Source organism: Candidatus Bathyarchaeota archaeon, assembly GCA_026014805.1.
Classification (GTDB): domain Archaea; phylum Thermoproteota; class Bathyarchaeia; order Bathyarchaeales; family SOJC01; genus JAGLZW01.
The window spans coordinates 1-57,671 of sequence record JAOZHR010000032.1 but is presented as its reverse complement, the minus strand read 5'-3'; the positions used below and the strand labels follow the sequence as shown (position 1 = coordinate 57,671).

At 42.5% G+C, this 57,671-nt stretch carries 64 protein-coding genes and 1 tRNA gene (1 of these 65 running past the window's edge); 28 read left to right on the top strand and 37 right to left on the bottom strand.

Annotation, left to right across the window (positions count from 1 at the left end; genetic code table 11):
- Nucleotides 1-1,305: the 5' portion of a ferrous iron transport protein B gene (gene feoB, locus NWE91_09765; protein MCW3986673.1), read on the bottom strand. It extends 642 nt beyond the left edge of the window; 1,305 of the gene's 1,947 nt are visible here — the first part of the coding sequence; its start codon is at nt 1,303-1,305; its stop codon lies off the left edge, out of view.
- The gene (locus NWE91_09760) at nt 1,302-1,574 is read right to left on the bottom strand and encodes a ferrous iron transport protein A (protein ID MCW3986672.1); all 273 of its coding nucleotides are present in this window, start codon (nt 1,572-1,574) and stop codon (nt 1,302-1,304) included. Before NWE91_09760 ends, feoB begins: the two co-directional genes overlap by 4 nt.
- 106 nt (nt 1,575-1,680) lie before the next feature.
- Here NWE91_09760 and mntR point away from each other — a divergent pair, with 106 nt between their 5' ends.
- Nucleotides 1,681-2,163, top strand: a complete 483-nt coding sequence (gene mntR / locus NWE91_09755; protein ID MCW3986671.1) for a transcriptional regulator MntR — start codon at nt 1,681-1,683, stop codon at nt 2,161-2,163.
- A 58-nt stretch (nt 2,164-2,221) separates the two neighbouring features.
- Here the strand turns inward: mntR and NWE91_09750 are convergent, their stop codons facing one another.
- The gene (locus tag NWE91_09750) at nt 2,222-2,464 is read right to left on the bottom strand and encodes a hypothetical protein (protein ID MCW3986670.1); all 243 of its coding nucleotides are present in this window, start codon (nt 2,462-2,464) and stop codon (nt 2,222-2,224) included.
- 232 nt (nt 2,465-2,696) lie between these two features.
- Between NWE91_09750 and NWE91_09745 the strand changes: the two genes are divergently transcribed.
- Complete coding sequence (locus NWE91_09745; GenBank protein ID MCW3986669.1) at nt 2,697-2,993, top strand: hypothetical protein; 297 nt, start codon at nt 2,697-2,699, stop codon at nt 2,991-2,993.
- Nucleotides 2,994-3,151: 158 nt separating this feature from the next.
- Here NWE91_09745 and NWE91_09740 read toward each other — a convergent pair.
- A tRNA-Pro gene (locus tag NWE91_09740) sits at nt 3,152-3,229 on the bottom strand.
- A gap of 303 nt (nt 3,230-3,532) precedes the next feature.
- On the opposite strand from NWE91_09740, the gene NWE91_09735 reads away from it, so the two are divergent.
- Entirely contained in the window at nt 3,533-4,063 is a 531-nt protein-coding gene (locus tag NWE91_09735) for a flavodoxin family protein (GenBank protein ID MCW3986668.1), read from the top strand.
- Nucleotides 4,064-4,150: 87 nt separating this feature from the next.
- Here the strand turns inward: NWE91_09735 and NWE91_09730 are convergent, their stop codons facing one another.
- The 4 genes from NWE91_09730 to tsaA form a co-directional block, all read right to left on the bottom strand.
- Nucleotides 4,151-4,657, bottom strand: coding sequence for an Lrp/AsnC family transcriptional regulator (locus NWE91_09730; GenBank protein ID MCW3986667.1), 507 nt, complete (start codon nt 4,655-4,657; stop codon nt 4,151-4,153).
- Nucleotides 4,658-5,055: 398 nt separating this feature from the next.
- The gene (locus NWE91_09725) at nt 5,056-6,174 is read right to left on the bottom strand and encodes an MFS transporter (GenBank protein MCW3986666.1); all 1,119 of its coding nucleotides are present in this window, start codon (nt 6,172-6,174) and stop codon (nt 5,056-5,058) included.
- Between the two features lie 135 nt (nt 6,175-6,309).
- A complete protein-coding gene (locus NWE91_09720) occupies nt 6,310-7,284 on the bottom strand; it encodes a CPBP family intramembrane metalloprotease (protein MCW3986665.1) in 975 nt (324 codons plus the stop codon).
- Nucleotides 7,285-7,586: 302 nt separating this feature from the next.
- Nucleotides 7,587-8,039, bottom strand: a complete 453-nt coding sequence (gene tsaA / locus NWE91_09715) for a tRNA (N6-threonylcarbamoyladenosine(37)-N6)-methyltransferase TrmO (GenBank protein ID MCW3986664.1) — start codon at nt 8,037-8,039, stop codon at nt 7,587-7,589.
- Between the two features lie 87 nt (nt 8,040-8,126).
- On the opposite strand from tsaA, the gene NWE91_09710 reads away from it, so the two are divergent.
- Entirely contained in the window at nt 8,127-8,369 is a 243-nt protein-coding gene (locus tag NWE91_09710; protein MCW3986663.1) for a hypothetical protein, read from the top strand.
- A 184-nt stretch (nt 8,370-8,553) separates the two neighbouring features.
- Here the strand turns inward: NWE91_09710 and NWE91_09705 are convergent, their stop codons facing one another.
- Together NWE91_09705 and NWE91_09700 are read right to left on the bottom strand one after the other, a co-directional pair.
- A complete protein-coding gene (locus NWE91_09705) occupies nt 8,554-9,309 on the bottom strand; it encodes a proteasome assembly chaperone family protein (GenBank protein ID MCW3986662.1) in 756 nt (251 codons plus the stop codon).
- 203 nt (nt 9,310-9,512) lie between these two features.
- A complete protein-coding gene (locus tag NWE91_09700; protein ID MCW3986661.1) occupies nt 9,513-10,811 on the bottom strand; it encodes an MFS transporter in 1,299 nt (432 codons plus the stop codon).
- Between the two features lie 224 nt (nt 10,812-11,035).
- Here NWE91_09700 and NWE91_09695 point away from each other — a divergent pair, with 224 nt between their 5' ends.
- Nucleotides 11,036-12,373: a site-specific integrase gene (locus tag NWE91_09695; protein MCW3986660.1), complete on the top strand. Its 1,338-nt coding sequence runs from the start codon at nt 11,036-11,038 to the stop codon at nt 12,371-12,373.
- Between the two features lie 366 nt (nt 12,374-12,739).
- Here NWE91_09695 and NWE91_09690 read toward each other — a convergent pair whose 3' ends face one another.
- Nucleotides 12,740-13,846 carry a hypothetical protein gene (locus NWE91_09690; protein MCW3986659.1) on the bottom strand — a complete coding sequence of 369 codons (1,107 nt, stop codon included), beginning with the start codon at nt 13,844-13,846 and terminating at the stop codon, nt 12,740-12,742.
- Nucleotides 13,847-14,305: 459 nt separating this feature from the next.
- Between NWE91_09690 and NWE91_09685 the strand changes: the two genes are divergently transcribed.
- Nucleotides 14,306-15,130: a hypothetical protein gene (locus tag NWE91_09685; protein MCW3986658.1), complete on the top strand. Its 825-nt coding sequence runs from the start codon at nt 14,306-14,308 to the stop codon at nt 15,128-15,130.
- 201 nt (nt 15,131-15,331) lie between these two features.
- Here NWE91_09685 and NWE91_09680 read toward each other — a convergent pair whose 3' ends face one another.
- Nucleotides 15,332-15,613, bottom strand: a complete 282-nt coding sequence (locus NWE91_09680) for a winged helix-turn-helix domain-containing protein (protein MCW3986657.1) — start codon at nt 15,611-15,613, stop codon at nt 15,332-15,334.
- A 218-nt stretch (nt 15,614-15,831) separates the two neighbouring features.
- Between NWE91_09680 and NWE91_09675 the strand changes: the two genes are divergently transcribed.
- On the top strand, nt 15,832-16,329 hold the full coding sequence (locus tag NWE91_09675; protein MCW3986656.1) for a transglutaminase-like domain-containing protein: 498 nt from the start codon (nt 15,832-15,834) through the stop codon (nt 16,327-16,329).
- 27 nt (nt 16,330-16,356) lie between these two features.
- On the opposite strand, the gene NWE91_09670 is transcribed toward NWE91_09675, so the two are convergent.
- Nucleotides 16,357-17,676, bottom strand: a complete 1,320-nt coding sequence (locus NWE91_09670) for a glutamine synthetase family protein (GenBank protein MCW3986655.1) — start codon at nt 17,674-17,676, stop codon at nt 16,357-16,359.
- Between the two features lie 227 nt (nt 17,677-17,903).
- Here NWE91_09670 and NWE91_09665 point away from each other — a divergent pair, with 227 nt between their 5' ends.
- The 3 genes from NWE91_09665 (at nt 17,904) to NWE91_09655 (ending at nt 19,755) form a co-directional block, all read left to right on the top strand.
- Nucleotides 17,904-18,599, top strand: a complete 696-nt coding sequence (locus NWE91_09665) for a TIGR00266 family protein (protein MCW3986654.1) — start codon at nt 17,904-17,906, stop codon at nt 18,597-18,599.
- 68 nt (nt 18,600-18,667) lie between these two features.
- Nucleotides 18,668-19,243, top strand: coding sequence for a hypothetical protein (locus tag NWE91_09660; protein ID MCW3986653.1), 576 nt, complete (start codon nt 18,668-18,670; stop codon nt 19,241-19,243).
- An 83-nt stretch (nt 19,244-19,326) separates the two neighbouring features.
- Nucleotides 19,327-19,755, top strand: coding sequence for an MscL family protein (locus tag NWE91_09655; protein ID MCW3986652.1), 429 nt, complete (start codon nt 19,327-19,329; stop codon nt 19,753-19,755).
- Nucleotides 19,756-19,945: 190 nt separating this feature from the next.
- Here the strand turns inward: NWE91_09655 and NWE91_09650 are convergent, their stop codons facing one another.
- Nucleotides 19,946-20,161: a hypothetical protein gene (locus NWE91_09650; GenBank protein MCW3986651.1), complete on the bottom strand. Its 216-nt coding sequence runs from the start codon at nt 20,159-20,161 to the stop codon at nt 19,946-19,948.
- A 409-nt stretch (nt 20,162-20,570) separates the two neighbouring features.
- On the opposite strand from NWE91_09650, the gene NWE91_09645 reads away from it, so the two are divergent.
- Nucleotides 20,571-20,975 carry a hypothetical protein gene (locus NWE91_09645; protein ID MCW3986650.1) on the top strand — a complete coding sequence of 135 codons (405 nt, stop codon included), beginning with the start codon at nt 20,571-20,573 and terminating at the stop codon, nt 20,973-20,975.
- Between the two features lie 20 nt (nt 20,976-20,995).
- Here the strand turns inward: NWE91_09645 and NWE91_09640 are convergent, their stop codons facing one another.
- The gene (locus tag NWE91_09640) at nt 20,996-21,703 is read right to left on the bottom strand and encodes a hypothetical protein (protein MCW3986649.1); all 708 of its coding nucleotides are present in this window, start codon (nt 21,701-21,703) and stop codon (nt 20,996-20,998) included.
- A gap of 210 nt (nt 21,704-21,913) precedes the next feature.
- Here NWE91_09640 and NWE91_09635 point away from each other — a divergent pair, with 210 nt between their 5' ends.
- The 3 genes from NWE91_09635 to NWE91_09625 all read left to right on the top strand — a co-directional run bounded on the left by NWE91_09635 (nt 21,914) and on the right by NWE91_09625 (nt 24,845).
- Nucleotides 21,914-22,450: a VIT1/CCC1 transporter family protein gene (locus NWE91_09635; protein MCW3986648.1), complete on the top strand. Its 537-nt coding sequence runs from the start codon at nt 21,914-21,916 to the stop codon at nt 22,448-22,450.
- Between the two features lie 245 nt (nt 22,451-22,695).
- Nucleotides 22,696-23,490, top strand: a complete 795-nt coding sequence (locus NWE91_09630) for a slipin family protein (protein ID MCW3986647.1) — start codon at nt 22,696-22,698, stop codon at nt 23,488-23,490.
- Nucleotides 23,491-23,579: 89 nt separating this feature from the next.
- A complete protein-coding gene (locus NWE91_09625) occupies nt 23,580-24,845 on the top strand; it encodes a nodulation protein NfeD (protein MCW3986646.1) in 1,266 nt (421 codons plus the stop codon).
- Between the two features lie 470 nt (nt 24,846-25,315).
- Here NWE91_09625 and NWE91_09620 read toward each other — a convergent pair whose 3' ends face one another.
- The gene (locus tag NWE91_09620; GenBank protein ID MCW3986645.1) at nt 25,316-25,636 is read right to left on the bottom strand and encodes a hypothetical protein; all 321 of its coding nucleotides are present in this window, start codon (nt 25,634-25,636) and stop codon (nt 25,316-25,318) included.
- Between the two features lie 52 nt (nt 25,637-25,688).
- The gene (locus tag NWE91_09615; protein ID MCW3986644.1) at nt 25,689-26,777 is read right to left on the bottom strand and encodes a hypothetical protein; all 1,089 of its coding nucleotides are present in this window, start codon (nt 26,775-26,777) and stop codon (nt 25,689-25,691) included.
- 83 nt (nt 26,778-26,860) lie between these two features.
- On the opposite strand from NWE91_09615, the gene NWE91_09610 reads away from it, so the two are divergent.
- Nucleotides 26,861-27,871, top strand: a complete 1,011-nt coding sequence (locus NWE91_09610) for a glycosidase (protein ID MCW3986643.1) — start codon at nt 26,861-26,863, stop codon at nt 27,869-27,871.
- A gap of 247 nt (nt 27,872-28,118) precedes the next feature.
- Here NWE91_09610 and NWE91_09605 read toward each other — a convergent pair whose 3' ends face one another.
- Nucleotides 28,119-28,679 (bottom strand): MFS transporter, encoded by a 561-nt coding sequence (locus NWE91_09605; protein ID MCW3986642.1) that lies wholly within the window; start codon nt 28,677-28,679, stop codon nt 28,119-28,121.
- A 78-nt stretch (nt 28,680-28,757) separates the two neighbouring features.
- The gene (locus NWE91_09600) at nt 28,758-29,318 is read right to left on the bottom strand and encodes an MFS transporter (protein ID MCW3986641.1); all 561 of its coding nucleotides are present in this window, start codon (nt 29,316-29,318) and stop codon (nt 28,758-28,760) included.
- A 284-nt stretch (nt 29,319-29,602) separates the two neighbouring features.
- Here NWE91_09600 and NWE91_09595 point away from each other — a divergent pair, with 284 nt between their 5' ends.
- The 4 genes from NWE91_09595 (at nt 29,603) to NWE91_09580 (ending at nt 32,252) form a co-directional block, all read left to right on the top strand.
- Complete coding sequence (locus NWE91_09595; protein MCW3986640.1) at nt 29,603-29,848, top strand: GNAT family N-acetyltransferase; 246 nt, start codon at nt 29,603-29,605, stop codon at nt 29,846-29,848.
- 265 nt (nt 29,849-30,113) lie between these two features.
- Nucleotides 30,114-31,211 carry a DEAD/DEAH box helicase gene (locus tag NWE91_09590; GenBank protein MCW3986639.1) on the top strand — a complete coding sequence of 366 codons (1,098 nt, stop codon included), beginning with the start codon at nt 30,114-30,116 and terminating at the stop codon, nt 31,209-31,211.
- 8 nt (nt 31,212-31,219) lie between these two features.
- Complete coding sequence (eif1A, locus tag NWE91_09585; GenBank protein ID MCW3986638.1) at nt 31,220-31,531, top strand: translation initiation factor eIF-1A; 312 nt, start codon at nt 31,220-31,222, stop codon at nt 31,529-31,531.
- A gap of 7 nt (nt 31,532-31,538) precedes the next feature.
- Nucleotides 31,539-32,252, top strand: a complete 714-nt coding sequence (locus NWE91_09580; protein MCW3986637.1) for a hypothetical protein — start codon at nt 31,539-31,541, stop codon at nt 32,250-32,252.
- 378 nt (nt 32,253-32,630) lie between these two features.
- On the opposite strand, the gene NWE91_09575 is transcribed toward NWE91_09580, so the two are convergent.
- The 13 genes from NWE91_09575 to NWE91_09515 all read right to left on the bottom strand — a co-directional run bounded on the left by NWE91_09575 (nt 32,631) and on the right by NWE91_09515 (nt 43,027).
- Nucleotides 32,631-33,422, bottom strand: coding sequence for a nitroreductase family protein (locus NWE91_09575; protein ID MCW3986636.1), 792 nt, complete (start codon nt 33,420-33,422; stop codon nt 32,631-32,633).
- Nucleotides 33,423-33,619: 197 nt separating this feature from the next.
- A complete protein-coding gene (gene nadA / locus NWE91_09570; GenBank protein ID MCW3986635.1) occupies nt 33,620-34,534 on the bottom strand; it encodes a quinolinate synthase NadA in 915 nt (304 codons plus the stop codon).
- A gap of 540 nt (nt 34,535-35,074) precedes the next feature.
- Nucleotides 35,075-35,878 (bottom strand): formate dehydrogenase accessory sulfurtransferase FdhD, encoded by an 804-nt coding sequence (gene fdhD, locus NWE91_09565; protein MCW3986634.1) that lies wholly within the window; start codon nt 35,876-35,878, stop codon nt 35,075-35,077.
- Nucleotides 35,879-36,171: 293 nt separating this feature from the next.
- Nucleotides 36,172-37,065: a glycosidase gene (locus tag NWE91_09560; GenBank protein ID MCW3986633.1), complete on the bottom strand. Its 894-nt coding sequence runs from the start codon at nt 37,063-37,065 to the stop codon at nt 36,172-36,174.
- A 13-nt stretch (nt 37,066-37,078) separates the two neighbouring features.
- Nucleotides 37,079-37,474, bottom strand: a complete 396-nt coding sequence (locus tag NWE91_09555) for a CBS domain-containing protein (GenBank protein ID MCW3986632.1) — start codon at nt 37,472-37,474, stop codon at nt 37,079-37,081.
- Nucleotides 37,475-37,637: 163 nt separating this feature from the next.
- On the bottom strand, nt 37,638-38,669 hold the full coding sequence (locus NWE91_09550; protein ID MCW3986631.1) for a glycosyltransferase: 1,032 nt from the start codon (nt 38,667-38,669) through the stop codon (nt 37,638-37,640).
- Nucleotides 38,670-38,675: 6 nt separating this feature from the next.
- A complete protein-coding gene (locus NWE91_09545; protein MCW3986630.1) occupies nt 38,676-39,842 on the bottom strand; it encodes a glycosyltransferase family 4 protein in 1,167 nt (388 codons plus the stop codon).
- Complete coding sequence (locus NWE91_09540; protein ID MCW3986629.1) at nt 39,842-40,123, bottom strand: hypothetical protein; 282 nt, start codon at nt 40,121-40,123, stop codon at nt 39,842-39,844. Before NWE91_09540 ends, NWE91_09545 begins: the two co-directional genes overlap by 1 nt.
- A gap of 803 nt (nt 40,124-40,926) precedes the next feature.
- On the bottom strand, nt 40,927-41,547 hold the full coding sequence (locus tag NWE91_09535) for a hypothetical protein (protein ID MCW3986628.1): 621 nt from the start codon (nt 41,545-41,547) through the stop codon (nt 40,927-40,929).
- 122 nt (nt 41,548-41,669) lie between these two features.
- Nucleotides 41,670-41,813, bottom strand: coding sequence for a YHS domain-containing protein (locus NWE91_09530; protein ID MCW3986627.1), 144 nt, complete (start codon nt 41,811-41,813; stop codon nt 41,670-41,672).
- A 111-nt stretch (nt 41,814-41,924) separates the two neighbouring features.
- Nucleotides 41,925-42,056 carry a DNA-directed RNA polymerase gene (locus NWE91_09525; protein ID MCW3986626.1) on the bottom strand — a complete coding sequence of 44 codons (132 nt, stop codon included), beginning with the start codon at nt 42,054-42,056 and terminating at the stop codon, nt 41,925-41,927.
- A 321-nt stretch (nt 42,057-42,377) separates the two neighbouring features.
- On the bottom strand, nt 42,378-42,779 hold the full coding sequence (locus NWE91_09520; GenBank protein ID MCW3986625.1) for a haloacid dehalogenase-like hydrolase: 402 nt from the start codon (nt 42,777-42,779) through the stop codon (nt 42,378-42,380).
- Nucleotides 42,758-43,027 (bottom strand): hypothetical protein, encoded by a 270-nt coding sequence (locus NWE91_09515; protein MCW3986624.1) that lies wholly within the window; start codon nt 43,025-43,027, stop codon nt 42,758-42,760. The genes NWE91_09520 and NWE91_09515 overlap by 22 nt, the downstream gene beginning before the upstream one ends.
- Nucleotides 43,028-43,314: 287 nt before the next feature.
- On the opposite strand from NWE91_09515, the gene NWE91_09510 reads away from it, so the two are divergent.
- Entirely contained in the window at nt 43,315-44,307 is a 993-nt protein-coding gene (locus tag NWE91_09510; GenBank protein ID MCW3986623.1) for an SIS domain-containing protein, read from the top strand.
- A gap of 161 nt (nt 44,308-44,468) precedes the next feature.
- Complete coding sequence (locus NWE91_09505; protein ID MCW3986622.1) at nt 44,469-44,753, top strand: hypothetical protein; 285 nt, start codon at nt 44,469-44,471, stop codon at nt 44,751-44,753.
- Between the two features lie 150 nt (nt 44,754-44,903).
- Here NWE91_09505 and NWE91_09500 read toward each other — a convergent pair whose 3' ends face one another.
- Entirely contained in the window at nt 44,904-45,407 is a 504-nt protein-coding gene (locus NWE91_09500) for a chromate resistance protein (GenBank protein MCW3986621.1), read from the bottom strand.
- Nucleotides 45,408-45,564: 157 nt separating this feature from the next.
- Between NWE91_09500 and NWE91_09495 the strand changes: the two genes are divergently transcribed.
- Nucleotides 45,565-46,470, top strand: coding sequence for a DMT family transporter (locus NWE91_09495; protein MCW3986620.1), 906 nt, complete (start codon nt 45,565-45,567; stop codon nt 46,468-46,470).
- A 256-nt stretch (nt 46,471-46,726) separates the two neighbouring features.
- Here the strand turns inward: NWE91_09495 and NWE91_09490 are convergent, their stop codons facing one another.
- Nucleotides 46,727-48,325 (bottom strand): flippase, encoded by a 1,599-nt coding sequence (locus NWE91_09490; protein ID MCW3986619.1) that lies wholly within the window; start codon nt 48,323-48,325, stop codon nt 46,727-46,729.
- A gap of 153 nt (nt 48,326-48,478) precedes the next feature.
- On the opposite strand from NWE91_09490, the gene NWE91_09485 reads away from it, so the two are divergent.
- Nucleotides 48,479-49,642 carry an MFS transporter gene (locus NWE91_09485; protein ID MCW3986618.1) on the top strand — a complete coding sequence of 388 codons (1,164 nt, stop codon included), beginning with the start codon at nt 48,479-48,481 and terminating at the stop codon, nt 49,640-49,642.
- A gap of 94 nt (nt 49,643-49,736) precedes the next feature.
- Here NWE91_09485 and NWE91_09480 read toward each other — a convergent pair whose 3' ends face one another.
- Nucleotides 49,737-50,138 carry a hypothetical protein gene (locus NWE91_09480; GenBank protein MCW3986617.1) on the bottom strand — a complete coding sequence of 134 codons (402 nt, stop codon included), beginning with the start codon at nt 50,136-50,138 and terminating at the stop codon, nt 49,737-49,739.
- A gap of 323 nt (nt 50,139-50,461) precedes the next feature.
- Between NWE91_09480 and NWE91_09475 the strand changes: the two genes are divergently transcribed.
- The 5 genes from NWE91_09475 to NWE91_09455 all read left to right on the top strand — a co-directional run bounded on the left by NWE91_09475 (nt 50,462) and on the right by NWE91_09455 (nt 55,509).
- Nucleotides 50,462-51,442 carry an ornithine cyclodeaminase family protein gene (locus NWE91_09475; protein ID MCW3986616.1) on the top strand — a complete coding sequence of 327 codons (981 nt, stop codon included), beginning with the start codon at nt 50,462-50,464 and terminating at the stop codon, nt 51,440-51,442.
- A gap of 27 nt (nt 51,443-51,469) precedes the next feature.
- On the top strand, nt 51,470-51,670 hold the full coding sequence (locus tag NWE91_09470) for a hypothetical protein (GenBank protein ID MCW3986615.1): 201 nt from the start codon (nt 51,470-51,472) through the stop codon (nt 51,668-51,670).
- Nucleotides 51,671-52,355: 685 nt separating this feature from the next.
- Nucleotides 52,356-53,096 (top strand): phospholipase D-like domain-containing protein, encoded by a 741-nt coding sequence (locus NWE91_09465; protein ID MCW3986614.1) that lies wholly within the window; start codon nt 52,356-52,358, stop codon nt 53,094-53,096.
- 176 nt (nt 53,097-53,272) lie between these two features.
- A complete protein-coding gene (locus tag NWE91_09460; protein ID MCW3986613.1) occupies nt 53,273-54,250 on the top strand; it encodes an ATP-binding cassette domain-containing protein in 978 nt (325 codons plus the stop codon).
- Complete coding sequence (locus tag NWE91_09455) at nt 54,247-55,509, top strand: ABC transporter permease (protein MCW3986612.1); 1,263 nt, start codon at nt 54,247-54,249, stop codon at nt 55,507-55,509. Before NWE91_09460 ends, NWE91_09455 begins: the two co-directional genes overlap by 4 nt.
- A gap of 71 nt (nt 55,510-55,580) precedes the next feature.
- On the opposite strand, the gene NWE91_09450 is transcribed toward NWE91_09455, so the two are convergent.
- Entirely contained in the window at nt 55,581-56,159 is a 579-nt protein-coding gene (locus tag NWE91_09450) for a hypothetical protein (protein MCW3986611.1), read from the bottom strand.
- Nucleotides 56,160-56,253: 94 nt separating this feature from the next.
- Nucleotides 56,254-57,345, bottom strand: coding sequence for a M42 family metallopeptidase (locus NWE91_09445; GenBank protein ID MCW3986610.1), 1,092 nt, complete (start codon nt 57,343-57,345; stop codon nt 56,254-56,256).
- Nucleotides 57,346-57,671: the final 326 nt, after the last annotated feature.

Here is a 57,671-nt window from a genome sequence, read left to right as displayed (position 1 = left end):
CGCGGCGCAAGGCACCAACGTGACAACAAAAATCGCAATAAGCCGCTCCTTATCAGTCTCCATTATTCGGCATCCGAGACAGGCAGGAACATTACAGCCGAAACCGAGCATCATCGGGATAAACGCCTTCCCGTGTAGACCTATCTTATGCATCAAATTATCCATCAGAAACGCAATTCTACTAAGGTAGCCCGAGTCCTCAAGAAAGTACAACATTAGATAAAATGGAAGAATGTAAGGCAACACAATTGTAACCCCTGCAATTAGCCCTTCTAAAATGCCGCCCCAAACTAGTTCTCCTAAAATGCCAGTTCCTAAAACACTTTCAAAAACAGGCTCTAGTCCATAAAAGAGATCACTCAACAAACCAGACATGTAGTCCCCAAAGGAGAAGATGCCAAAAAAGATAGCGAGTATCACTGCAGCCATTATTGGGTATCCGAGGACTGCATGAGTTGTTAAGGCGTGTAATTTTTCCCGCATAGGAGGTTTTGCCGGCGTCACTATTTCTTGTACTTCTCGGGCAATGCATCCTGCGATCTCGTATCGCTCAGATGTTATAACAGTTGTACAGGAATGTCCATGAATATTCTCGATTTCGTCTGCGAGCTTTCTTGCGGTCGCCAAGATGTTAGGGGCCATCTGGCGAATTTTGTTCTCTATTTGCTCGTCTCCTTCCAAAAGTTTTATCGCGACCCATCTAGCAGGGTATGGAAGCTGCAGCCTCTTGACTAATTTACTGAGTTCTTGGATTTTCTCCTCAATTTCCTCTCCATATCTAATTTTGGAAGGGGCAACCTCTCCCTTTTCAATGGTGGCAACAGATGCATGCAGCAGCTCGTAGATGCCGACTCGGCTTGGTGCCACAGTTGGAATTACGGGTACGCCTAGAATTTCTTCCAGTTTCTTATGGTCAATTTTTATACCCTTCTTTTCTGCCATATCCATCTGATTCAAAGCTACTATCATCGGGGTCTCAAGTTCCGCTAACTGAAGCGTGAAGAACAAGTTCCTTTCTAGAACCGAGGCATCAACGACATTAATTACGAGGTCAGGGCTCTCGATTGCGATGTATTCCCTCGAGATAAGTTCTTCTATGGAAAAAGTTGATAGGGAATAGATTCCAGGCAGATCAATGATGTCTACGGTGTAGTCCCTGAAGTGAAGTGTTCCTTCTGCTTTTTCAACTGTTTTTCCAGGCCAGTTTCCGATGTGTTGGTGCATTCCCGTTAGGTGGTTAAATATTACTGATTTTCCAACGTTTGCGTTGCCAGCTAGGGCGATGATTATTTGTTTTTTGGTCACCTTTCTGCGCTCACTAGAATTCTCTCTGCCATTCCTCTTCCGATTGCTAGTCTGGAGCCTCTTACGTGGAGTTCTATTGGGCCATGGAAAGGGGCTGATCTGACTACTGTTACTTTGGTTCCTGGGGTGAGACCCATGTCTTCTAGTCTTTTTTGAAAACCCCATTTGCGGCGGCGACGATGATGATGACTTGGTGATGCGTTGATGGAGACTATGACTCCGCTTTCGCCGTTTCTAAGGCGGGTTAGTGGCAGTTCCAGTTTTATCATCCTCTGTTTGGGTGGCGGGCACTTGTATATGTGGAAGGCTTATAAATAAGGATTTAGTTTAATATAACAATGTTAGTCAAACCTAAAACAATTCTAGAGGCAAACAATGGTGAAAAAAGACAAAACAGTCAAACTCAGCGAAAACGAAGAAGGTTATATTGAAACAATTCACAGCCTAATCAGAGAACATGGTTACGCTAGAGTTGCGGACATAGCTGATACATTAGACGTGAAACCTCCAAGCGTAACAAACATGCTTCAGAAACTGGATGAACAGAAATTCGTCACCTACACGCGGTACAGAGGCGTTGTACTGACGACTAGAGGAAAATCGCTTGCAGAAACTCTAGAACGACGACACCAAGCATTAAAGAAGTTTTTGATAATGATAGGGGTTAGTGAAGAGACTGCTGAGAAGGATGCTTGCGAGATAGAACATAAAATAAACCGTGAAACCATAGGAAAGCTCACAAGGTTCGTAGAATTTGTGCAGTCAGCACCGGAAACACCCCTTTTCCTTAAGCATTTTAAAGAATTTGAAAAAACCGGGAAGCGTCCGAGACACCGCAAGCTGAAGAAGGTAGAATAAACAACTACATAGGATAATAGTCACATGTTGCGCACGCAAGCGCTTGTATACATATTCTTCATGTTGTTTGACTTTCTTCTATTATTTCCCATCCTATTGCTGCCAGAGTTCCATCAATATTTTCAGTAAATTTCCTCTTTTCCTTAATTCCACACCGCAAGCATTCCCTTTCAGAGAAAACTTGTTTTCGCCTTTCGTTCTTAGTTCCTGGGAGAAATCCTGGTTCTTTCCAAACTATGAGCACACGTTCTACATAATTTCTCCATCTGTGTAACCCTAATTTGCACAGTAGCGCAGTCAATCAATCACGTCCCTTAAACTAACATACAATTTGTGGTTGAATAAAGACTCTTGTCTAGATTTTAAAATTGCACAATTGTATTTTAGTTTTGAGTTCTAGAGAAGGACGAGCAAGCATTCTATCTAGCTTCGCACCTTGAACCAAGGAATGATTTTCAAGATTTCTTTCAAATGTCGTTTGTGCTAAGTCTTAAATAATTCGGATGAATTTCTGTCGGTTAGAGGAACGTGAGATGGATAGGTATATCTTGGAGTTCTTTGCTGAATTGCTTTTTGTTTTCTTCTATCCATTCGTCCCTTTATTTTTTGTATTATCCTTAAGGGTGGGAATCTTTGGGTGGCTTGTATATGCCTTGTTTCTGACCCCACCTACTGCTTTATGGTATTATGTAATGAAGAAAAGAGCGAAAAACTATTTGAAACTACTGATGGCTGAACGGAAACCTTGGGATGTTAAAAAAGCAGTAGAAGAATATGTTGAATTGCAGAAAACCCAGAGGTCCAACAAAAAAGCAGCAAACTCAGAATGACCCAAAGAGAAACACTGTGCGTTCTAGACTTGAAATCCAGCGAATTAGGTTTCAATTTTCCTGAAGCGTGTGATAACCATCTGAAAATATCGGTCAATCTATTTTTGAACGTCTACACAAAAAGGTCAAAATAAGAGCATCAGAGGGAAGGCGCCCGATGGTGGGGCTGCCCGGATTTGAACCGGGGTCACGAGAGCCCAAGTCTCATAGCCTCGACCAAGCTAGCCGACAGCCCCATGCAAATCAGGAATCTAAGCCTTCTAAGAGCATATTTATTCCCAATTTGATTCCCAAAGATTCTAACATAGATTGGGAATCTTATTCTAATTGGTATAGAGCCAACCATATAAAATCTAGCTCTACAGCAAACATGATGATAAAGTATGCATGCTGAAATCGGTTTAAACGCTTGTCATATTCATCATATTCTTGTTTTATGACTTGTGCAAAGAGACTTTTCGGGAAATCTTAAAATAAGTTTTCTTGTCAAAGTAGTGGCAATTGGAATCCTTTGAAGGTTAGAGTCAGGAGCTGTTTAGATGAGAGTGTTGATTGCTTATTATAGCGAAACGGGTAACACTGAGAAGGTTGCTAGATCCATTTATGAAGAGGCTTCAAAGAAGCATGAGGCAAATTTGAAGAGAGTTGATGAGGTTACAGTGGACATTTTGAATGATTATGATGTTGTTTTTCTAGGTTCAGCTTGTCACTCAACAGACCTAGCGGCTCCATTAAAAAGAATCTTGGATGCTATTCCACATTCACCTAAGTTTAAGCTTGCAGGATTCTTTACTCGTGCAACCTCCTCAGAATGGTTCAACAGATGGGCATCTAAATGCACATCATCTTTTCAAAAAGCAAGCAAAGAAAAGAAAATTGACTTCGAGGGTTGTTACAATTGCCAAGGTGTACCACCTCCTCCAATACAAGAATTCATAAAGAGAGAGGTAATCACATCCTCTGATGAATGGGAAAAATATGTCAAAGAAGTAATGAAGCATCCAACACCTGAAGACCTACAGAAAGCTAGAGAATTCGCAAGAAAGGTTCTATCACAAGTTCAGGAGTAGACCTTGCCGAAATTCTTGTGGGATTTGCCCTTTTTCTTCTATGCACTATGGCTGCTAGCAGTGTTGCTAACATGAATAGTGGAAAGACTATTTTGCTTCTGCCAAGTATTTCAAGTGAAGAGGCTTGAGTATCTGATTTCCACCAAGATTCACAAGAACCGTTTGAACATCAGTAAACGTATCCCCCAATTCTCGTTTATGTTTAGCCATGAAGCTGTCAAAGTCTGAGTAGCTCTTGTGAACCGATATCATAAAGGCATTCACACCCATTCCTCTGCATCCACCACTCATAATGACATTGGCTTGGTTCATCAGCCATTCTGTCCCTCTCTTCACAGCAGCTTCAGATTTTTCTTTTAATCCAAGGGTCTGTTTCGTTTTGACAAACGTGAATGCAAGAATCTCATATCCCAGTTTCTCCCATTTTGGGACAAGAGTATAACCGTCAATTACATCTTTTTCCAACCTTGCTCTCCTTCTTGTTACGGTTGGCTGAGAAACCCCAACTTTCTTAGCCAGTTTCCTATCACTCATCTTAGAGTTCTTCAGCAACTCGAAGAGAATCTTGTAATCAATATCTTTTAGTTTCCTCAAGTCATCACATCAACATACAATTTGCTTCCTTCAGTTTTTATGGTTTGTGGAAAATCCAGTTTAGCTTGTGAGAACAAATTTAAAAAATATGGGTGGTTTGTCATTTGGGATTATGTTGTTTGGCTACTTGCAACAAGATTTCTTGTGATGCTTCTCATTATGTGCTTCCAATTCTTCTTTTGTGTTAAAGGTTTGACCGCAACATTCGTGTTTCTTGGATTCACTCATCAAATTATCCATCCATTTTTACATATCATCTCTTGAATCTAAGATTAAGTCTGCTGAATTTTTGTCAATTCGATCTGCATTTACATTGGTTCATGGAAGAAATTTCAATCTTCTATAATGCTGCGCTCACGACATCATAAGTTATGTAAGGCATTTCCCTTTTGTCTATACTACTCTCTTAGAATGAAGAATGACGGTATGTAAAAGAGTGCGAAAATGAAAGCAGACACTAGGAATGGAGCTACAAAACCAAATAGCGAGATAAGTAACCCTGACATGGCAAGACTGAAGGATCTTCCACAATGGTGCCCCATCCATAACAATCCTATGTCAGTTCCATAAGATTCTTTATTTACAATCCTTGACAGAATCCCCTCCTGACCAATGCCAAGAAAACCTTCAATAACACCATAAGCAACTACAAGAATACCAGCAATTACTGAACTCGAGAATCCAATAGAAATAAGTGCAAATGAGTAGAGCACCCCACTGATGATTATGAGCTTGCTTATTTCAAATCTCCCAGCAAAAAGATGCGAGATGAAACCAGCTAATAAGATCTGCAAACCAAGCAGTATACCTATTGTCTCAGCTTTAAAGCCATTACTACTCAAAAACAGGGGATAGACAAAGCCACTCACAAATCCAAAAGACAAACCCATAACAAAAAACAGGAAAAAACAGGTCTTGAAAATCTTTCTCTTCTTTCTAAAATCCAACACATGCAAAGCTTTCGATACACTCAACTTTTTCTTTACTCCGCCCACCAACAAGAGAGATAGTGGAATAACAGAAACTCCAAGTAAAACACACAACATCAAAGTTCCTTCATAGAAGAACCAAACCACAAGAAAACCAGCAAACAAACTCCCGACAGCAGAAGAAATGTAAGCTGTTGTTCTTAAACTTACCAGTGTTCTCCATTTTCTCTCACTTTTTTCTAGAAGGAAGGCTCTATTGACTGCCCACAAAGAACCGCTTTTAACTCCCTCCATAACCTTTCCAAATAAGAATTCCAACGGGGTATATGCTAAGTAATAGATCAAGTTTGAGATAACCCCCAATATTCCATTCAAGGCAAAGAAAGGCTTTCTCCCCCAAAAATCAGACACGATGGCAAAAAACATTCTTCCAAGCTGAAAAATCATAGGCATAGCTGCAAAAACAAGACCCATAGTCACTATGTCAATGTTTCTCTCTGCCATCATCAAAGGCAAAACAACTGTAAGAATGCCACTAACAAAAGAATTCAAGACTTGGATAAGAATAGCAACTCTGATCTGCCGCAAACAGTTCCCTTCTCTGCAAGTAGGTCTCCCATGGCTAGAATCAGTCATCTTCTACAGTTTTATTGCTTGTGGAAAAAACTTCATGCGCGCGCGCCCAACATTACCATTTTCCATTACCACTGCATGCATGCATCTTCAGAGCTGTGCACGCACATGCGTTTCGGCGTTAACCTGTGCCTTTCCTGCTAGAAACTTTGTGCACAAGGCAAGGATGATTATGCCTGTGATGAAAGAAAGTGCTTGAATCCCTTGAACACGGGGATCCGCCATTTCTAGCTCCGGATTGAAAGTGGCTCCGTATCCGATTGTGTCCACCAGACCATGTGCGAGTATAAGTGGAATAAGGGTCCTCGACTTTCTGTAAAACTGTCCAAAAACTAAGCCGAAAACGAAGGTGCTGGAAACGTGTAGTAGCATTCCGACTGAGTCGAACGGGGAAACATGCCAGATGAAGTGCCAAACGCCGAAGAGCAAAGCTTGAACCAGCAAAGCCTTCCTTTCACTATAGAACTTTGCTAAGCGTGTCTGTATGAAGCCTCGGAACAGGCCTTCCTCGCTGACGCCTACGCAGAAGGTCATGAAGGGAAAAACGAAGAGAGATGGAAACAGATCGTAACCCGTAACAACTAGATGCCCAGTAAACGCGTAGATTAAGCCGAAGAACGTTGCGAACAAAGCCATTCCAAACACCAAATAATAAACTAAACCTATCAAGAGCGAACGGGTGAAATGTTCGGTTCTGAAACCAAGAACACCTAAATTGTTTCTCTTAACCAAAGCAACGGTCAAGACGACAAGGTAAATAACTGCGGTCTTCTCGAAAGCCATCCCCATAACCAGCACAAAAGGGATACGAACAGCCATTGATAATAGAAATAAGGCGAAGATCTCAACCCAGACAACGTTTTCCTCCGTTTCGTCCTCTGAAGAAAGCATTCTACGTATACGCATGTACCACAAGAAAAGTGGGACAAGCAAGATAAGAGAGAAAAATGCAGGTGAAACACTGACATCTTCAACCATTCCAAGCGGTATAAAGTCGCTGGCAAAAATCAAAACTGAAACGCCAAGATAAACTGAAACAACAATTAAGCCTCTTTTAATGTCCATAAGGCGCCCTTACCACCTGTTCACATAAAACCTCATTCAAATTCCACTTCAACACTCTTAATGGTTATGCCCATCCATTAACCATTCAATCATTAAGAAGGCGAAACCGTAAGAATCTATGCGGGGGCTTCAACGCGTTATCGAAGAATGTCTGATATGCCCCGCTTGTATCCGTTAATATATTTTGTTTCCCATCGTCGTAAAAGGCTTCAACAAGAAAAGAGATCCCCAGCTGGACATCAACCCTTCTTTCCAGACATTATTGTCGATAACTGTTACCACTCTAACAGAATCGGCTTCTTTCATGTTGGAGGACCACGTGATGTCCACTCTGGAACCCTTGCATTAGGGATAGAATCAGCCCTTGGCATGTATGGTTTAACGTCAATTATTGGTGTCCCTTCGTAGGCATCAAGGCCTCTTACTGTTAAGATGCATTCTTCAACTTTCACTAGTTCGACTACGCATAAGCTTATGGGGTTTGGTCGGGAAGGACTTCGACAAGCAAAAACGCCAGTTTCCACGTTTACTTCGTGTCTTCTCGGAAAAACTAACAAGGTATTCCTTTCCTTTTTGCTGTCACGTAGGTGAGTCCAGTATAGGATAATTATGTGAGAGAAGGCTTCTATACCCTTAAGCCCTGGGCAGAATCGGGGGAACAAAAGTATTTTTGCTTCATCCTCTTCAACTTTCTTCACAACTCCAATAAAACGCAGTGTTGCTTTCACATTCTCATTTTTCAGTTCGTTAACCACTCTTTAAACCCGTTCCGGTGCAGATAAGCTGATTTGGTCTTGTTGCTTAATAAACGCCGCGCGCGTTTCTGAAATGATGGTTAAACAATGGAAAAAGCTATCAAACCCCAAAAACTAGAAAACTCTGAAAAAACACGACCAAACATCTGGAAAAAATCAGAAGCAGGAATCTCAAATAAAAGTCCAGTTCCAAACCAACTCGACAGCCATGCAGAAAACCAATTCAAAGGCAATAAGTCAAAAGCCTTCAACCAAATGACGCAATATCCCAGAAATCATGCGTGGTTTCATAAGCTTCTGCATGCATTCTGCAACTTTCTTGCGACTTAGGCGATCCTAATTTAGATTGTGAAAAATATCTGAACCATTCGTAGCGCACGTGGCGTTCCTTATCTGCCATTGAAAGTACAAACTTAGCGTGATTGCGACTTGTGGGTGTGTTGTCGTTTGGCAAGATTCTATTAATTCTTAATCATAGTAATGTCTTGGTGGAATGCTGGCGCGCGTGGCGATTTTAGATGTATACTCTTTCGGGCACTCCGCTTTTTTCTTCTGCTTCTCTCATTTTTCGATGGCGTTCGGCAAGATCCTGTAATCTCTGTTTGATTTCTTCTGCTTTGTTTAGAAGCTCCTTAATGTCAACTTTCAAGTTATAGATTCGATTTAAGGTGTTTATTAGTGCTGCTGCGCCCTCGGGGTCGGGGATAAACGAGACTGCTGGGGTCAGAAGGGCGGTTCCAGAGATTTTTCTGGATAGGCATTCGTCTAGGATGCTGCCGGCAATTCCTTGAACGATTCCCGCAGTTATCATTCTTACGCCTTTTTCTTGATATTTCTTAATTGTTTCGGGTTCTGCGGCGCAGAATACCTTTCGCTCTTTTGGGAAATGGTTAACGCTGAATCCTTCTAAAACTACAAGTTCCTTTGCTCCTTTTGCCTCTATCCATTCTAAAAGCGTGGAGGATATTGGGTAGGCTCCGTCTGAGCGAAGTGGAATTTCGGAAATGACTGTGCAGAGTTTGCCTGTTTTGTTGGAGTGTATTCTGAAGGGGTGTCTTAGTTTGCCTTTCATGAAGACCACTGCTGGCGGAATGTATCTGGATCGTAAGTGGGCGATTTCCCTCATCTCTAGCTGTTCGATGATGTGGGCAACTGCTATTCCTCCTACTAATCCGACTCCGGCGAAACCTAGAATGACAAGAGGGTTTTTCAATTTGATTTTTTCAGTTTCAACGATCTTGACTTCAGGGATTTCGTTTTTACTTGCCAATTCTTTTTCCTCAAGTATGTTAAATTGCGTATAAACTCTTCAGTGGGACTCTATATATCTATTCTTTTGGGCTTCAACGATGTGTATATGCGCAAAGTGGTTTTTTGCAATTGCATGAAGAAACATCATGTAGAAATTTTTGTATAGTTGCAAAAAAGGGTTAGAGTCGTCTTTGTCCGAGTAGCGCGTATGCGCGCGTAATACTAGGCTTCTCTTTCTTCAGGTTGGGGTTCTTTAATGCGAAAGATCGTTATGAGAATTGACAGGATGATTAGGATGAGCATGATTAGAAAGGGGATTTGCGGGGATACATTGTCGTACAAGAGCCCGCCAGCAAGTCCTCCAAAAGCCATGAATATGTAGGTGAAGAAGTGCATTGAGCCTGTGACTTTTCCTCTCTGTGCTTGGGGGACAAGATCTGCAAACAAGCTTTGATAAGCTGAGAAACCTAGAAGTTGGGCGAGTCCGAGAAGGGGCATTGCTATGAAAAGGGTGATGTAATTCCCATAAATGAAAAGCAAAATGGAGGGGATCATCAGGAGACCGGACATTATTAACGGGATTTTTCTGCCAGCCTTATCGAGCAGCTTTCCTACAGGTAACGACATAACTATCATCGCTAGAAATACAGCGATCATAACATAACCCCAGAGAACGCGCGCGTTTTGGAGAGCGGGATCCATCGCAAGTGTGAAAATCTGTGGTTGCGGGGCTCCCCCTATTTGAAGAACATAGAACCCGTAGACCAAGAAGAGCCCCATCACCATTGCAAATGCTGCACGCATGATAATGGTGGAGAAGAACAAGAACAATGTTGAACGTGGCACTGCTTTCCAAACGCTTAATCCTTGTCTTAGAGATTCCGGATAGGAGTGTAGTATGTCATTTAGAGTGGCCTTTTCAGTTTCTTTCATGCTCTCAGTTAATTTTAGCCGCACAATCGCTGCAACAATAAAGAATATCGTGACAATGGTGTACGCTATTCGCATGCCAGTCTCTGAGCCGTAGGTTGATATCAAGAAGAGAGCCACTAACGGAGCCGGAGTCGTTGCAACACTCATTATAAGATTTAGAATAGAGAATCCCATTCCTCGCTTTTCTGGCGGCAAGGAATCTGCCATCGTCGCCATCAGTGCTGGTTGATAAATCAGACAAAGGTTTTGTATTGCGGCTCCAATCAAAATGAAGTGCCAAGTTGGTGCTACTGCGTAGAAAATGTACGAAAAAGCTACCCCAAATGTCATTGTTGAGACTAACCAACGCCTACCATACTTGTCAGCCAAATAGCCTCCGGGGAGTTGAACAGAAGCTAGACACAACATCGAAACAAGAGAGATCAATCCTATAATTGTGGCACTTCCGCCAAGTTGGATCACATAATCCGGATAGTAAGTTCCCGGCAGTTCACCTGCAAAATCCATTAGAATCCAGCTTATTATGAGTATCAAATAATTTCCCTTGATGAACGGGAACTGTTCCTTGAGATTTTCGGTGAATCTCATCAGCATATATCCTAAGAGCTTAGTTCCGATAGACAAAGACGCGATAGATATAAGGTCTGCGTATGCGCGCACACCCATGCATGGCAGGATTTTACCAACATACATAGATGTTTTGGATGGTTAAAGGAAAAATGAGGGGATTGCGGGAGCACACCTTACAATTAGTTGGCTTTATGAAAACATTGATATACCACACAATATAAAGGAAGTGTAGATGAGTGGAATTGAGTTTAATAGAGTTCTTAGATTCAGTGCAAAATCCAAACACCAAAAAAGAATACAGATATGGAATCAAGAAGTTCTGTGAATGGTATGGCAAAAGCGCAGAAGAAACCCTTGAAATAAGAAAAGATGACCTAACCCAGAGAGCAGGAGAAAACCTCATTGAATACAAGAACAGGTCTGTAAGGTTCGGAAAAGAAATAGAAAAGTTTCACAGCTACCTTTTGTCACAAGGATATTCAATTAATACTTCAAGAAACCTGACCATTGGAATAAGGCAGCTTTTCAGATTTTACCAAATGCCTGTAAGAATCAGAGCAGGAAGCAAAGTCACAAAAACAGTCAAGACAACCAAAAGTTTCCCCCTAAGAATTGAACACGTCAGAAAAATGTTTGAAGTTGCAGACCTCAGAGAAAGAATCATTCTAAGCATGGCTACAGACCTAGGGCTAAGAATAAGCGACTTCATCAAACTCAAGAAAGATGACCTGCCATCATTGAACCAAGAACCACCAATCCCCTTTGATTTAATGACAGGCAAAGAAAAAGTAATAGCACACGGGTTCTTGAGCCAAGAGACTGTAGACCTTCTTAGAGTTTACCTGCCCACATTAGAAAGAAAGAAGGGCAATCATTACCTGTTTCCCTCTAATGGAAATCGTCACATTTCAGATGAATGGCTTAACCGACTGTTACAGAGGCTAGCTGAAAAATGCAAAATTGCTATGAATGGTAAAAGCTTAACTTTCCATTGTTTCAGAAAAATGCTTCTCTCTGCAGCCATAGATTCAGGAATTGGCTTGACAGCAGGCAAAAAACTCTGTGGAAAAGCCATCACTCAGTCTGACGACACCTACTTGACAACCGTTAATCTCCAACAGAAGTTCAGGCAACTGAAAAAGTTCCAGACCATAAAAGAACAGCCAAAAGTAGATATTGAGAAAGTCGAGTCTTTAAAGAGTGCAGTAAACAAGCTTCAAGAGGAGCTGACTCGGCAAAAACTGATAACGGATACCATCTCTGAGGAGAATATTAGGACGAAGCATGAACTTGGGAGACTGGAACCGCTGGTTGAGTTTGCAGACCTTTTTGAAACTACAGAAGCGTTTCAAGGATTCTTGGAAAACCTAAGAAGGAGTTTTCAGGTTGACAGTTCAGGCAATCAAAATATGATAGTTCAGTTAAATATGCAGGTTCCTGAGCTTGTGCGTCAGAAGATTACAGAGACCGTGAGAATCGAAGGGTTGTCAAATTTGAAGGCATTTGAGAAAGTCATAAATGAAGCTCTTCAAGACTCTGAAAAGAAATTGAAGCGTCAACCCCGTGACTACTCCAAATAAAGACTTCCTTCATCTTTGCTTAAGAACCAGCGACGTTTTCCTTTCTTAGCCTGTGCCAATGACCTTAGTTTTCTTATGGATAAACTTGGAACATAATATGTCCCATTTTTCGACTTGCGTATCTTAAGCCTTAAACTCTCCATCAAAACCACCTAGGGGTTTACTTAACAGTTGCAAAAATACTTTGCTATAGAGTTAATACTTTTCGCAATAGGCAGGATACCACTATGCTCAAGCAAGCGTCTGGGGAGCTGAGATGCAGTTACGTGTGGGACTCTTAGGGATCTCAAAACCTTCAGAGTCCCTCGAAAAAGTTGCGGTTCAACGTAAGCGGCGAGATGTCTTTTGAGTGAATTTCACCTCTTCTTAAGAGTATACTGCGATTGGTCTCATGAAAAGCTCCAGCTTGTGTCCATCAAATCTAACTATGTTTGCCAATAGAACCATTTTTACCCTATCGGTTTTGCTAAATGTGTCATTTCCAATTGTTGTCATCTCTATTTTAGGACAAAAAGCCTCAAATACAAGTTGATCTCCAGTTTCCGAGTCAATTACGGAACTAACGGGATGTTTATATGTAACACCCCATTCCTTGCCTTTCGTCGAAACACGGAACTCACCAGACATCAAAATATATCCGCTTGCAGATTTCACTTCTTCTATCTTGGAATCCACATATTTCTTTTTGTTTATGTTAATGAACTGCTCCGTTACATTCTTAGGTAACTGGAAATCAAACTTCTCCTTAATTTCCTGAGATGTGGCCAGAAATTCGCTCTCAGCCTCCTTGTTATACTTGAAGTCTTCTAGCCCTATTTGGACAAGCTCATTGTTAAGAAGATAGTTCTGAACCTCTTCGAATTTTCCTTCCACAGACTCGATTACCTCTGCCCTTATTTTCTCTTTCCCTGATTTCTCGCTCCGATAAGATGGCCTGATTGGAAAGCTTAGTTCAATCCCTTTTGAAGTTGCCACTTCGCTTTCAGTCGTTATTTCTCGTGTTCTTATTGAAGACACTATCTGATTATGAAGAGATTCGACTACGGATTTATCTAAATAGTAGAAGATTTTAGGAGTTTTCCTGAATTCTTTGAGTTTTGCAGCGTAGACGTCAGGCTCATAAATACCTAGACTAGACAAGATATCGGCGCGTCGCGACATTGTAGGTCTCAGCACGCGTTCGCGGAGATAGGATGTCTGCATATTGAGCCTATACAGTAATCGGGCGATGTTCCCGAGCGACGCGTGAAGATCTATTGTCAAGAGGCCTGTTAGTAGTGAGAACGTCAAAACTACAATGAAATAATCTGGGTTGTACAAGTAAGAGAACAACACAATCAAGGAACAAGCGACAAGAATTCCAATATTAAAAAGCTTAAGTCGTTGCCGATGGAAACCCCAATAAAAACGCTCACGCTCAAGGCGATAATGTCTTCCACGGGTGCGCATGTATAACTCATCATCAACATTCATGAGCTTTCCCCCACAACTCGGTTACCCATTTAATTCTATTTAAACTTTTGTGGAAAATATGTGGAATATCACTCTGTTGCTAGCTTCTCGCCGCAAAATCATGGTCGTAAGCTGGTCGCTTACGCCCACCCAACCCCCACCCCCCAACCTCAGACATCGGGCTACTCACCCATTCCCCACCGTCCCCCTTCCCAAGGGAAGAGGGAGGGCTTGCAGCAGGACAACCCATTCTGGGTTTTCCTAGCGCTATTTGGTTGTGATTAACCTTTCCTAGAGACCAGCTCATGCAGGCAGACGGTCAAAACCCCCCAACCCCCCTAGCCTTTAGGGGGGTTTCTGTCGCCCGTTATAATGTGACTTCCCGCCAGACTCCCGCTGATGCGAGCAAGGCCGTTTACAAAAACCCCGCCTTACTGAAAGTTTTAATCCTAAGTGTGGTATTCGGTATTGAGATTCGAGATGAAGGGAGCTTTTAACCTAAAACGTGCAGATTTTGTGAAGGCGTTGAAGTATGTTCCCATATTATATGTGGTAATTGCGGTCACGATAGTCTCGGCAATACCATGGAAATTTACCTGTCTTGAGATTGGCAGGCTAATTGGACCTATTCCCCTTCTAGATTTTTTAGTTTTGATCCCACTAGTCATAGCCATATTATCAGTTTCTTTTCTAACCCCAATGAAACTGAAGAAGAACAGGACAATAGTCATGTTTATTCTTAGTTTGGCTATATCATTCATGGTCATATTTTCATTCTCACTGGTCTTCATGCCACGGGTGTCGCAGGCTGGCAAAATGATTGATGCATTTGTTGCTGAGAATGAAAACTTGGGGCTTCACGATTATACCAACAATGTGTCGTCCTTTCTGAATGCCCACGTCCGTAACGCTTACAATAAACCTGAGGCGTCGTTCAGAATCGACATCCAGATTAGCAGTACACTTCTTGATCCATACATAATGAAGATTTGGGGAGTTACCAGAGCAAGTCTGATAGTGTATCAAGGCTGGGGCTCCTGCGGGCAAGCCGCTATATTGATAGAAGAGTTATTGCATGACGCTGGATATGAGACAAGGCAAGCGCATTTCAAAAATATTGACCATCAATGGGCAGAAGTAATAAACAAAGGAAAATGGTTGATCTTTGATCCATGGTACATAGGGAATTTGGTTGAAATCCAAAATCTAAAGAATATTAGGCCAGAATTTCAGCAAGCATCAGGTGTGGAAGTTCAATACAGGAACGGAACCATAATTGATGCGAGCCCTGAGCATGGATATTGATGAAATGCTCCTCTTATTCCAACATGGTGCGCACTGACAGAACAAGAAGCCAATCTTTATCTACCAGACTGACCTTACATGAACTGGTATATCAGAAACGCCAAGAAGCCAATTAAAGGTACGGACTTCGGGAGATATCTCCATTATAGGCTATTCTAACCTGACTATACTACAGATACTCGAATAATACTATGCGCGCGCTTATTCTTCGTATACTAGCAATAAGTTCTGGTGTTCGTCAAGATATTCCTGTCCTTGTAGCGTTCTCAGTAATGCGAGTCCTTTCTCAGTGACTGTGTAAACGACTCTTTTCTTGTCTAAGGGGAGTTTCTCAACAAGTCCATGCAGAATCAGAAAGTCCAAATACTCCTTCAGAATACCCCACTCTTCGTCGACCTGATAAAGAATTATCTCAAGTTCCAAGGGTCGAGAAACCAAAACTTCAAGAATGCTAAGATACCTTTCCAGCTTTGAACGAGTCATAGCACCGTCTCTCTTTAAGGATATATTGCAGCGGATAAATCTCTTAAGAAACATAAGTAAATATTTGGAATCCACGTTTTCAGCAATAAAACTAGCTTACGCACGCACGACACTGATTTTGAGTATTTATTTCTCTTTCATAACACATTTTCGAAGCCTCCTAAGAAATATATCGTTGAACCTCGCCCATAAGTATCTGAAACCGGAAGAAAAATGCCATGAATTCATCGCCGAATCCGGAAGCCATAGAAATGTACCGGAGAATCAGCGAAAGACTGACAGACCCCTCTTTACTGAGCCGGCTTGAAAAATTCTTTAAGAAAAGGCAGACTTTGCCCGAACTGGTCGAATGGGTTCATGACAGAGTAGAACTCAACAAGGGCGACATTGTGCGCCATAGCGATCCTTTTGAAATAATTGAGTATGGCCAGGGCAAATGCAGAGAATTCAGTGTCTTGTTCACAGCTATCTGCCTTGCGAACGGTTACCGTGCAAGGTTAATCCTTGACATGTCAGATCATGCGTGGACAGAGGTTTGGGACAAAAAGCAGGGCAAGTGGGTCCACGTTGACCCTTCGGAAAAGAGGATAGATGATCCTGAGATGTATGAACGAAACTGGAAGAAGAACTTGAAAGAAGTGTACGCTTTCGAAAACAGTGAAATTGAAGACGTAACGAAAACGTATAAAATAGCAAAGCAAGGTCTGGCGACATAGAATTAATGTTAGAGAAGCACATTTAGTTTACAAGTTTCGATACCTGTCAGACTCCCAGTCTGTGACGCTTCTCTGGAATTCATTCCATTCTGTTAACTTGACCTCAATGTATTTTTTGAACGCGTGTTCACCTAATGTTTCTTCCGCCAATTTGCTTCTTTCAAGCTCTTCGATAGCTTCGTGGAGATTTGCCGGCAGAGTTTTGATGTAAAACTTTGCAAGTCTTTGATCGTCAAAGCCGTATACGTCCTCTTCTACGGCAGATGGTGGTTCAATCTTTTCTTCGATGCCTTTGAGACCAGCAGCTAGCATGATAGCGAAGGCTAAGTAGGGGTTGCAGCTTGGGTCGGGGCATCTTAGTTCAAGCCTCGTTGACTTTTCTCTTCCCGCACTGAATCTAGGAACTCTAATCAACGCTGAGCGATTTCTCTGCCCCCAGCAAATGTAAACGGGTGCTTCGTACCCTCGTACAAGCCGTTTGTAACTGTTTACTGTGGGACATAAGATGGCTGCGATTTCTCGCATGTATTTAAGTTGGCCTCCCATGAAGTAATAAGCGAGAGAAGATAGGCTGTACTTGTCTTCTTTGTCATGAAAGAGGTTTTGGCCGTCTTTGCTGAAGATTGATTGATGTGTGTGCATTCCGCTTCCGTTGACGCCGTAGATGGGTTTCGGCATGAAAGTCGCATGTAAACCTTTGTCGCTCGCAACAGTTTTAATGGCTTGTTTAAGAATCATCACGTTATCAGCAGTCTTCAAGGCTTCAGAGTATTGTATATCTATTTCATGTTGGCTTGGAGCGCATTCATGGTGCGACATTTCAACTTTTACGCCTAATTTCTCCAAGGTGGTAACCATTAACGCTCGTATACTAGTTGCAAAGTCTTGGGGCGAGAAGTCAAAATATCCAGCTGTATCGTGATAAGTTGCATTTTCTTTGGATCTAAATAGGAAAAACTCGATTTCTGGACCCACGTAGTAGGAGTGCCCCTTGCTTTTGGTCTTTTCCAGAACTCGTTTCAGGATATATCTAGGATCGCCTTCAAATGGGTTTTTGCTTGGTTCATGAACGTCGCAGATTATTCTTGCCACGTTTCTGTCATCACGCAGCCAAGGAAGACGGAGGTACGTGGATATGTCTGGAACCAGTAGCATGTCGCTTTCGTGTATTCTAGTAAATCCTTCTACAGAAGAGCCGTCAAACCATTTTCCGTGGTCAAGGCAATCCTCTAACTCTCTGGGCGAAATCGTGGCGCTCTTTAAATTACCGTAGAGGTCACAGAACATCAAATCTATAAAGTCTATTTTGTCACGTTCTATCGTTTGTAATATCTTTTCCTTTTCCATAACGTCACACAACATTTCTATTATGCTGCACTAAGCAGGAGCCGAATTTGATTTCATTGCGGTGAATTTAAAACTTATCCACAAAACGTTGTAGAATATCTCTGCGCTGTCACGCGCTGATGGTCCTGGCTGCTTGGCTGTAAGGCTATTGGAAAGCGCGGTTCAGATTTGTGAGCGCGCAATTTTATTAACAAGTTCACTTACAAACATTTGAAGTGGGAATAGAAGTGGAATATGAAATTAAGTACAAGCCTTCTTATTCAATGCTTGTTGTCAAGTTGAAGCCCGGCGAAACTATAACCGCAGAGTCTGGAGCAATGACCTATATGGACCCAAACATTGATGTTCACACTAGAAAGCGTGAGAAAAGCCTTCTAGGAAGCATCGGCTTGAAATTGTTTGGACGTCAGTCCTTCTGGGTAAATGATTACAGAGCAGAACAAAATGAGGGAGAAGTGGCCTTTGTTTCAGCTCCAGTGGGCGACATCGAAACTTTAGAAGTTAAGCCAAACCAAGGCTACATAATTCAAAAAGCCGCCTATGTTGCTTCCACTCAAAACGTAGATTTAGACATTCAATGGCAAGGCTTCACAAAAGGGCTCTTCGGACAAGGACTATTCATGGTAAAAGTTACAGGTGACGGAACACTTTTCATAAACACTTTCGGTGCCATAGACAAACATACACTGAAGCCGGATCAAACCTTGATTGTTGATAACTTCCACCTCGTTGCCTTCAGTGATACTTGCGACTATAAAGTTAAGAAATTCGGAGGACTAAAAGAAACTTTGCTGGGCGGAGAAGGATTAGTCACTGAAATTAGGGGTCCAGGCGACGTATATATTCAAACCAAGAACTTGAGAGAATTTGTAGAATGGCTTTGGACATTGCTTGAGCCAAGAGTCAAAGCAAGATCAAGATAGAGGGATATTCACACGCGCGTTTATGCAAAACAAGATTTGAGACGTCGAAACTAAAAAGGAGGAATCTTATGCCCATAAATAAGAAAGCGTTTGAAAATGGAAAACTCCACAGCAAAGTAGAAGAGGAAATACTTTCTTTTTTGGAACAACGAAAAGATCGAGCCTTCACGTCCCAAGAAATAATGGAGGGAATACGTTATCACACGGAATTCAGTATCCCTGAAATCAGTAAAATGTCAACCTTCGCCATAGCAGATTTTACTGCCCTCCTTTATCGTTTGGTGGAGAAAGGAAAGACTAGTATGAAAATCGTTAGGGGGCGAATGTATTTTATAGCTGGAAGAGGCTGGGTGGCTAAATGCCCCAAGTGTGGAGTGGAAGTCGCCAGGCCGAGAAAGACTTGGAAGATGGCGGGACGCCCAAACCGAAAAGGCGAAAGACTTCAACTTCACATAGGGCTTTTCAAATGTCCTAAACATGGAGCCTTCAGAACCGTCTTGGGCAAGCAAAAAATCCCTGCACCCACAAGCGTAACCAAACAGGCAAAAAAGAAAAGAAAACCAGCCAAGAAACGTGTAGAAAAGAAAAAAGCCACAAAAAAGAAACGGAAAAGAAAGAAAACAAAGGCTTTGTTACTCATTTAGCGAGCTGGCACGCGCGCGGGGCATGTTTGAAATCGGACAATCTATAAAAGCAAGTGAACATGAGGGAGCGCTGAGGGAAAAGGTTGACGAAAGAAGATAAAATGTTGAAGGAGCTTACAAAGATTCGTGAATTGTTGACGCCGACGCCATCCCCGCCACCAAAGGAAGGCATGTGGAATGAATTCAGGGACTTCCTTTCAAAGTACAAAGTCATGGGCCTTGCTGTCGCCTTTATCATGGGTGTTTATCTCGGTGCCCTTGTCCAAGCACTTGTAACAGGCTTAGTAATGCCCGTAATAGGCCTCGCTGTACCCGGCCTTGGAAATCTCGCCACATTCAAAATACCAGTTCCATCGACAGAATTGGATAGCCAGGGGACCCCAATAGACCCAAACTATGTTGGCCAGCTTTTCGGCGTAGGAGAATTCTTGGCAGCGCTGATAACCTTCATCATCGTAGCCTTCGTAGTCTTCATCATAGTAAGGGTCACCAAACGGTGGGACCACGAATAGCGCAACCTCCCAACTCTTTTTTTGTCAAAACAGGTTTAGGGAAAAACTAAAGGGTAATTGTAGGAAGACCTTAATTAGAGGCTTCAAGAAAAAAGAAAGAACTTTACGCTCAGCTTCAAAGCGTTTTCTTTACTCTCAATGTACGTTGATTTTCATTTCTCTCTTTGTGCACGCACGTTTTCTAACGTGGCTAATCCATCCACCTATCCGAGACGAAATCCACCAGACGCCCAGTAATATATGGCATGATAATTATGTAGAGAATAAATGCAAGAACTGCTCCTACGATAAATTCTGCTGTATCTATTGCGAAATTGGTTATGGCGCCGATTATTGCGAAGATTATACTGAAAATTATGCCGCAAACCCAATAGTTCAACGTTTTGTTTTTTAGCAATCTTCCCATTCAACTTTCTCCTTATACAACTAATGGAAAACTGAATCTGTTGAATTCTCATATAAACCTTTTCCAAGCTTCAGACTTTCACTCTAGTCATTTAGCAGGTTCCAACATCTTTAGAAAATCTTCAGCCGAGTTTCCAGAGTATACGCTGCCTATTACATCTCTAACGCGTGTTAACACCATATCTGAAGCTTTCTTGAGCTTGAGAGTTAACTTTTGCGTTTTCAACACGCAGGTACATGTGACACTCAAATTCGTTAAGAAAACATCTAGAAGTTGTTTGAAAGGTTTCTCTTTAGATAACTACTCGCACACAAGCGTAAACGTAACCTGATGTTTAGATTCATAACAACTTTAAGAAGTTAATTAGAACTCTTTTTTGTGAGACAACCTAAATTTGGAGTTTGCAAAGTTGAAGATGACAGTTCGACGGCATAAGCTGGGCTATGTACTTGGTGCAACGCTTTGTTTCATTGGGCTTACTACACTTATTGTTGTGGCGTGGAAAGCATGGCCGAAACTGTCTTCTGACGCAGATCCCATGTCAGCCTTTTGGGCTTTTCTCTGGGAAGAACAACTCATTCTGACTCATGGTATCGAATTTAAACTAGCATATTTCGTAATTTTGGCAGTGGCAACGTTGATTTCAGGGATCGCAGTGCTTATGTTTAGTCGACAAAAATTCTTTCTTCCTGGAAAGACGATGAAGCTGCAATGTCCTTTTTGTAAAAAGAAGTGGCGGGCAAGTTACCCCAGAGGTCAAGTGACGTGTCCCCATTGTCGTCATTCGGTTCACCCAAGAATGATGGAAGAATAATGCCATGCGTACCTATTCTATTACTCAATGAGCATTAGAATGTCTTCTAGGATGTATTCTACGAATTCTTCAGGAGTGCTTTTGCTGAAGAGCGTCACTACACTATTCCTCGTCATCCCGACTGTAATCCCGCGCTTATGGACTTCAAAGACGACATACCAGATTTTTCCATGTTCAAGATAATCACGATATAGCTTTGTATCAGTGAGCCCCGATCCTGCCAGACAAAGTTTTTCTACGCCAGGTATGTCAACCTGGTCAAACCATATGAGCCTTGTCGCCTGTGGGTTTGATTCGTGAAGCTTCTTCAGAGTTGCGTGGGAAATTTTTGCCTCGACAATCGCATGCGGCGTGATAAAAAGGACTTTGCTAAGCTTGTTCGCAACGTAGTTTGTTAATAGTTTTTTCACTCCGCGGGCCACAGAAGGCGCTGACACGATGATGAAAACTCTTCCATTGAATAATTTAATCCAAAAAGAGGACTCTTCCGTGATGGGGGTCTCGATCAACTTCCGTTTGTAGAAACGTCTTTGCACGAAATCTTTGCTGAAAACACCTGAGACCGTGCCCTCTTCTAGTTTCAAGTCTAGAATTTCTGTTACTAGGTTTACGGTTTCTCCCTTCTCCGTTTCGTAAAGTTCCTCTTCTCGGAAATCCTTGAGCTTTCCAACTATTAGTTCGGGGTTAGCTTCTTCTTTTATCTCGAAGATTTTAGCTGGCAGGACCAATTCTTACACCACAAGACAATTTCGAATATCTGACTTTAAAATGTTCACCAAGCACTAGAGTTACGAACTAAGAGCAGACGAGCCCCGCATCACATGGCTCTCCAAGAATTTAACTACATTGCGGCTTATTCGTGGTCCGATCGGCCTCTTTGTCAACACAATGTATAAATCGTGGTCATCTGGCTAGCTTTTAGAACAAGGGGCTGCAAGATGACTGAAGAATCATCAAAGGAAAGCTATCGTTTAGAAGGAATCGCCTTTGGGCTTGCTGATGGTTTGATTATGTGTTTAGGTCTGATAATAGGGATTGTTGAGGTTACTTCCTCCACTCGGTTTGTGATAATTACTGGAATAATCGGTGGCTTTGCTAACGCATTTGGAAATTCCATCGGGTTCTTCATGTCTCAATCAGCGGAAAGAGCATTGCAAATTCATGCAACGACAGACCATGGATCAATAACAAGAATACATTCCAAGAAGGAGATCCTCGCAAACACCCTCTTTGCATTCACATCAACAATCGCCGCTGTGCTAGTTCTACTATCCCCATTCATAGTTCTCCCCATAAACCAAGCTACAATACTTACATTCGTAATCGGAACCATAATGGCATTCATTCTAGGAAGCTACGTAGGCAAAATAAGCCATGAAAAACCCTACAAAGAAGGACTAAAATATGCTCTACTCGCCATATTAGGAGCCATAATCGCTCATTTCATAGCAGACTACATCCAATTATTAATCTAAAAATCAATGTTAGAACAATATTCCCCTACTCCAGCAGTCGTAATTTTTCTATCCGCTCAATAATTCCAAGCTGCTGTCATGCGCGCGCGCTCTTTCTAGCAGCTCATTTCTCAGAATTGATTTTCACCATGAAAGCAGTTTTTTTGCCTTCGTGGCTCCTTTGGAGGGTGTGCTGAGGAGGAGAAGGGGGACTTGAGATATACATTTATTAATGGGCATCTTTCAATGGTTTTTCAGTGATTCCTTTGATATATGAAATCCTTGCTTTGTTTGTTCTCGTGATAATTGTCTTATCCATCCTGACGTCTTCGATTAGAATCGTGAGAGAATATGAGAGAGCAGTTATTTTCCGCTTAGGTCGACTCGTCGGTGCCAAGGGTCCAGGATTGATTTTCATTATACCAGGAATCGACAGAACACGCGTAGTGGATTTAAGAACCATAACATACGATGCACGCATGATAAAAATAATTACGAGGGATAACATACGGTGCGATGTAGACTCGTTTGTGTATTATCGAGTGATCGATCCCGTAAAGGCGATCTGCGAGGTAGAGAATTACGTTCATGCCACTCAAACGTTAGCAAAGACCGTGTTACGGGATGTCTTAGGTCACGCGGAGCTTGATGACCTGTTGATAAAAACGACAGAGTTCACAAGGCAGATTCAGGAGGAAATAGATGAAATTACCGACCCGTGGGGTATAAAAGTGAGCGCGGTAGCCATCAGCGATGTCCTACTTCCGGCGGAAATGCAGAGGGCAATTGCAAAGCAAGCAGAGGCTGAGAGAGAGAAGAGAGCCAGGATAATCGTGGCTGAGGGAGAATATATCGCAGCGGAGAAGATGGCGCAGGCCGCAGAAATCTACAGCAAAAGCCCGATCACATTAAAGTTGCGAGAGCTCCAAACACTGACAGACATTGCACGAGAAAAGAATCTGGTAGTGGTTACTTCGACCACTGACTTACGCGAACTTGGGAACATCGTTGCCATAGCCCGCGCAACCGCGGGGAAAGGGGAACAGGTTAAGAAGAAATGAGCTTACGTGTCGCGCGCGTACTTGTTATAATCCTCTTTTTTTCTGTATGGCTGGGTGTTTGTACTTCTTTTGGATCCAGCAGTGATTCGGTGATCGTTATAGAATTAGATGGAGTGATCAACTTTGGGGCTTCAGAACTCATTAAGGAGGGGATGGATGAAGCCTACAAAGTCAATGCTAAGGCCGTGGTGCTTCTTTTAAACACTCATGGAGGCTCGCTAGATGCAACATTTAGTATTATAGACCTTATTGAACGGTCATCTATCCCCGTGATTTCGTTTGTACATCCGAAAGGAGCAACGGCATGGTCTGCAGGCACTTTTATCGTCCTTTCATCACACGTAGTGGCGATGGCACCGTTCTCTATTCTAGGATCTTGTGCTCCACGGGCATACCCAACTGGAGAGTTGATACAGGATCCAAAGTTAATCAATTCGCTAACGGAGTTCATTGTTCAAAGAGCAAAAATGCACGGTAGAAATGAAACGATTGTTGCCAAGTTCGTGACGGAGAACCTTAACATAGGGGCAGAGAATGCGAAAAACTATGGAGTCATAGAAAAAGTGGCGACTACACTAGAAGAACTGCTAGATGTTGTTGACGGAATTGACGTGGAAGTGGCGGAAAAAGGGCAATTGACGATTCAAACAAAAAATGCGGCGATACACTATTTTGGGGCAAGCATACATGTGCGGGTTTTACGTGTCATCTCAGACCCTATGATCGCGTATCTCTTGTTCACTCTTGGGGTTTACGGCGTCATTTTTGGCTTCTTCACCGCTGGATATGAAGGAGAAATCATAGGAGGCATCCTTTTAATCTTGGGTTTAATTGGGCTGGGGTTCCATGTTGATCTCTTACCTATTGTACTCATTACTTTGGGCGGAGTTTTAGTATTCGTGGAGATGAGAGACCCAGGACTCCAGTTTTTTGGTCCAGCTGGAATATTTTGTTTATCCGTAGGAACGTTGCTTTTGCTTCGATTTGATCCTACACGATGGCTGATTTCTCCAGAATGGTACCAGTTTTTCATGGTTGTGGTGATAGCTTTTGTAGGAATTTTGACAGGTTTCTCAGCGTTGGTTCTTTATAAGATAGTTAAGGCGAAGAAAAAGCGACTTACTGTGCTTGAACTTATTGGTGGAATTGGTCGAACGTTAGATGAGATTGGCCCGGAGAAAGTGGGGTTTATTCGGTTTCGTGGTGAGTATTGGAAGGCACGTTCAGACACGATCATAAAGCCTAATCGTAGGGTAAAAATCTTGGCAAAGGAAGGGCCAACACTCATTGTTGAGCTCATAGAAGAGGAGGTTATAGCCGGTGAGCCTGAGAAAAGTAAACCATCTCAAAGATAGTTTAGTGTAGATGCACGATATCACATGTTTACTTTCTTCCCTACGAGCAGTATGTATAACAGCTGTTCATCCTCTGGCGTGTAAGGCTTCATATTTGGCACGTTCACAATATCAATAGCCATCTACTTGTTGAGTTATAAAGCATCAGAAAAAGCCAAAAAACCAAATGGACGCCGCATAAAAAAGGGGAGTTTGCGGGAGACATCTCCATTTATTACGAGGCTAGGGCAACCCCGCTTTCTTATTGCCTGACCCCGTATGGTTTGTGACATGGCGCGCTGTAGTTGTTCACTGAAAGTGTTATTTATTTGGAATGCTTAAACTCGGATTTGGTGTTGCAAGGTGGAGCAGAAACCAAGGAAACCGATTTGGAAAAACCTTGTTCCAATAGCTATCGGTGTGATAGTCGTCATAGCAGTAATAATCATCTTACAGAATTTTTCAGCAGGTGCTTGTAAAATTACACGTGTTCAAAAAGACAGCGACACCATTGTTGTTAGCGATGTTCGATGCATGCATGCTAATAGTTTTCGGTCACAAAGCGGCAAAAACCCCCAGTCCACGAACCAGCCTTCCCTTTCAACTTGTGTAGCTGTGCCGGTTAGGCCCACGGTGCTCGCGGTTTCCCCTGTGACAAGCATACCCCCACCAAGCAGCCGGATAAGTTTCCTAATAGTTTCAGACTTGGCTGTGGTTGTGTCTCCTATAAAAAGAACGAGGCCCCAACCGCAGTAGTATATGCCTACAGAGTAGCCATACACATGCACACGATTGACAAAAAGAACAATCAAACATGTTAGAACCAACTATGCTTTCTTGAAGTCTAAAAAATTTGTTCTGCTTTCATTTAACTGACCGGGCTAGCCTCATTAGGGTGTTCGCTATGTTGCTGGCTGAGTTCCTTATTATGTACTTTCTCGCGTTACTTAAGATGGATTGAACGTTTCTCCCCTCGAAAACGTCGACGAGCCTCTCTCTCAATTCGTCTAAGTTTAAGTACTTCATCACCTCTCCGTCGAATACTTCGACGAAGTTGTTATCTGGGCAGAGGATAGGACGCATTGAACCCAAGCATAGGTGGACGGTACTTGACGTTGGTAGGTAGTCCGCAGCAGTCTTATGTACGAGGATGGCATTTGAAGCGTGGAAGTATGTGTAAAGCCTGCTTGTCGGCGGGGCTTCTTTTCTAAAGATTGTAAATTTGTATTCGCGACCCATATCTTTGGCAGCTCCAACACTCTCCTCATGGCTGGTCAACATCAATAGAACGACATCATATGTTTTGCGTAGCCCCTTGAAGATTGGAAGCACTTCGCGTAGGTTTTTTAGGCGTATTCCGTAGGCTAGGACGATTTTTGTGTCTTCCTCCTGTGGAAGGTCCAACTTTGATCTGGCTTCCAGCATGTTACCTTCAACAATTGGGTGACATGGGTAGGGTACAATATGTGTCTTATCTGTGGGTATAACGTCGGCTAAAAGTTTCTTGTAACGTTCATCAAACAATGTGATTACGTCCCAATCAAACTTGTAGAAGTTCACATTTTGGGGAACTCTTCCCTCGTGCATAACCGCTATCGTGGTCGCCTTTCGCTTTACCACATCGAAGATTTTGAGTAGCTTCCCGAGAGGGGTTAAGCACGGCTTCTCGAGGACGAAGAAGTCATAATCCTCGTTGACAATCGGACTCGGGTCGAAGTATAAATCCAAGCCGCTTTCATCCTCAACTTTAGCCCCGTATCTGTACATCTCCCAGTTTCTGTAAACGAGTCTCTCATCCTCGGTTTCAACGGGTATCCTGCCTCCAACCCTCTCGTCAGTTGGAGCAAAGACCACGATTTCATGCCCTTGATTCATCCACTCCTTGCCGATAAGCTCTGCATGAACCGATACGCCGCAACAGTCGTTCCAAGGAGACATTATCGCTATTTTCATATCCATCTTCTCAGTGCTTGATGTTTTACCACAAATAGGCTCATAAAGAGTTGCGCATTATAAATCTACTGAGGTTACGCAAAGTGAAATTGAAACGTTACGAGAATAACCCCATTTTAGAACCCGGAGAGAACTGGTGGGAATCTATAGCGGTTTTCAATCCCGCCGCCTTCTATTGGAATGGCATAGTCTATCTGCTTTATCGCGCGGTTGGGGAATACGAGAGATATGTTTCTAGGATCGGCTGTGCAACAAGTCAGGATGGTTTCAATTTTGAACGATTAGATAATCCAGTCTTTGAGCCTGTAGAAGAGTATGAAAAGGAGGGGGTTGAGGACCCTCGAACCGTTATACTTGAGAACAAGCTTTACATGACGTATGTTGCTCACTCCAGGCGAAGCGGTCCTCCGAGAGCCCTTTTTCCCAGGTTAGGCATATCCGGTGAGAAAGCCCGTGTCATTCTTTCTGAAAGGGGCACACCTCGCATATCTTTAGCTTCATTAGACGATCTATCCTCTTTGGATGAGCTACATAGTCTACCTCGCCGTTTGCGAAGACATGGCTGCATTACTCCTTCTGGAGTTTATGAAAGGGATACTGTGCTTTTTCCTAAAAGAATTAATGGCAAGTATGTGATGCTCCATAGGCCTCGTGACTGGGTAGGTCCTGATTACGGCACAGACCACCCAAGCATTTGGATTGCCTATTCTGAAAACCTCAAAGACTGGTATGCCCACAAAATCGTGATGAGGCCGGAAAGGGGGTGGGAGGCAGAAAAGATAGGCACTGGGCCGCCGCCGATAGAGACCGAGAAAGGGTGGCTCTTGATCTATCACGGGGTTAGCGCTGACCATAAGTACAGAGCAGGCGCTGCATTGTTGAACCTGCACGATCCTTCAAAGGTTATTGGTCGTTTGCCACAGCCAATCCTGGAACCAGAGGAAGACTATGAAAAAGTTGGCGACGTTCCCAACGTGGTATTCCCTGAAGGGGCGGTAGTGCTTGAGGATAGACTCTTCATCTATTATGGCGCGGCTGACAAAGTTTGTTGCGTTGCCACTGGAGGAGTTAGTCATATTCTAGCTATTTTCTGACAAATAATAGCTATTTTCGCTGCGCGCGAGCCCTTAAGAGGTTTCTCCACTCAGCCTTGGCTGCAAGGCTTGCGACCCACGCTCAGGAACAGAAAAAAAGAGGAGTTTGCGGGGGATATCTCCACTGTGGAGAGGGTTCAAATCCCTCTCGCCCATCAGTTTCGAAGCATCGCAGACCCATGTTGAGAGAGCAATTATTCTGTGAAGGTTCCAAGAGTCATGGGAGTTACTTCCTGCGCTGCGATATCTACTCTTCCTTCGTCTTGGGCTCTTTAACTGTGAATAGTATTAGCAGGCTTACAGTGGCCCCTAGGATCATGGCTAAGATGAATGGATATGTGGGGGCTACGCCGTAGAGGATCCCGCCTAGAGCCGATGCGGGAACTGTTGCTAGGATGTTCAAGGTTACGATTGTTCCCATAATTCTGCCTCTCTTCTCTTTAGGGATCAGGTCGGCTAGCAACGCGTTGTAAGCTGGCATTATTAGGCATCCTCCCATGGCGAACAGTAGATTTACCGTGAGTAGTAGAGGGAAATTCCTTGCAGATATGAAGAGTATGGTTGATGGGATGAAGAGAGTGTAGGCGAGGAGTATGGATTTCTTCCGTCCAATCTTGTCAACAACTTTGCCGAGAGGGAACCCTAGAACGAGTGTTGCTGCAATTGAAGCAGTGTTTACGATGCCCCATTGCATCTCGCTTACTCCGATTACGTCAAATACGTAGAGGGCTGTGAACATTCGAAACATAGGTTCTTCAAAAGCGCTCACCAGGAACGCCACTGTTACGAACTTAAGGGTCTTTGGCATTTCTCTCCAGGCTTCTGCTATTGCGCCTAAAGAGTTCTTGGAAGCTCCAAGCATCTCCTCAAGCCTGATCTTTTGAGGCTACTCAAGGGTTTCTCGAAGAAAAAACAGCCTAACAAAGGCTGCAGCCAACATGCAGACGACAACCACTGTGTAGACTATTCGCATGCCTGGGATAATGCCGTAAGTTTCCACCAAGAAGCCTGCTACTGCTGGTGCAAATATGGCTGGTATGTTGGGGATCACGTTAACCGCCGCGTATCCCATTCCACGCTTTTCAGAAGGAATGGAGTCCGCTAATATAGCATCTAGGGCAGGTTGGTAAATCAAGCTAAGGTTGGAAATGATCATTCCAATGAGGATAAATCTCCAGTCTGGTGCGAATACGTAGAAGATAAAGGAAAAAGTGATGACAAAAGTCATCGTTACAATTATCTGCCTTCTGCCATACTTGTCAGCAATGTAGGCTCCGGGAATCCGAACTAGTCCCAACACCAGAGCTCCAACAGAACCCATCAAACCAATGACCACTGGGGGTGCTCCTAGTTCTCTAAAAAATGGGGACTCAAAAGAGAAAGTCATCGAGAACGTGAAAAAAACAAAGAGCCAGCTGATAATTAGAGTAAGCAAGTTCCCTCGCATGAAAGAGAACTCAGCTTTAATCCTACCCAAAAGGTTGCTCATCAGTCTCAGCCCACGCTCTTGCAAACCTCCAACTACTCAACACCAACATAAATTCGCTTTGCCCGCGCAATGGCCATGGGTGCATGTATGCATGCATGCAGCATCACCTGAGAGACCTAAACTATGCTATTGAAGAAACGCAGTCAGAAAGGCCCTCTGTTGAAGATTTCCTACAAAAGAGCTTCGGCCATTGTGTCATTCATAACGAAGAAATCGTGGGTTGGTGCATGTCAGAGTAGAATGTGGGCCACCGCTGTGAATTAGGCATCGCTACAATTAAAGAATATAGAAGGAGAGGAATAGCCACAATGGCAGGAACAGCTGTTATTAACTATGCACTGCTTCGTGGAATCACTGATGTTGGATGGCACTGTTGGGAGGATAACAAACCTTCTATCGCTGCTGCTCAAAAGCTAGGCTTTACAAGAAGATGTGAGTATCCCGTTTATGAAGTCTCTTTAGATCGCCCTAAGATAATCATGACCTAAAGTACCCGCTCAACTCTTCGAAAAGAGAAATGCACGCGCATGCTACCGGCGGCGTCAAAAGCCCGTGACCTGAATTTTCCCAATGTATACGCGGGAATTCCCGCGCGCTTGGCAAACTCTTTTATAGAGTGATGCGGTTTAATGGAGTTGTCACATTAACTCATGCTTAATTTAAGAAGCTTTTGAAAGCTTTTAAGACTCATGAAAAATATCTGTGATAGGAATAACGAAACGTATGCAAGTGGAATACTTTAAGGATTTACCGTTGAGTTCAGAAGTGATGAAGGGGATTGAAGAGCTTGAATTCGATAATCTTTTTCCGATTCAGGCCCAAGCGATAATCCCGTTGTTAAAAGGCAAAGATGTTATTGGGCAGGCTCAGACCGGAACGGGCAAGACTGCTGCTTTTGGAATTCCAATGGTTGAATGCCTGAACCCGAGGCTTAACAGTGTTCAAGGCCTGGTCTTAGAGCCAACGCGTGAACTCGCAGTACAGGTTGCTGAGCATGTAGGCAGATTTGGTAAGTATGCAGCATTTAAAGTCTTACCCATCTATGGAGGAGCATCTATTCAAAGGCAAATATCAGCATTGGAAAAAGGTGTCCACATTGTTGTGGGTACGCCAGGTCGCGTAATCGACCATCTGAAACGAGGAACATTAAATCTGGCGTCAGTAAAAATTGTCGTTCTCGACGAAGCTGATAGAATGCTTGATATGGGATTCATAGATGACGTGGAATATATACTCTCGAAAGTGCCAGCTCAGAGGCAAACAAGTCTCTTTTCGGCAACAATAGACCAGTCAGTAATGAGATTGTGCAACAGATACATGAAGAACCCTGAAAAGATACTAGTAAGCAAAGACGAGATAGCTCTTACACAGATAGACCAGTATTACATGGTTGTAAACCCTGCGAACAAGTTTGGAATCTTACTGGATATTTTAGACACAAACCACATAGAACGAGCCATAATATTCTGCAGAACGCGTAATTTCACAACTATGCTGTCAGATAGACTGACGGAGCGGGGATATGACGCAAAACCTCTACACGCTGGTTTCACTCAACGGCAGAGAGAATTCGTCATCAATCTATTCAGAAAAGGCAAGCTAAAATTGCTTATTGCAACTGATGTTGCTGCAAGAGGCTTAGATATCCATGGAATAACACACATAATAAACTACGACGTTCCAGTGGATGCGCTGGTTTATTTTCACCGAATCGGACGAACGGCAAGGATGGGACTCGAAGGAACAGCAATAACACTTGTCAGTTATGGAGAACTTACACAGTTCAATAGCATAAAAGCTCTAACCAAAACTGCGATAAAAGAATCAGAAACACCCACCCAATTGTTGTGAACACTAGAATGGGAAAAAGAAAAATTATCACCGAAGAGGATTTCGGAAATATGGTACTCCCAGCCACAAGCGATGTGTTAGGAATAGCCATTCAAATGCTAGGTAACGACCGAATTAGAGTGAAGTGCCAAGACGGTCACACAAGACTTTGCAGAATCCGAGGTAAGATGAAGAGACGATTCTGGATTAGACAAGGTGACATCGTCTTGGTTTCCCCTTGGGACTTTCAGTTTGACAAACGAGGCGACATCTTCTGGAGATACAGAAGAAATCAGGCTGAATGGTTAAGAAAGAAAGGTTACCTTACCATTCAAAGGTGAATCTGAGGTGAGAAATAGAATGTGGGGTGCAAGAGGACGTCCTAAGGGTCGCCATTACCCTCGATCTAACGCTATGACCCTTGAATATCTTGTAAGACTCTCCATGAAACACCAAATTGACGCTACCGAGTTTTTCAACGCATTTGTGCACGCGTGGAAGAACGGAAAAGCCATATGCCGAGGGCTAACCATTCAATCCCGCGTAAGGAAAAACGACAGATGCATCTTTCTCATTACTAAAGATCACATTGTGGTCGCACAGTTTCCGATACCGGAAGAAATCCTTAGAGAACCTAATCCATTAGAACGATTTGACTTTTTGCGTGAGAGACTTAACTGGATCGTGGCAATGAAAAATAGAAAAGCACCTAGAACTGGCCGTGTACACATTAAGGATTTAAAAGCTGGAATGAAAGGAGTTAGCCTAAGAGCACGAGTCACCGAAATCTCAAGCCCAAAACTGGTCCTAACTAGACTCAACGAGTATGTCCTTTTTGCAAACGCGACCCTTTCCGACAGAAACAGCACGATCAAAGTGCCTTTGTGGAACGAACGAATCCAAAGTATTTCCGTCAACGACAAAGTTCAAATTGATAACGCAAGGGTCACCGTGTTTCGAGGTGAAAAGCAGCTAAGAATCGGAAGATACGGCAAGTTAAAAGTAGTCGAAAGTAACCCGTCACATGCAGCTGAAAGCACCGTTGAATGTATAGCCAAATAGAACACACCGAGACAAGGAAATAAAAAACTAGAACGGCCTCAAAAAAGATGGACCCGCACACCAATGACTACAAATTTTATCTTTCCATCAAGATAACAGCGTGACTCGTGATCTCTAGAGAACAAGCATTATACTTTGCACAGAACTCTTGGCATTTTTCTGCTCAAGACCTTTCCTTATACGAGAGCTTACAAACCTCGCAAGCTTGATACGTCTCCTCGTTTTCGTGTATGTCTCCTTGCATATTGGTTGTACATTTCTCAATAATGTAAAACTGACTTGTGTGGATTGTTGATTCTGGAAAAATCTATCGAGTGGGACGCTTGGATCTTTACGTGTGTGTCTGCGTCTGAGTATAGGTAGTCTAAGCACTTGACATTATTTAGCGCTTGCAGAAGAATGTTGTGGTCTTTTTCCGATAATATAGAATCCACGTTTTTCGAATTGCTCAAGTAGAGCCTTTGGGTCTGGATACCATTGACCCCACTTCCTACAGATGTGCTCTGTCCAACTGTAGTTTTCGTAGGTGAATGTTTCTTTGCGGTTGTCTAAGTGTATCTTAGCATTTAGTTTTCGGTAGTAGTTTTGAGCGAGATATCCTTCATCCATTTGTTGCATGGCTCTTAGAACCGTGTCTTGATCTAGCCTAGGATATTTATCCTCAAAAAGAGTGAATTCCATAGGATACCGTGGTCGCGGTGGCGGGTCTTCCGATGGATAGCCCATCACTAGTTGTACTAGAGGAAACACTCTCTTGGGCAGGTCATACTCTTCTGCGATTTTGTCAGCTACATATGGTGCATGTCCAAGGAAACAACTTCCAAGCCCAAGACTTCTTCCCGCAATCACCATGTTCTCTGCCATTAGAGCTGCATCTTGAATTCCAAATAGCATTAGTGCAAGATCGTTGGTGGTCAACTTCCAATTCCTTTTAGCCATAATGAGTTCGAATTTATGCGAATCAACACATATCGTAAATAGGAGCGGCGCCTTGTAGGGGTTACGCCCCGGATTTCGAGACAATAGCACGCTGTAATACTGAGAAGCGAAAGGCGCCTGTTGACCTGCCCTGACAATCGTTTTTACCACTTTGTCAGAAGGCATTTCATCGGTATATTTTCGAATTGATTTGTGATCAAGCATGGCCTGAATAACAGGATTCCTCTTCACAGCATCTTCTCCTCAAGTGATAGCCTTATAGCTTCTATTTTATAACCATATTGATAATCAACTTACAATGCGCACACACGCACAGCGTTTTCTTTTGATAGCCTTCCAAAATAGTCTCACCTTGTGATTTTTTTCTCCACATGTGAAGTAAAAATCCTTAAATTCCTATAAATGCATGCATAACACATAAGACGCCTTTATGAAACCTCTAACATCCTGGTTACTGCTTGCTTGGCTCTAATGCGAATGTTCTCAGGAACTTCGACTTCGTATTTCATATCCTCTAGTGACCACAATATCTTTTCAAGAGTGATTAATTTCATATTTGGGCACACAGCAAACTCTGAGCCTGCATAGAACTTCTTAGTTGGATTTTCCTTTCGTAACCTGTGCAAGATTCCGATTTCAGTGCCTACAATTATTTCTCTGGTTTTTGATTGCCTGGCATATTTGCACATTCCACCAGTCGAGAGTACTTTATCTGCCAGCGCAATTACTGGCGGTGTGCATTCCGGATGGACCATAACCTCTGCTTCTGTGTGTAACTTTCTTTGTGTCGTAATGTGCTTTGGTAAGATCTTGATGTGAGTGGGACAAAACCCGTTCCATGGGATGATCTTCTTTTTGGTTTTGGTCGATACATAATTAGCAAGATACTTGTCAGGCACAAAGATGACTTCAGATCCTTCTACAGATTGTACAATTTTCTCTGCATTAGAGGAGGTGCAGCAGATATCGCTTTCTGCTTTAACTTCTGCTGTTGTGTTAACATAACAGACTACTGTAGCGTTTGGGTGCTTTTCCTTGAGAGCTTTCAACCTTTCAGCTGTTACCATGTTTGCCATTGGGCATCGCGCGTTGACATCTGGGGTTAACACTGTTTTGGTTGGGCACAGTATTGATGCAGTTTCAGCCATGAAATGTACTCCACAAAACAGAATCAGCTCTGCATCGCTACAAGCAGCCTTCTGACTCAGCTCTAAAGAGTCCCCAAGATGGTCTGCGATTTCCTGCACTTCTTGTGGCTGGTAGTTGTGGACTAGGATAACCGCATTCCTTTCTTTTTTCAGGTTACGAATCCTCTCTTCCAACGAATAGTTAAGATTCTGCAACTACCCACTCACCATGCATGCATTGAAGACATTAATGCATATATTCTTAATCCATATCTGAGTCATCTTTTCTTTAGATAGTCGTATGTCATACGAGGAAAAAAACATTATAGTGTTTCCAGAGGATACTGACGCTTTCAAGAGGCTAAATTGGCGGGTGTATTGCCGCTATTGTGAATTAGGGGAAACAGGTTTGCTGAAGAGTTTAGGTTTTTCTTAAATGTACTTCTATGACAAATATCGAATTTCCTTTCCAAGGAATACCTGCTTCGAGTATTTTTCTCAAGTTTCACCAAGAGACTTTGTAGATGTGAGGACCGAAGTCAAGAAGGCGGCACTACGACGCTCACCTTAGCCCATACATTCTATAAGAGGGGAGAGAAGCTGAAGACTCAGATATGGGTCGATAAGGTCAAAGTAGTGATAGTTGCTTACAGTGAGAAAACTCATAATAAGACTCCTCTGCCAACAGAACTGGCTAAAGCTTTGCTTGAGGGTTCTCACACTCGCTGACTCTATGGAAAGTCAACTGGCGCAAAGTCAGATTTTAATCCTCTCTGGATGAGTATAAACATTCATTCGTTTCCCTCGCACAAATCCCACTATAGTCACGCCAGTTTTCTCAGCTAGTTTAACCCCCGAATCAATTGCTGCAGCCAAAGAAGACACAATTGGTATTCCCACACGTGCAGCTTTCAAAACAATATCCCCTGTCATACGACCACTCAAAGCCAAGAAGCAACTTTCCAAGTTCTCACCACTCAACGACCCTGCACCAATAACCTTATCGACTGCATTATGGCGTCCAACATCCTCAGCTAACACAATCAACTCCCCATTAGGCCTAAACAATGCCGCGGCATGTACTCCCCCTGTCTTCCTAAAAGCATTAGCCAACTTATTCAACTTACAAACACATTCCTTGACTATACTCGCATTGATCTGCCAAGAGGACAAATGTTTCAATTCAATCCTAGTAAGAAGTTCTGAGAGCGAATTGTAGCCCATAGTTCCACATGCTGAGACGACCAACCTGGAAAAAGACTGAGAAATGATGTTATGAGTCTCAACGCCTGTCTTCTGCAACGTTACACTACATCGATGCTCTCCATCAAAACGAATATCAACGATGTGATCAACCGACTGAACTATCCCTTCACTCAGTAGGTGACCCACAACCAACTCTTTCAAAAAAGTTGGTGAACAAAGAATAGATACTAAATGAACAGCTCCAAGAAATACATGTAATGAATCCTCTATGGCCACAGTATCCTCTCGCTTCTGAACCTCTCCGTTGGACAAATCAAACCTTGAAACAATAATGGTTTTTGTATTTGCATCCATTTAATCATACACCTTGCAGAACTATCAACGTGAGTATCACTGCATATTCATAAGCATTTAGTTGGATGACACTCGTGCGTTGTGCTGGCATTCAGAAGAGGGGAAGCTTGCGGGTAATAGAGTCTATTAGGTTGGCGTGCGAGCATTGTCGTTTGATAGGATTCCATCATCCAGAATGGAGCTGTAATCCTGTCAAAAAGAGATAGGTTTTTCGTGTGTCTAAGTATAGGCAGTAGTGAAAGTAGCCCAAAGTCTTCCAATTTGGCAGACCGCCAGAAGCGCGCGCAGGCACATTATTTTTTGGGCAGTAGCTCACTAAGGTCGTAGGTGGCAACGCACAGAACGTCGTCGGCACCCCCATAGTAGATGAGAAGTTGATTGTCTATCATAACATTTCCACAGCTAAAGACAACGTTGGGCACTTTACCAAAACGTTCATAGTCCTCGATAGGAGTCAATATTGTCTTTTCGGAACGGTAAAGAACTATTTCCGGGTTATCCTTGTCAAGTAGTGTAGCGCCAAGAGAATACACACTGTTAAAATTCACTCCGTGGTAAATGAAGAGCCAACCTTCGTTAAGCTCTATTGGTGGGCCAGCCGCGCCAACTTTCCAACAATCCCAAGTTTTCGGTCTAGGCTTGATTACAGCCTTTATATCACACCACCGATGGAGATCAACGGAATAGGCTGCACAAATATTCGGTTCGATGCGATGAAAAAGAACATATTGCCCATTAATTCTCCTAGGAAAAATCACGGCATCTTTATTAAGAATGCCTGGAAAAGGTAGCCGTCTATCCCCCCATTTCCATTTCTTATTGAGAAAATCCTCAATGTTGATTGAAGTTATGGAGACTTGATGCACGCATTGCTGATTATGTCTATATAGCGCTGTGTAGGTCATAACATATCTTTCACCGAGAAGAGTTATCCGAGGATCCTCACAGCCATCTTTTTCTGTAATGTTTGTTGGTTCAAAAACAGGAGACGGGGAACGTTCACCGATATGATAACCATCTGTTGAAACGGCATAACCAATACGAGAAACACCGTCATTGCCCATGGCGCGATATAGAATGTGAACTCGTTTATCTATATAAAAAGCTGCAGCGTTAAATACTCTATAAGATTCCCAAGCATGCGTCGCCACTGGTTCGAGAATTGGATTGCCTTGAAAACGCTTCATGACTCTTTATTTCCTAACTCGATTTTAGAGGCGATATTCCAAAAAGTTCATCTAGGAAGCTTCTAATTGCCAACATTCCCACTAATTTTTCTTTCTGGTCTATTACTGGTAGATGTCTTATTCCATACGTCGTTATAACCCTCCTTGCCTCTTCGAACGTAGCACCCTCCCGAATAGTTATGATGTTTTTCGTCATGACCTTCTTTAGAGGCGTGTTTAGAGGGGTTTTTTGGGCCATAATTCTAATAGCATCCCGCTCTGTAAATATCCCTACACACTTTCCTTCGTCATCAGTCACCACTATTGATCCTACATGTTTTTTATAGAGCATCTCAATGGCAATTTCTACAGAGATCTTTCCTTTCGCCGTTACCACATTTTTGACCATCATGTCTCGAACCTTCAACATCCTATCCACATCCCTCAAACCATAATATAGTTCTCACATATTTCTTTTACTTTATGAATGGAAAATCCATATTCTCTTGAATCGATGTTTTGCTGAACAAATACCCTCTAGAATTTTAGCTGTAAAACGTTTAATGAAGTATCATTATTCTTATGCACGATGATCATTTCGATGCATTAAGTTCCAAGCGAGCTTGAAGATAAGACACCGTAGCTTCAGCACCTTGGTTTAGATTCACTCCTTCGGGCGTTATTCCGTCATAACAACCACCTGTTTTCGGATTGTAAACCATCACGTCCTGAGAGTTCTTCCCTAAAAACCAACCAAAAGCGATATGGGCTATTCTTTGATATTTCTCATCGCCAGTCACGCGAAAGGCGGCTAGTGCTGCTTCTACCATGCATGATGCTTCGATTGGTTGTTGGTCATATAGGGCTCTTTTGCCACCCTTCTTATACCATCCTTTGTTTCCGATTGGAATGATTTTCTCATCAATTACCTGAACTTTAACAAGAAAGTCAAAGGATTTCTTCGCTGTCTGGAGGTATCTTTCATCTCCAATGATGCCGTAGGCCAAAAAAAGAGCTTGCGATAAACGCGCATTAACATATGTAAGATAAGGTTCAAACCAACACCAATCAGAAGAAGATACTTGCTGATAACTGTCCAACAATTGCTCCGTCAATGACACAATGTTTTTGGAAAGATTGGGGTCATGCGGGAAAGCCTCATAATAGTAGCAGAGACCCAGAATTGTGAAGGCTTTAGCTCTAAGACTCTTAAAGTTAGGTGCGTGTCGAAAGCCTTTGTCAAAAATCTCCTTTGATATAGTTTCAATACCTTTCGGAAGATTAGTCAAAATAGTATATCCGCAAGCCCATAGCGATCGTCCCATGGAGTCTTCTGACCCCACATCATCAAGGAAATTACGACTATAGCTTAATAGATTGTGAAATTTACCGTCAGGTCTTTGCATATGAAATAAGAAACTCAAATATGTAGTAGCTAGCTTACTTACATCAGAATTATTATGAAACTGAAGGAATTTTATGCACGCGACTAGCGCACGCGCATTATCATCTGTAGTATAGCCTTCCTTTCTGTTGGGAATCGAATATTTAGTATGCTGAAGAATACCCGTATCATCTGTCAGTGCTTTAAGACGATCTAGTTTGATAGGTAGCTTAATATTCATCACCCATTAGCCTTTAAGAAAACGATTGAACAACTTGGCATGTTTTTCTGCAACCTTTGGCCAAATAAAGTTTCTACTATAAGCATACGTTTTTCTCTTCAGGCTAAGCCTTAGTTCCGGATCTTCTAGAAGTCTATTTATGCATTCAGCGATTGAAGCAGGGTTTCTAAACTTACATATTAATCCTCGTCCATCTGCCAAAGCCTCTTCAGCGTGAAGGTACGGGGTTGATATAATAGCCTTACCAGTTCCTAAGGCATAGGCAAGCGTTCCACTGCTGATCTGATTCCGATCGACGTATGGAGTGATGTAGATGTCTGTTGCTTGGAGATACCTAATTAGTTCCCGTTTAGAGAGAAAACGATTGTAGAACCGTACATGTTTCCCCAATTTGAGTTCATCAACCAACCTCATCAGCCTCTTCCGATAACGCTCGCCCTCAATTCTCCTCACTTCCGGATGAGTCTCTCCAATTACGAGGTAAAGAATCTTTGGTTCTTTCTTGACGAGGGAAGAGAGTGCTCGAATGGCATATTGAATACCTTTCCCCCTGTTTATCAATCCAAAAGTAGACAAAACTATCTTGCTTCTTAAACCAAGAGAAGTTTTAGACTTTTCACTGGTAACAAATGGAACATCAGGACAACCATGCGGGATAACGTTGATTTTTTTAGGTTTAATATTGTAATTTCTTAATAGTTGCAGAGCTGTTCTCGTCATGACGATTATTGACGAACTATAGTGTGCAATGTTTTCCAAAACTGTTCGAGCAGTCGATCCAAAGTTTGGTAGGATAGTGTGGAGTGTAGTTACTATTGGTTTTTGAAGATTCTCTAAAAATGAATTAATGTATTCTCCCCAGTCGCCTCCAAAAAGACCGAATTCATGTTGGAGATTTACTAAATCAATTTTGGATAGATTGATGTAACGAGCGGCTTGGACGTAATTTTCAATAGAGTCTCGTTCAATTTGAAATTTAACTCTCTTTTCGTAGTTGTAAATTGCGCCCTTCTCATTTATTGTGATCACCACTGATGATCTATACTCCTGAAGCTGATCTATAGCATTGATTAGATCTTTCGTGAAGTTTGCTATACCACATTCTCGCGGCGGATAAGTGCTTACATAAACCATCCTTTTTTTCTCAACATTTAAAGAGGAGGGTTTCTGCATCACTTTGTAACTTCACCTTTCTTTTGTTTTAAGGCAACTAGCATTATCGCAGGTTTTAACGAGTTTAGTTTTCCTCTCCGTAGTCTTGGACCAAGTTTCACTAACGCTGCCTTAAAGTTCCTAAAGTCATAACCTTCCACTCTGTTTTTGTGCCGAAATTCGTTGAGTTTTCCCAAAGTATTTTCATCTGACTCTATTATTAAGGGAGTTGCGGGTGATGTCTCCACTCTGCGTGGGGATTCTTCTTTGTTTGTTATACTCCTACTTATGCGCGTGCGCATCGCGGCCAACATAGTATACAAGTAGAGGAACTAACAAACCAAAGGCCTATAAAGAGGTATGGCAAGACCAACAACAAGAACGTAGACCGAATCTTATTGTTCATTCTCACACTTGATGATACGCGTTATACATGGCTTATAACATTTGCGCGCACACGTAAGAACTTAAATAGAAGTTAGTTCTAGAAAATACATCCATATGATTGGTTGGGGAGGGAACCAGTTTTACAAGCATCTCCTTTCTCCCTTCCCGTTAGGGGAACTGTAATCCTTTTCCCAACCATGACTAGAAACTGTTATAATGTCTTATAGACTTTGTTTTCATAATAATGTAGAATTTAGGATTGCTGATGCAGAAAAGCATCCTATCGTGTTTCTCAAGAAGAAAAATTCGGTGGTTGCAAAGACGAAAAGCGCTAGTCTTACTTTGTCTCCTCTTGCACGCGCGTATTGACCGTAAGTTTAATGTTGCTTTGCCATAACCTCAATATGGTGTGAATTGATTGGGTATGGGAAAAAGCTCTAAGAAAAAGCCAATGACCAAGAGGGAAAGAAAAGAGAAAAGGAAAAAGCGCAAAGAGAAACGTTGAGGCTACTTATACTTCCATGCGCGTGCGGAGAAAACTTATGTGGATGTATGCGTGGAAGCTGAGGATGGGAATTGAACCCGACATAGAGTGTAGATATCTCGCCAGTTCCACTCTTTTTCTATCTTCGTTGCGGTCGCAGAAAGCCCCGACAAAACCCGAATCGCGCACGAGTCTGGCATGATTATCTCGGTCTAGCCATACTCTAATGTCCTTCTAGTTGTCAATCACTTTTCGACAGATATGAAGGTCACCATTTTTTCCAAGTCTTAACTGTTTCTCTCCTCTGAATGCGGATATTCTTGCATTCTCAACTTGAACGGTATCTCCTACAGATATAGAGTTTATTTGCTCGTTCCATAAGCACAACTTGATTTTTCCAGTTTCGTCCGATATTAATGCATTAGCCACGCTAGCGCAGTTTCCAAACCTTGTAACGACAAACGTAGGTTCTGCGATTTCAACAACCTCAGCTTTCAAACTAACGCGTTTCATTCCGACTCGTAACTCTCTGATCTGTAGTAATTGCGATCCTCTATCCTTTTTTATGAGATGTCTACGAAACACACCAGTTTCTCTAGCGTCTTTGATTGGATTACCTCGCATCAATAGAAATTCTGTTGACATCGGGAACTGGGCTACAACTTTTGACCCTTTTGTTATCATAAAGACAGCACTTTCTTTTTGCTTGCATCGACATTCGATCGAGAGGCCCCCGCATGTGGATATGCGGTTTTTGCCAGCTGAAACCAACGCTTGGAAAAACGTGTCAGCGTCAACTTCATATTTCAAAGAAAGAAACGCGAGGTATTCATAAGGTGACACTTTGTTTCGCATTGTTTTCCTACCTTTTTGTTAATACTGCTTCCATTACCGAAGCCATTTTTGACATGTTTTCTTTTTTCTCCAGGTAATATTCTGCCCTTTCTGGAAGATATCTAGCTGTTCTGCAGGTCAGTCTACCTCATGAACTTCACTGGGCGCCTTTTGAATCTCTTCTTGCAGGTTATGCTGCAAAAATGATAGGTCTCGCCATCGTATGTGATCTTGAACTTGGCTGTCTTCTCGTCCAGAACGGCGCCACAAACTGGATCTCTAGGCATTATTCTCAATCTCATAGAAGAGTGTGCGTTCTGCTTATTATTGCTGTTGATAAAAAAAATAAAAAAATAAAAAAGGTGCGTAAAATGGACCGAAAATGTTAGCTAATAAGCTTAATATCTTCTCGATCTTCTCGGGGGTCTTCGTTTGGAATAGCATTCTCGGCAATATACGGGTCTGCTTCCGTCAGGTTTGAAGGGAACCTCACATTCTTGACCACAATCGGCGCATACGGCCTTGTGCATTTCTCGATTTTCTCTATACGACAATCAAATTACACCTCCACGCAATAGTCAACGAAAAACTAGCATTCTCATGGAATTCTAATCCTCGCCTGTCCAATCAGTTGACACATTGTCTATTTAAGCTTGTCTGTGTGCACGAGTTTCTCTTCTACATCTCTGTTCACTTCAATCTCTACGCGAGCGTTTTACCAGACCGCCTTCGCCTTTACGGTTTGGCAGGATAGCAACTTCAAAGCAAGGTCTACAAGCCTATCGAAATTTAACACATGCACGCGATTCGTTAAAGGATACATGTGCTTCATGAAAGGTTTAGATCCGGCTCTATCTTTTCTTTGATGCGCATACAATAGTTTCCACAACTTTCTTGAACTCGTTTATTTCTGTGTGTGGGATCCTATTTTTCTTCAATACTCTGGCTAACTTGGAATCCTTAATTGCGAACGGGAAATCGGCTTTTCTAGCCGCATCGTAATCTGCAATTCCATCACCTACGTAGACCACTTTTTTGTCTTGTTCTTTGTAATGTGCTACTAGATCATCCTTGAAGTTGACAGATGTGTTGTGGAACAATTGGGGGAATGTAAGTTTGATTCCATCAGCTGTGCACTTTGTCTTCGGAGCATAAACCTTTATGAAGCCATTCCAGCCTTCTAGTTCCAAGAATTGTTTAATAACAAAGTCCAAGCCAGCGCTGACTATGACTAGTGGCAACTTGCTTTGCAATATTCGACTAGCTCTGCAAAATCTATTCTAACATTTGTAACCAGTTGAATTTCATCTAATATCCGCGTTTCTGGAACAGCAACGGTTGAGAACTGATTCTGAAGACATTCTTCAAGCGTCATCTCTCCTTTCTCAAACTGCTTATCATATATTCTCCAATCTTCTCCAGCGAATTTTTCCAATATGTAAACACCTGTATCAATATCAACAATAGTACCATCAAAATCACATAAGACAGCAAAAGTCAAGGCAACTTCTCCTTAAACCTCACTTTGCAGAATTCCATTGATAGATAAAACCTTGTCGGTCTATGCAGATACCAGTCTAAGGATTTAAATTCCTTTATCTCCTTCTCTAGCATGGGGGGAGTGAAATTAGAAGTAAAGTAAGCAGTATAGGATACGTCAACAGAATCAGGAGCAACGTTCTCGCTTTAAAGAGAAACAAATTGCTCCCCTTATATGAAGATCTGAAATCGGCAAACTGCGTAGTCTGCGGTGGGTCGGGTAGATCACTTCATTCATTGAATGCAGCGATGAGTCAGATCGCAATGAGCCAAATTGGGTGGAGAAACAAAGTTGTTGTCACTCCTGACGATCCAGGTTTTCCAGGAAAAAATATGTATGACGCGGCAACTGAGTTTGAAAGACGACACAAAAAAACCTTGCTATTGATTAGCTCTGGAAGTGGCTTCTCAGGAGATCCTCTGGCAATGGCACAAGACTTGGCGAGGTATATTGAAGATAAAAGGACATCTAAATTTTCCATGGGACTCGTAACATCGAACATAAACTCTCCTTTGGCAAAGATAGTTCGCGAACACGGACATGTGCTTGAGCTAAAAGGTCGGGGAAGAGCGAAGCCTTCTTTTGAATACAGCGAAAGAGGCATCATGGGTGACGTGTTTGAGTTAGGCAGTTTGCTTCTTCTATCGGTGATGACTGAAGCGATCGTCAGAAACTTACATGTAAATGACGTGTTTCGACTCTGCGAGCAAGAATTTGAACAACTTGGGCAGATAATTGACTCTAATGTAGATTCGGAGACCTATGCGCATCTTGTTGATCTTCTTGAAAGACGAACAAACGTATTTTTGGGTGGAAAAGGCACAGCAAACGAAATTGTCAAAATGGCAGCTGTTAGACTATTTCACATCAAAGGTTTCTTAGGAGACAATGTCTACATAGCTAGAGGGGTGAACACTCCACATCCTAGAGCGGGAGATCTAGAGATCTTGGTGTCATTTTCTGGGGAGACTAAACCGGTTATCAGTTGGCTTGAAATTTTCAAAAAGTTGAACGGAATTGTAATGTCAATTACTGGTAAAGAAACATCAACATTAGCTAAAAAGTCGGATTTCAAAATAACTCTAGAAGAAAAGGTTAAGCCAGGTCAGCCTCGAAGGTTCTATATGAGAGTAGCATACGTTTTAAGCCCGTTGCCAGTTAGGTTAATAGAAACGTTGAATAGAAAAGGGTTGAAATTACCAGAATACCTGATCAGTTGGTATCACTCAGTTACACAATAGATTAGCCATGCACACGCATCAGAGTTTGCCCGTTCTTTGCTCGGCACGTCTCTGGCTGCTCAAAGTTCCCTTAAGTATCTTGCTTAGTCAGATTCAAATCTTCAGCGCGACCAACCAGAAATCTTTTATAATTTTGACTCAAAAGCTACTGCGTGATTTACATGGATATGAAAGGTGAAGAAATTCTCGGAAAGAAAATCGTCTGCGAAGATCTGGATGTGGGCAAGGTTAAGGAGCTCATATTCGACCTCGATCAATGGAAGATTACTCACCTTGAGGTCGAACTGACTAAAGAAACGGCTGAAATAGTTTTGGGCGTGAGAAAAAGCGGGATACGAAACTTGCTCGCTGTTTCAGCCATAAGTGGGGTGGATCAGACAATAAATTTGAAGGTTACAAAAGGGCAACTTCGAATATATCTAATACCACCAAAGGTTCAATCATAAACGCATACAGAAGGAGTTCAATATAGGCAATCCCGTCGAAGCTACGAATTTCTATCATGCTTTCATCCTTGTTACACTGGTCGAAGCTTTGTAGATCAGATGTAATCGTACACACTAGAATTCTGCAAAATCAGAGTGCATGTTTATTGTTCATTCTCGCATTTTCTCTGTTAGGAATTCCCTTTGCTGTTTCCTGTTCATTTTCTCTAATTCATCTTTGTATTTTCGGCGAAGTAGCTTGAATTTGCAATAGCTGTAGAGCGCGTCATAAACATAAGCAGCTTTCTCAATCGCTTCAAAATCGTCTTTCACATTAAATCTCGCGCCAGTCATTATTGCACTTAATCCTATTCCTTCAGGCGCTAGATCAGTGTCACGGGTATCTGCAGAATGGACGGTTTTTGCGAGTTCATGGAGCACCGGGTCTTCAAGCTTGTACTCATCTATTATGGTTTCGAAGCTGCATTTGCCTTCTCTATGTCCAAGCTTCACTCCTGATGCGTCAAAAGGTGTTGCCCCTTGGTTTTTTACTATCTCTTCTATTTTCTCTGTAGGCACAAAGATGAATTCTGCTTGTGGGTCTATGAACTTTTTGATAAGCCATGGACATGCTGTTCTGTCCACATGAACAAATTCGCGAGTTACCCACTTCACAAAGTTCGCCTCTCCAAGATAGCTGTAGCTATTATTAAAGTCTATTTTTCCAGAATCTCCTTAGGATTAGAAAACATCCACGCCAGAGCGCTCATCTCCCAAAGAAATGTAGAAAAGCATTAGCTGAACCTAACCTACATAATAAGAGGGATGTTACTTGACTCACCATTGGGGATATGTAGGCGCTATTGTGTCAGCGATTTTGTTTGGAGCAAGTTCAACTCTGAACAAAATTACTTTAGAAGCTGTTAATCCTTTGATCGTTGCTGGGATGATTTATTTTGTCGGTGGCATTTTCCTATTCATAGTTCACCTTTCTCCACTTCACAGGAAGGTTCTCGCTCTATTTGAAACCCCCACGGAAACTGAAACTAGCATATCAAAAAAAGATTACAGAATTCTTGCCCTTGTTATTCTTTGTGGCTCAATCATTGCACCATTAATGCTTTTGCATGGCCTTAGCGAAATTACGGCGATTAATGCTGCATTGCTCCTTAGCACAGAATCATTGTTCACTGTTCTGATTGCTTTTGCTTTTCTGCAAGAGCGGGGAGCGAGAAAGGACTATTTTGGTATTTTTCTCTTGCTTCTCGGAGTTGTGTTTATTACAACAAATGGTGAATTTGATAGGCTTACTCTAACCAAAGAAGTTGTTGGTAGTTTACTGATAATAGGTGCTTGTTTGTTTTGGGGTATGGATAATAACCTGAGCAAATTTCTGAGCAAGAAGCGAGATATCGTGATGGTAACTGGATTGAAATGCTCCATCGGTGGTGCTGTTCTGCTAGTTATGTCTCTTCTTCTTAGAGTTAGTTTTATTATTCCCGTAACTTCAATACCATACATATTGTCGGTAGGAGCCTTCAGCATCGCCTTCTCTATTTTGTTATTTCTTTTTGCATTAAGAGAAATTGGTGCTATGCGAACAGGAGTCATTTTTTCTACGTCCTCTCTCTTTGGTGCAATTTTTGCTTTCGCCTTTCTTAGAGAAGCCTTTACTCTTATTCAGTTACTGGCTGGGCTAGCCATGTTGTTAGGAGTTTTCATTCTTTATCGAAAATGAGTGTGCGATAAACTCTAAAAACCCAAGAAAAACGCTTCTTCTCATCAAAAGGTGATGGAAATAGCCTCAAATCCTAGTTTAAACCCTCATGGCTGGAAGGTCACTATCCCGAGGGGGGTCGGAGTTGTTGGGTGTTGAGATGGGGATTATGTTCGTTTGGGTGTAGTAGATGCTATTAAGCGGAAGGGAGGGTGAGTTTAGGAGGAGGCTTAAGCGTTGTGAGGGGGTTGAAGCATTGGGTTTTTTAGGAGAGGTTTTATGTTATGTGATTGTTGTGTCTTTCATTGTGAGGTGCAAGTTTTTCGATTATATCTAGTAAAGGCTTTAACATGTGAGAAATCGGTCCTAACTCATTTAGCATTTCTTTCAGGTTTTGTATGTCAGCTTTGTTAACTGCTCCTATTAGTAGAGCCGTTGTTGTGTAGGCAATTAGGAAAGCTGTCGCTCCGATGATTAGTCTTATCCAGCTGGCTAGGCTCAGTTGAGATATTATTATGTAAGTGATTGTGGCTGCAAGTGCAGATGCTGACAGTATTTTGGATGACGAGGCCCAGTCGATTGTGGCTTTAAAGTGTTTTTTTATGTACCAGAGTCCTATGATTAGGCTTGGAATTCCAGCGGTAAGGGCGGTTGCAATTAGACCTATGATTCCGAATCTTGGGATTAAGAGTAGGCTCAGTGGAAAACCTATGGCTGCCGTGATTAGGGTCAGTCTTAAATTGAATTTTGTTTTTCCCTGGCCGTTTATGAGGGCTCCGAGGCTTAGGTTTCCGAATGCTGAGTATAGGTAGTTGATGGCGAGTAGGGTTAGATAGAGTGGTGCATAAGTGTATTCTTCTCCAAAGAGCGTGGAAATAGCTGGTTGCGATAGGACTATGACAGCTGCTGCTGCTGGCACGACGAGGAGAGCAGCGAATTTTACTGAAAACTGGAAAACGTTTCTCAGTGTTTCCGTGTCTTTTTCGGGATTTAGTTTGGAGAAAGCGGGGAACAGCACTGTGACTATCGGTGTTGCAAAGAATGTGATTAGAATGGCGAAGTTCGCTGCAACTTGGTAGTTGCCGATTAAGAGGTCCGTGCAGTAGATAGCCATTAGGAAACTGTAGAATTGTACAAGAAACCCGCCTAGAATGACTGAAATTGACAAGGGCAGCCCATATTTGAGCATGGTTTTCATTGTTTCTAGAATGTTTAATTTGGCGTCGTCTAGTCTGTGGAGATTCTTGTAAAGGGCTAAGTAGAGGATTAGTATGCTGATTAACCCAGCTATCAGGAAAGCTATTGTGGATCCGAGAGTTGCCCCGAAAACTTCGAAGCCCAGGACTACAAGGAGAGGCATTAGAGCGGTTTTGATGACAGATCGGCATATCATCGTAATGCTGTTGAACTCCATTTTTTCGTAGCCTATGAAAGCGGATTGAGCAGCTGTTATGAGGGCTCCTGCAAAGATGATGAAGGACGCTACTCGGATTAAAGGTTCTATTTCAGGGCGGTGGAAAATGTTTGTTGCCAAGAAGCCGGAAAGCATGAAGGAAATGAAGGTTAGAGCGAAGCCTGAAACGAGTTCAAAAAGCACTCCTGCAGCCAAGATGCTTTTAACCTCTGCCATTCTATGTTCTGCCTTGTATTGAGCGGTGTATTTTATCATCGCAGAGTTCACGCCCCAACTTCTGAACGTTGAGATGAGATTTGGAGCTAACAAGGCGACTGTAAGGATACCGTATTTAGGTGGAGATAGAAGCCTTGCTACGAGTATAACGCCTATGGCGGAGATGATTGAGGAAGCTGCTACGCCCCAGAAAAGGTTGAATCCGCCCCGGGCTGAAATCCTAGCCATCCTGATTGCTTTACTCATCAAAGTTCTTCTCCAAGCATTCTGATCGCATACTAGTAGTCACGAAAACTCTTAAGAAAGCTTTTGGGTTGCGGATGCGCACGCGTTCGTTGGGTGTTAAAGATTTTATATTTTATATCATATTAGACTGCACATCTCATGCATGGTGTGTTTATGATAAGAGGGGATCTTAAACCAAGATTGCTTTTTTTGTGTGCTTCTCATACTTTGCTTCATGTGTACACAAATCTTCCCCTTGCTCTCTTACCTATTCTAATTAGTGAATATGGGCTATCTATTGTCATTGCAAGTATTATTGTGTCTATTCCTCGAGTTTTCTCGCTGGTTTTTTCAATTCCGAGTGGCTTGCTTGCTGATCGCTTAGGTCACACGAAGCTCATATCGTTCAGTTTGTTTTTGCAAGTGCTTGCTGCTTCTTTGGTCTTGTTATTTCCCACTGTGGAGGCTATTGTTCTATGTTTTTCCTTAACTGCCCTGGCATCAACCTTTTATCATCCGCCGGCTTTGAGTGCAACCACTAATGTTATACCTTCAGATTTCTTGAGTAGAGGGTTAGGTTTTCACGGCGCAAGCGGTACTCTTGGGATTGCTCTTGGGCCTATCACATTAGGACTTATTCTAAGTTGGCTTGAATGGAGATACGTTTACCTAATTTGGGCTGTGCCAATATTTGTTATTGCAGTTGTAGCCTTGTTTGTGAATATGAATGAGCCTTCTCCTGTGGAGGATAGTGAGACAAAAGGGAAAGGTTTGACTACGCCGTTAAAGGATGTTTTATCTGTCACTTTCTTGTCTTTTCTTCTACTGATGCTTTTTAGAAGTGCCGCGGGTGGAACCATTTCAACATATTTAACAACCTATCTCACTGAAAGTAAAGGGCTAGATGCCAGTTTGGCAAGCATCATTTTCGGTTTAAGTCCTCTAATTGGTTTGGCAAGCGTCATCATAGGAGGTTACGTAGGAGATAAATTTGGCTGGAAAAGATCCCTTACGTTGATTATTTCAACGGTGTCTGTTGCATTGTTCTGCATGTTCGTCTCGACTTCAACGATCCAAACTGTACTGTTTTATCTTGTTTATGGTTTCTTCAATATTATGACTATGCCGATCACAACTTCGTTAGTCGCAAAAATCATACCACCAAAGTCAAGAGGAACTGCCTACAGCCTACAATTCATTCCTATGAGCATCATAGGCATAGTGATGCCGATAATATTAGGCGTATTAATCAATCTCCTTGAGATCTGGATAATTTTTCCCATAGCAATAGTCTTCTACATTATTGCTCTTGTTATTACTCAAGTTTTGAAAATGTAGAAGGAAATATTCTGGTGCGCACCCTAAAGTCGTACCAACCTTGAAGAAGCATGTAAACCGTAGAGGTGGGCTATCCTCAAGTCATGCGCGCACGTCAAGATAGCTTCTTGTAGCTCCAAGAAAAAACTAGATTTCCATTTAAGCGCAGGCGATTTTTAGGCGTTGAATTACTTTTAGGTGGAAAGGTTTTTTCCTCCACTGCTGTTTTAATCTGTTGTTGCTCAGCTTGTTGGATTTGAATTTCGCTAAAGTCTCGGGGATACTCTTTTCTTTCGCTTAATCTTTCTTCAAGTTTCTTTAACTTAGCCTGTGCTCCTGCAAATTGCCTAACTGAGTTATGCTCCGCTATGAGCTTTTTTCTTGATTTGTGAATTAACAGTTTTTCTTCAAATATCTTGGTTTTTTCACCTAGGATTCCTTCTTTTTCGCTCAATGACTGCAGCTCATTTCTGAGTTCAGTTTCCTTCTTCTGCAGTTTTTTTAGTTCTAGGCTCATAGTGTTTTGCTCACTATGCCTTGTAAATATTCAGACTAAATAAGTCAGTTATGAAACGACAATCAATATTGGAACTGTATTTACTCTTGCAAGGATGGTTTGGAGTTTAGAATGGGGATATGGACATTTTTGATTTGGTTGTTATCGCCTTATCCTATGGCTCTCAGGAGGTCGACCCTGCCAGTCAGTCGAACTTTTGCTTGAATGACAATGGGGAACTTAGAATATTTGGTGTGGTTATTGCTGCTACAAACTATGGGAAAACTTGGTAATACGCACAAAGTTTTTCTGTTTTGCCTCCCAATTTCGACACGGTATCATCCATGAAGTCTAAGGGAGGAATTCTATACCTATCTCGACTTGACATAGAGAGACTAAACATCTCAATCGAAGAGATCATTCGAATCGTTGAAGAAGCTTTCCGAGAAAAAGCAAAGGGAAAAGTTGAGGTGCCACCCAAACATGGTATACATCCTCAGAGAAACGCCTTCATCCACGCCATGCCAGCTTACATACACAAGATGAAGTCAGCAGGAGTCAAATGGGTCAGCGGATTTCCAGAAAACCCCAAACGTGACTTGCCATACATATCTGGGCTGCTCATCTTGAACGACCTTAAAACAGGCATCCCGACTTGCGTTATGGACTGCACTTGGATAACAGCTAAACGAACCGGCGCAGCAACCGCCATTGCAGCTAAACACTTGGCTAGAGAAAACTCGAAAGCCTTGGGTATCCTCGGATGTGGTGTTCAAGGCAGAAGCAACCTCGAAGCCCTAACAGTCGTGTGCAAGACCCTAGAAGAGGTAAAGGCTTACGACATCAACGAGAAAAACCTGCGGACATATGCAAAAGAGATGACCACCAAATTTGAAATAAAAGTTACCCCCGTTAACTCGCCCAGAAAAGCGGTTGAACACTGCGACATAGTTGTAACGGCAGGGCCAATTCTGAAACAGCCACAACCAGTAATTGAAGCATCATGGCTCACGGACGGCGGCTTCGCGTGCCCCCTAGACTTCGATTCATACTGGAAGCCAGAAGCCATGCAATCAATGGACAAATTTTGCACCGACGACAACGATCAGCTGATATATTACAAGAAACTAGGATACTTCTCCAAAATACCGCCTGTATACGCAGAATTAAACGAGATCATTAGCGGCGAAAAACCTGGTCGCGAAAACCCTCAAGAACGCATCATGTCAATGCACTTAGGTCTAGCTATAGAAGACATGGCAGCAGCTGTCCTTATCTACGAGAAAGCGAAGAAGACAGGAGTTGGGACAAGACTCCTACTATAGCCATAAACACGCGCGAAGAATTAAGATGTGGAAACGCGTGCGCAAATGGATCTGGTTCCAGACAGCCTTCAACTCTTTAACGCTTGGAATATCCCGAATAGAGACAAACGCTACGGATTAGACTTTAAAGGTGTGATACCTGGGCAGATTGCCGAGAACATTCTTTACTATTTCACAGAGCCATGCATGCATGCAAGACATACGACATTTATCCTATGCGAGAAATAAGCATGCTTCCTGACGCTGATGATACTCTACTTATGTATTTCAAATTCACAAGCAATAAGTTTGCTGACCTGTGACTAAGACTACAGTGATTTGAGATGGCTAAATGTCCAGAGTGTGGAAAGCCCTTAGTGAAGAGAACGAAAAAGAGCAAGTACCAGTGCGAAAATGAGGCTTGCTCAGTCATATATGTGCGTTATCCCAACGTACCAGCATTAAGAGTGGTTGTCTATGAGTCATCGAAAAAGAGGAACTGCAAAATAAATTAACTGTCTTGTTTTCAAACAACATCTACATTACAATTCGGGCATTTCCAGTCGTTTTCTATCGCACAGAGCATACAGGTTCTAACCCTGCACTTAGGACATGCATAACTAATGATAACCCGTTCTTTACAATGAGAGCACTCCTTTAAGCAAAGTTCAGCCATGTTCCTTGTTTTCATGTTCAACTACCTCCTCCAAGTCCCTATGTGCGAAGCCGCAGTTCCAACTGCAACACCAAACATCACTCAAACTTTTCCGATACACCATAGAACAGTGCTTTCTCAAATCAATATTTAGGGGCTTCTAAGCAACGACAACCAGCAAAGCTGAGAGGGAGGAGTGAAACAGATATTTGTACATGCACGCACGAGCCTATCTAAAAGCCATAAGAACGAAACTTCTATTCTTAGAATGGTGTGTTTATGAATACAAAGTTGCTTGCTCCAATAATATTGTCTCTGTTGATTGGATCTGGGATTGGATATTCAATTTCTCTTCCTCAAATTTTCTCACTCCAGTCTGAAACCTCTAGGTTGGAATCAGAGATTTCAACGATGCAAACTGAATACAGTGATTTCAATGCAACTTACAACCAACTGATAATGGATTATGGTGAGCTTTTGGCAGAGTATGGTCTATTGCAAACCAGCTATGAGTCTTTGAATCAAACTCACGAGACACTTCAAGACATTTATGAACTGCTTGAGCAGTGGTATGAGGTTCTACAAATCAAACGTGACTCTTTGAACTTATCATACTATCAACTTCAACAAGCATATGAGCAACTTGAAGATGATTATGAGCTTGCTCTAGCGGGTAGTGAAATTAGAGGTGTTTACTTTTCTCCAAACGGGGGGTGCGAACAAGCAGTCATCAATTGGATTGAAAAAGCGAACTCCTCAGTATTCATTCTCATATACAGTTTCACGCTTGACTCGATCGGACACGCTTTAGTTGACGCTCACAACCGAAGCATAGACGTGAAAGTTGTTTTTGAGAAGAGCCAGATAAGTGGGTATAGCGAATATCAGAGATTAAAGAGTAATGGAGTCGATGTTAGAAACAACACAAATTCGCAATCTATGCACAACAAAGTCATGGTTGTTGACGGAAGTCGTTCTGACTGGAAGTTTCAACTGGTCAGCAAACGGAGAAGAACGTAATAATGAGAATTTGATTGTTGTCTATGGGAACCACACTGCCAATCTCTACGAAGAAGAATTTTGGAAAATCTGGAATGCTAGCATTTGATTATAGTAAACGCGCGCGCATGTATTATCCCTAAAGATTTAAACTAAAACTCGTATGAATAGGAACGTGCAGAAAGGATGCTGAAACCATGAATTTTGATGACATTGAAGTAAATTCAATTACTAAATATTTCGAAGACACGATTGCCATGGACGATGTCTCTATGAACGTTGTGAGAGGAGAACTTTTTGGCTTGCTGGGACCTAATGGCGCTGGAAAGTCTACGCTTACAAAGATGCTTTGTGGAATGATAAACCCCACTTCAGGCACAATTAAAGTTGGGGGATTCAACATTCAAGACGAGCCTATGAAGGTGAAAGAATTGCTAGGCGTTGTTCCGCAAGATATTGTTTTGTACGATTACATGAATGCTCGTGAAAACCTCGCCTTTTTTGGAAAACTTTACGGATTGACAGGAGGCAAACTCAAGAATAGAATTGAGGAACTTTTGAAGTTCACTCAGCTGGACGAAAAAGCTGTAAGACGTCACATTTTCACTTACTCTGGTGGCATGAAACGCCGCGTCAACATAGCTGCTGCCCTTCTCCATGAGCCTCAAGTTATCCTTTTAGACGAACCTACTGCCGGACTTGATCCTAAAAACAAGTTAGCTCTTTGGGAAATTATTCAGGCCTTGCATAAGGAGGGAAAAACCATAATGCTAACAACGCACATGATAGATGAAGCGGAAGAACTATGCAGTCAAGTGGCAATTATGGACAGGGGCAGAATCATCGCGCTAGGCAGCCCTCGTCAACTCATTAAAAAGGTCAAGATGGAAAACACCATAACCGTAGTTCCAGATAAAATAACCTTGAAACTGATAAAGGCGGTGAAAGAGATTTCAGGAGTCAAAAGGTCTTACAGGGCTTATGACGAAAATGAAGAAGTTGAAGCATTAAAAATAATCACAAGAAGAGCAGAGGATGTCCTGCCAGACGTTGTATCGGCTATCTCCTCTGTGGGAATAAAAATCCTGTCTATTGAACTTTCTCGAGTCACGCTTGAAGACGTGTTCATTTTACTCACAGGACGAAGCTTGAGAGAAGAGGGAGAACAATTATGAAACTCAAGAGAACGATAAATCAAGTATTCGCAATTGCAAAAACAGATTTTCTTGGAATTGCACGAAACAAAACCGCCATCTTCTTCACATTGATCTTTCCTCTGTTTTTCCTGATGATAATTGGCTTCACGTTCGGCACTCAAGGCACAGGAGAAACAGGCCGAATTCGAGTCGGAACAGTCAACCTTGACGCAAAAACGATTTATGTAAATGGCACCGCCTCCCAAAACAGTACAATTGGAGACGCATTTGTTCAAGCGCTGAAAGACGTCAACTTCACCGTTTACGAATACGATGCGTACGGCGATAAAGACGCCAATGGCACTGCTGCATATGATATAAGCCGCGAGCAGATCAAGATTGCTGTGGTTATACCAGCTAACTTTACAGAAACACTCTCCTTCCAGTATACAGACAGCTTAGGAATGCCAATCCCAACAAAAGCCCACTTTGGTATATACACTGACCCAAGCGACCCCACAGGCTCTATAATCGCACAGCAGAGTATTCTTGGCTTCATCTCCGGATTCATAAGAGAATATCAAAAAATTGCGATTGATCAAATCCCAGAGAGCCTTCAAGGTTACGCTGAAGTTCTCGCCGATCCGATTACAGTTTCAACCATTGAAGCAGATGTCTCCGGACGCCAGCTAAGGTGGATTGACTACATGGTTCCAGGCACACTTGGCCTTGTCCTCCTTTGGAGCGGGCTAAACCATGCTTCTGTGTCGATTGCAAGTGAGCGTACAAAAGGAACTTTTCAGCGAATGATTATCGCACCGGTCTCTCCCGTAACTGTTCTAGCGGGAAAGGTCGTCTCCTGCTTGGCAATCGTCTATTTATCTGCGTCCATCATGCTTGCTAGTGGCATACTTCTTTTTCAGGTTAACCTCTACTGGAATATTCCAGCAATTGTGTTGTCAATTTTCTTAGGGGCACTTTCTGCAATAGGGCTCGGACTAATAATCTCCTCTCTTGCAAAAAACGAAGAGGCTGCCAATTCAGTCGCAGTTTTAATCAGCGTGCCACTCCAATTTTTCATCGGGGCCTTCTTCCCTCTCTCTATAATGCCACAGTCGGCTCAAATTTTTGGGGAGGCTCTTCCGTTCACGAAACTGGTCAATGCCATGCAGGGTATTATGACAAAAAATCTTCCCTTTGAAGCGATAATGCCAGAAATCGTCTACATGTCAATCTCAGGCATGATTCTATTTGCGTTAGGGGTAGCAGCATACCGACTATCTCTGAAAAGGCTATAAGTTCACATAATCAGAATATCCGTGGCTCCGGATTTTTGGTTATAATCGTCACGTGCGCGCTATCTTCGATCCTACGGGAGAAAACTCGTGAATATGCTCATGTTCAAAAGCAGAAGTACGCCTTGAAGAAGGCATAAGATGCCTAAGATGGTGACAACAGGTCTTGAAGCCAAGATCGTGCCCACCAGCTTCAGAAGGTCTTCTGCAAACTTGAAAAAGATGTAAGCCAGCAAAGTTGGGATTAGGAAGATTGCCAAGTACACCCAAGTTGACGAGATGCCCAAAACAGTTTCAGGCAATGGATACAAGATGTAGACCAAACCAGCACACGAACCTCCTATCACCAATCCTATCAAAGCCGCCCAAGGAACGTCCTTCAAAGGTTTCAGAACCAAGGCCAAACCGGTAACTACTAAAAGGTAACGCGTACCGGAATCCCAAGCCTGACTCAGCCAGACACCTGCCGCAGTCGCTAACATGAGAACCCCCACAAGAAATCCAAAGAGCAACATAATCTTCATCGCAGCACTAATAGGCGCTCCCGCAACCGGAGCTGACTTGGAAAGTTTCCCAATCAACCAAGAAGCTGCAGTAAAACCACCAAGAATTAGAACATAAGGAGTAAGTGGAACCAATAACAGAAGATCCATTATCACTAACCGGAGCAGTAGTTATTTCAATAGAGCTTTAACTCTTTTTGTCTCTACTGAATTTTCAATTGTGCGCATATTACATGCGCGTTCTCTAGAAAGCTGTGAAGCTATCAACCTTCTTTTTGCTGAGAAGTTTCACAAGCCCTAATATCAGTTTTGTTGTTTTTTCCACATCCTCGAAGCTCAAGATTCCAACGTGAGAGTGAATGTGCCGAGTTGGGATGCCTATTACGATGCTTGGGCACCCAGCTCGACTCATATGAATTCTGCTGGCGTCTGTTCCACCAGCTGCAACCATTGACAACTGTAAGGGAATCTTCATCTTCTTGGCCGTATTGATCACGAATTGTTTTAGAGGCTGATTGGGAATCATGGAGCGGTCATACGTCAGTAGTGATGGGCCTTTCCCGATCTTTGTGGGCGCCTCGCTGGGTTTTACTCCGGGCACATCTCCTGCAATATCGACTTCCAGAACTATGGCCACGTCTGGATCGACGAGATGTGCAACTGTTGCGGCGCCTCTTGCGCCAACTTCCTCTTGAACCGTTGCTGCACCGTAGAAGGTGTTTGGGTGCTTGATGTTCTTTTCAGCGATTTCGCGCAGGACTTCCATGATAACGAAGGCTCCTATCCTGTCATCGAAGGCCTTTCCCATACCTAACTTGCCGTTTTTGATGGTTGAGAAGGGGGACCAGGGCACTACGGGATCACCTATTTTGACTCCCATATTCTCTGCTTCTTTCTTGCTTGTAGCTCCTATGTCTATGTGCATAGACTTCTTCTCAACTACCTTCTTTCTCTCTTCTGCGGATAGGAGATGTGGCGGTTTTGCGGCTATGATGCCTTGGATATCTCCTTTCTCAGTTCTTATTACGACTCGTTGTGAGAGAAGTACTTGGTCCCACCATCCGCCTAGGGGGTTGAATGTTAGGAAGCCTGTTTTGTCATCTATTCCAGAGATTACAAACCCGACTTCGTCAATGTGTCCCGTAAGCAGGACTCTAGGCCGTTTGTCTGTGCCTTCATGACTGAAGATTACAGAACCTAACTTGTCTGTGGTTACTTTATCAGCGTACTTTTTGACGTTTCTCTTTATGATTGTAGCTGTTTCTCGTTCAAAACCCGCTGGGCCAAAGGATTCGAGGATTGTCCCGAGAAGATCTCTAGCTTTTTTGTCGATCATAATCTTATCCACCTAAGAGATGAATTAAGTAATTACATCACCCCTCACTTATGTTCTTTATGTCGACCAGTGGAGTCTAGTCGCTAGGCAGTCTTAATTGACATGATGAAAGGTAACACAGCACTATGATAAGACTGTCTCTTATTCTTCAAAGATATTGGCGCGCGTGCGCTTCCTACCCCCCCCCCCCCCTATTTTGTTGTGCTAAAGAAGCAGTTGCTGCAGGCAATCCTAAACGAAGATTTGGTCTGTTAAGAATACGACGGTTTCTTTTCTGAACTCGACGGAAAAATGCTAAATGGAAATGGCTGAAGCAGAGGGTAATA

Coding starts and splice junctions, on each gene's coding strand:
- NWE91_09690 (MCW3986659.1), bottom strand. CDS start 13,846: ATGAATGTTGATGATGAGTTATACATGCGCACCCGTGGAAGACATTAT.
- NWE91_09455 (MCW3986612.1), top strand. CDS start 54,247: ATGAAACTCAAGAGAACGATAAATCAAGTATTCGCAATTGCAAAAACA.
- NWE91_09720 (MCW3986665.1), bottom strand. CDS start 7,284: ATGGACATTAAAAGAGGCTTAATTGTTGTTTCAGTTTATCTTGGCGTT.
- NWE91_09445 (MCW3986610.1), bottom strand. CDS start 57,345: ATGATCGACAAAAAAGCTAGAGATCTTCTCGGGACAATCCTCGAATCC.
- NWE91_09535 (MCW3986628.1), bottom strand. CDS start 41,547: ATGCGAAACAAAGTGTCACCTTATGAATACCTCGCGTTTCTTTCTTTG.
- NWE91_09485 (MCW3986618.1), top strand. CDS start 48,479: ATGATAAGAGGGGATCTTAAACCAAGATTGCTTTTTTTGTGTGCTTCT.
- NWE91_09760 (MCW3986672.1), bottom strand. CDS start 1,574: ATGATAAAACTGGAACTGCCACTAACCCGCCTTAGAAACGGCGAAAGC.
- NWE91_09650 (MCW3986651.1), bottom strand. CDS start 20,161: ATGGGAAGATTGCTAAAAAACAAAACGTTGAACTATTGGGTTTGCGGC.
- NWE91_09480 (MCW3986617.1), bottom strand. CDS start 50,138: ATGAGCCTAGAACTAAAAAAACTGCAGAAGAAGGAAACTGAACTCAGA.
- NWE91_09555 (MCW3986632.1), bottom strand. CDS start 37,474: ATGTTGAAGGTTCGAGACATGATGGTCAAAAATGTGGTAACGGCGAAA.
- NWE91_09510 (MCW3986623.1), top strand. CDS start 43,315: ATGAGTCAGATCGCAATGAGCCAAATTGGGTGGAGAAACAAAGTTGTT.
- NWE91_09475 (MCW3986616.1), top strand. CDS start 50,462: ATGAAGTCTAAGGGAGGAATTCTATACCTATCTCGACTTGACATAGAG.
- NWE91_09550 (MCW3986631.1), bottom strand. CDS start 38,669: ATGAATATTAAGCTACCTATCAAACTAGATCGTCTTAAAGCACTGACA.
- NWE91_09675 (MCW3986656.1), top strand. CDS start 15,832: ATGAATTCATCGCCGAATCCGGAAGCCATAGAAATGTACCGGAGAATC.
- NWE91_09465 (MCW3986614.1), top strand. CDS start 52,356: ATGAATACAAAGTTGCTTGCTCCAATAATATTGTCTCTGTTGATTGGA.
- NWE91_09615 (MCW3986644.1), bottom strand. CDS start 26,777: ATGAAAATAGCGATAATGTCTCCTTGGAACGACTGTTGCGGCGTATCG.
- NWE91_09735 (MCW3986668.1), top strand. CDS start 3,533: ATGAGAGTGTTGATTGCTTATTATAGCGAAACGGGTAACACTGAGAAG.
- NWE91_09450 (MCW3986611.1), bottom strand. CDS start 56,159: ATGGATCTTCTGTTATTGGTTCCACTTACTCCTTATGTTCTAATTCTT.
- NWE91_09670 (MCW3986655.1), bottom strand. CDS start 17,676: ATGGAAAAGGAAAAGATATTACAAACGATAGAACGTGACAAAATAGAC.
- NWE91_09505 (MCW3986622.1), top strand. CDS start 44,469: ATGGATATGAAAGGTGAAGAAATTCTCGGAAAGAAAATCGTCTGCGAA.
- NWE91_09525 (MCW3986626.1), bottom strand. CDS start 42,056: ATGCACAAGGCCGTATGCGCCGATTGTGGTCAAGAATGTGAGGTTCCC.
- NWE91_09680 (MCW3986657.1), bottom strand. CDS start 15,613: ATGACTCGTTCAAAGCTGGAAAGGTATCTTAGCATTCTTGAAGTTTTG.
- NWE91_09530 (MCW3986627.1), bottom strand. CDS start 41,813: ATGCCTAGAGATCCAGTTTGTGGCGCCGTTCTGGACGAGAAGACAGCC.
- NWE91_09635 (MCW3986648.1), top strand. CDS start 21,914: ATGACTGAAGAATCATCAAAGGAAAGCTATCGTTTAGAAGGAATCGCC.
- NWE91_09700 (MCW3986661.1), bottom strand. CDS start 10,811: ATGAGATTCACCGAAAATCTCAAGGAACAGTTCCCGTTCATCAAGGGA.
- NWE91_09545 (MCW3986630.1), bottom strand. CDS start 39,842: ATGCAGAAACCCTCCTCTTTAAATGTTGAGAAAAAAAGGATGGTTTAT.
- fdhD (MCW3986634.1), bottom strand. CDS start 35,878: ATGGATGCAAATACAAAAACCATTATTGTTTCAAGGTTTGATTTGTCC.
- NWE91_09490 (MCW3986619.1), bottom strand. CDS start 48,325: ATGAGTAAAGCAATCAGGATGGCTAGGATTTCAGCCCGGGGCGGATTC.
- NWE91_09605 (MCW3986642.1), bottom strand. CDS start 28,679: ATGCCAAAGACCCTTAAGTTCGTAACAGTGGCGTTCCTGGTGAGCGCT.
- NWE91_09600 (MCW3986641.1), bottom strand. CDS start 29,318: ATGCGAGGGAACTTGCTTACTCTAATTATCAGCTGGCTCTTTGTTTTT.
- NWE91_09560 (MCW3986633.1), bottom strand. CDS start 37,065: ATGAAGCGTTTTCAAGGCAATCCAATTCTCGAACCAGTGGCGACGCAT.
- mntR (MCW3986671.1), top strand. CDS start 1,681: ATGGTGAAAAAAGACAAAACAGTCAAACTCAGCGAAAACGAAGAAGGT.
- NWE91_09710 (MCW3986663.1), top strand. CDS start 8,127: ATGGAAAAAGCTATCAAACCCCAAAAACTAGAAAACTCTGAAAAAACA.
- NWE91_09685 (MCW3986658.1), top strand. CDS start 14,306: ATGAAGGGAGCTTTTAACCTAAAACGTGCAGATTTTGTGAAGGCGTTG.
- NWE91_09460 (MCW3986613.1), top strand. CDS start 53,273: ATGAATTTTGATGACATTGAAGTAAATTCAATTACTAAATATTTCGAA.
- NWE91_09540 (MCW3986629.1), bottom strand. CDS start 40,123: ATGCGCACGCGCATAAGTAGGAGTATAACAAACAAAGAAGAATCCCCA.
- NWE91_09745 (MCW3986669.1), top strand. CDS start 2,697: ATGGATAGGTATATCTTGGAGTTCTTTGCTGAATTGCTTTTTGTTTTC.
- eif1A (MCW3986638.1), top strand. CDS start 31,220: ATGGGAAAAAGAAAAATTATCACCGAAGAGGATTTCGGAAATATGGTA.
- NWE91_09660 (MCW3986653.1), top strand. CDS start 18,668: ATGCCCATAAATAAGAAAGCGTTTGAAAATGGAAAACTCCACAGCAAA.